47 protein-coding genes and 4 pseudogenes (1 of these 51 only partly in view) are annotated in these 57510 nt (G+C 77.3%); 24 read left to right on the top strand and 27 right to left on the bottom strand.

From position 1 onward, the window contains the following. From EJA20_RS09135 to EJA20_RS09120, 4 genes are all read right to left on the bottom strand, one after another. Window positions 1–623 carry the 5' portion of a glycosyltransferase gene (locus EJA20_RS09135; protein WP_129337842.1) on the bottom strand. 472 nt of this gene lie to the left of the window's left edge, so the window shows 623 of its 1095 coding nt (coding positions 1–623); its start codon is at window positions 621–623; its stop codon lies beyond the left edge, outside the window. Continuing rightward, window positions 620–1480 (bottom strand): glycosyltransferase family 2 protein, encoded by an 861-nt coding sequence (locus EJA20_RS09130; RefSeq protein WP_129337841.1) that lies wholly within the window; start codon window positions 1478–1480, stop codon window positions 620–622. The genes EJA20_RS09135 and EJA20_RS09130 overlap by 4 nt, the downstream gene beginning before the upstream one ends. After that, window positions 1473–2903, bottom strand: coding sequence for a sugar transferase (locus tag EJA20_RS09125; RefSeq protein WP_129337840.1), 1431 nt, complete (start codon window positions 2901–2903; stop codon window positions 1473–1475). Before EJA20_RS09125 ends, EJA20_RS09130 begins: the two co-directional genes overlap by 8 nt. 125 nt (window positions 2904–3028) lie before the next feature. Continuing rightward, the gene (locus EJA20_RS09120) at window positions 3029–3538 is read right to left on the bottom strand and encodes a CAP domain-containing protein (protein ID WP_164983903.1); all 510 of its coding nucleotides are present in this window, start codon (window positions 3536–3538) and stop codon (window positions 3029–3031) included. Between the two features lie 125 nt (window positions 3539–3663). Between EJA20_RS09120 and EJA20_RS09115 the strand changes: the two genes are divergently transcribed. Next, on the top strand, window positions 3664–5187 hold the full coding sequence (locus tag EJA20_RS09115) for a tyrosine-protein kinase domain-containing protein (RefSeq protein ID WP_129337838.1): 1524 nt from the start codon (window positions 3664–3666) through the stop codon (window positions 5185–5187). Between the two features lie 12 nt (window positions 5188–5199). After that, a pseudogene (locus EJA20_RS19470) lies at window positions 5200–6444 on the top strand (MFS transporter); the annotation flags it as partial. On the opposite strand, the gene EJA20_RS09105 reads toward EJA20_RS19470, so the two are convergent. Then, window positions 6335–8365: a glycoside hydrolase family 15 protein gene (locus tag EJA20_RS09105; protein ID WP_129337836.1), complete on the bottom strand. Its 2031-nt coding sequence runs from the start codon at window positions 8363–8365 to the stop codon at window positions 6335–6337. The pseudogene EJA20_RS19470 and the gene EJA20_RS09105 overlap by 110 nt on opposite strands. A gap of 123 nt (window positions 8366–8488) precedes the next feature. On the opposite strand from EJA20_RS09105, the gene EJA20_RS09100 reads away from it, so the two are divergent. The 5 genes from EJA20_RS09100 to EJA20_RS09080 all read left to right on the top strand — a co-directional run bounded on the left by EJA20_RS09100 (window position 8489) and on the right by EJA20_RS09080 (window position 13177). Next, entirely contained in the window at window positions 8489–11011 is a 2523-nt protein-coding gene (locus tag EJA20_RS09100) for a molybdopterin oxidoreductase family protein (RefSeq protein ID WP_129337835.1), read from the top strand. Further along, window positions 11008–11490 (top strand): hypothetical protein, encoded by a 483-nt coding sequence (locus EJA20_RS09095; protein ID WP_129337834.1) that lies wholly within the window; start codon window positions 11008–11010, stop codon window positions 11488–11490. The genes EJA20_RS09100 and EJA20_RS09095 overlap by 4 nt, the downstream gene beginning before the upstream one ends. Then, a complete protein-coding gene (locus EJA20_RS09090) occupies window positions 11487–12161 on the top strand; it encodes a GPR1/FUN34/YaaH family transporter (protein ID WP_129337833.1) in 675 nt (224 codons plus the stop codon). Before EJA20_RS09095 ends, EJA20_RS09090 begins: the two co-directional genes overlap by 4 nt. A 105-nt stretch (window positions 12162–12266) precedes the next feature. Then, window positions 12267–12668: a four-helix bundle copper-binding protein gene (locus EJA20_RS09085; protein WP_129337848.1), complete on the top strand. Its 402-nt coding sequence runs from the start codon at window positions 12267–12269 to the stop codon at window positions 12666–12668. A 62-nt stretch (window positions 12669–12730) separates the two neighbouring features. Then, on the top strand, window positions 12731–13177 hold the full coding sequence (locus tag EJA20_RS09080; RefSeq protein ID WP_129337832.1) for a hypothetical protein: 447 nt from the start codon (window positions 12731–12733) through the stop codon (window positions 13175–13177). Between the two features lie 79 nt (window positions 13178–13256). Here EJA20_RS09080 and EJA20_RS09075 read toward each other — a convergent pair whose 3' ends face one another. Further along, window positions 13257–14108: an SRPBCC family protein gene (locus EJA20_RS09075; RefSeq protein ID WP_129337831.1), complete on the bottom strand. Its 852-nt coding sequence runs from the start codon at window positions 14106–14108 to the stop codon at window positions 13257–13259. 305 nt (window positions 14109–14413) lie between these two features. Here EJA20_RS09075 and EJA20_RS09070 point away from each other — a divergent pair, with 305 nt between their 5' ends. Beyond that, a complete protein-coding gene (locus tag EJA20_RS09070; RefSeq protein ID WP_129337830.1) occupies window positions 14414–14845 on the top strand; it encodes a CBS domain-containing protein in 432 nt (143 codons plus the stop codon). Between the two features lie 87 nt (window positions 14846–14932). After that, window positions 14933–15649, top strand: coding sequence for a hypothetical protein (locus EJA20_RS09065; RefSeq protein WP_129337829.1), 717 nt, complete (start codon window positions 14933–14935; stop codon window positions 15647–15649). Between the two features lie 91 nt (window positions 15650–15740). Here EJA20_RS09065 and EJA20_RS09060 read toward each other — a convergent pair whose 3' ends face one another. Beyond that, window positions 15741–18095 carry a glycoside hydrolase family 65 protein gene (locus EJA20_RS09060; protein ID WP_129337828.1) on the bottom strand — a complete coding sequence of 785 codons (2355 nt, stop codon included), beginning with the start codon at window positions 18093–18095 and terminating at the stop codon, window positions 15741–15743. A gap of 190 nt (window positions 18096–18285) precedes the next feature. Between EJA20_RS09060 and EJA20_RS09055 the strand changes: the two genes are divergently transcribed. Together EJA20_RS09055 and EJA20_RS09050 are read left to right on the top strand one after the other, a co-directional pair. After that, window positions 18286–19227, top strand: a complete 942-nt coding sequence (locus EJA20_RS09055; protein ID WP_129337827.1) for a PfkB family carbohydrate kinase — start codon at window positions 18286–18288, stop codon at window positions 19225–19227. Window positions 19228–19267: 40 nt separating this feature from the next. Further along, window positions 19268–20785, top strand: coding sequence for an amino acid permease (locus EJA20_RS09050; protein ID WP_129337826.1), 1518 nt, complete (start codon window positions 19268–19270; stop codon window positions 20783–20785). A gap of 17 nt (window positions 20786–20802) precedes the next feature. Here EJA20_RS09050 and EJA20_RS09045 read toward each other — a convergent pair whose 3' ends face one another. From EJA20_RS09045 to EJA20_RS18665, 3 genes are all read right to left on the bottom strand, one after another. After that, entirely contained in the window at window positions 20803–21297 is a 495-nt protein-coding gene (locus EJA20_RS09045; protein WP_129337825.1) for a hypothetical protein, read from the bottom strand. A gap of 159 nt (window positions 21298–21456) precedes the next feature. Beyond that, entirely contained in the window at window positions 21457–21834 is a 378-nt protein-coding gene (locus tag EJA20_RS09040) for a fluoride efflux transporter FluC (protein ID WP_129337824.1), read from the bottom strand. Then, window positions 21831–22289, bottom strand: a complete 459-nt coding sequence (locus EJA20_RS18665) for a fluoride efflux transporter FluC (protein WP_164983902.1) — start codon at window positions 22287–22289, stop codon at window positions 21831–21833. The genes EJA20_RS09040 and EJA20_RS18665 overlap by 4 nt, the downstream gene beginning before the upstream one ends. A 185-nt stretch (window positions 22290–22474) precedes the next feature. Between EJA20_RS18665 and EJA20_RS09030 the strand changes: the two genes are divergently transcribed. Next, window positions 22475–24235 (top strand): SdrD B-like domain-containing protein, encoded by a 1761-nt coding sequence (locus tag EJA20_RS09030; protein ID WP_164983901.1) that lies wholly within the window; start codon window positions 22475–22477, stop codon window positions 24233–24235. A gap of 128 nt (window positions 24236–24363) precedes the next feature. Next, complete coding sequence (locus EJA20_RS09025) at window positions 24364–24729, top strand: hypothetical protein (protein ID WP_129337821.1); 366 nt, start codon at window positions 24364–24366, stop codon at window positions 24727–24729. A gap of 49 nt (window positions 24730–24778) precedes the next feature. On the opposite strand, the gene EJA20_RS09020 is transcribed toward EJA20_RS09025, so the two are convergent. After that, window positions 24779–25426 (bottom strand): hypothetical protein, encoded by a 648-nt coding sequence (locus EJA20_RS09020; RefSeq protein WP_240675265.1) that lies wholly within the window; start codon window positions 25424–25426, stop codon window positions 24779–24781. Between the two features lie 57 nt (window positions 25427–25483). Between EJA20_RS09020 and EJA20_RS09015 the strand changes: the two genes are divergently transcribed. Further along, complete coding sequence (locus EJA20_RS09015) at window positions 25484–26269, top strand: endonuclease/exonuclease/phosphatase family protein (protein WP_129337820.1); 786 nt, start codon at window positions 25484–25486, stop codon at window positions 26267–26269. Between the two features lie 12 nt (window positions 26270–26281). Here the strand turns inward: EJA20_RS09015 and EJA20_RS09010 are convergent, their stop codons facing one another. The 4 genes from EJA20_RS09010 to EJA20_RS19095 form a co-directional block, all read right to left on the bottom strand. Next, entirely contained in the window at window positions 26282–26731 is a 450-nt protein-coding gene (locus EJA20_RS09010) for a hypothetical protein (protein ID WP_129337819.1), read from the bottom strand. 186 nt (window positions 26732–26917) lie between these two features. Further along, window positions 26918–27253 (bottom strand): TraR/DksA family transcriptional regulator, encoded by a 336-nt coding sequence (locus EJA20_RS09005; RefSeq protein ID WP_129337818.1) that lies wholly within the window; start codon window positions 27251–27253, stop codon window positions 26918–26920. A gap of 9 nt (window positions 27254–27262) precedes the next feature. After that, on the bottom strand, window positions 27263–27910 hold the full coding sequence (locus EJA20_RS19100; protein WP_240675263.1) for an FMN reductase: 648 nt from the start codon (window positions 27908–27910) through the stop codon (window positions 27263–27265). Next, complete coding sequence (locus tag EJA20_RS19095; protein WP_205687428.1) at window positions 27907–29040, bottom strand: LLM class flavin-dependent oxidoreductase; 1134 nt, start codon at window positions 29038–29040, stop codon at window positions 27907–27909. The genes EJA20_RS19100 and EJA20_RS19095 overlap by 4 nt, the downstream gene beginning before the upstream one ends. Window positions 29041–29250: 210 nt before the next feature. Between EJA20_RS19095 and EJA20_RS08995 the strand changes: the two genes are divergently transcribed. Then, window positions 29251–29970, top strand: coding sequence for a PilZ domain-containing protein (locus EJA20_RS08995; RefSeq protein WP_240675268.1), 720 nt, complete (start codon window positions 29251–29253; stop codon window positions 29968–29970). A gap of 82 nt (window positions 29971–30052) precedes the next feature. On the opposite strand, the gene EJA20_RS08990 is transcribed toward EJA20_RS08995, so the two are convergent. After that, window positions 30053–33490, bottom strand: coding sequence for an EAL domain-containing protein (locus EJA20_RS08990; protein WP_164983899.1), 3438 nt, complete (start codon window positions 33488–33490; stop codon window positions 30053–30055). A 490-nt stretch (window positions 33491–33980) separates the two neighbouring features. On the opposite strand from EJA20_RS08990, the gene msrB reads away from it, so the two are divergent. Next, window positions 33981–34409: a peptide-methionine (R)-S-oxide reductase MsrB gene (gene msrB, locus EJA20_RS08985; RefSeq protein WP_129337815.1), complete on the top strand. Its 429-nt coding sequence runs from the start codon at window positions 33981–33983 to the stop codon at window positions 34407–34409. Between the two features lie 132 nt (window positions 34410–34541). Here msrB and EJA20_RS08980 read toward each other — a convergent pair whose 3' ends face one another. Then, window positions 34542–35993, bottom strand: a complete 1452-nt coding sequence (locus tag EJA20_RS08980) for a sugar porter family MFS transporter (RefSeq protein ID WP_129337814.1) — start codon at window positions 35991–35993, stop codon at window positions 34542–34544. A 192-nt stretch (window positions 35994–36185) separates the two neighbouring features. Here EJA20_RS08980 and EJA20_RS08975 point away from each other — a divergent pair, with 192 nt between their 5' ends. From EJA20_RS08975 to EJA20_RS08965, 3 genes are all read left to right on the top strand, one after another. Then, entirely contained in the window at window positions 36186–36785 is a 600-nt protein-coding gene (locus tag EJA20_RS08975) for a hypothetical protein (RefSeq protein WP_129337846.1), read from the top strand. 257 nt (window positions 36786–37042) lie between these two features. Beyond that, window positions 37043–37663 carry a DUF47 domain-containing protein gene (locus tag EJA20_RS08970; protein WP_129337813.1) on the top strand — a complete coding sequence of 207 codons (621 nt, stop codon included), beginning with the start codon at window positions 37043–37045 and terminating at the stop codon, window positions 37661–37663. A gap of 6 nt (window positions 37664–37669) precedes the next feature. Further along, window positions 37670–38671 carry an inorganic phosphate transporter gene (locus tag EJA20_RS08965; protein ID WP_129337812.1) on the top strand — a complete coding sequence of 334 codons (1002 nt, stop codon included), beginning with the start codon at window positions 37670–37672 and terminating at the stop codon, window positions 38669–38671. Window positions 38672–38709: 38 nt separating this feature from the next. Here EJA20_RS08965 and EJA20_RS08960 read toward each other — a convergent pair whose 3' ends face one another. The 3 genes and pseudogenes from EJA20_RS08960 to mshD form a co-directional block, all read right to left on the bottom strand. Then, complete coding sequence (locus EJA20_RS08960) at window positions 38710–39711, bottom strand: NUDIX hydrolase (protein WP_129337811.1); 1002 nt, start codon at window positions 39709–39711, stop codon at window positions 38710–38712. Next, window positions 39708–41963, bottom strand: a complete 2256-nt coding sequence (locus EJA20_RS08955; RefSeq protein WP_240675266.1) for an RNA degradosome polyphosphate kinase — start codon at window positions 41961–41963, stop codon at window positions 39708–39710. Before EJA20_RS08955 ends, EJA20_RS08960 begins: the two co-directional genes overlap by 4 nt. Window positions 41964–42104: 141 nt before the next feature. Beyond that, window positions 42105–42947, bottom strand: a pseudogene (mshD, locus tag EJA20_RS19465) (mycothiol synthase); the annotation flags it as partial. Window positions 42948–43337: 390 nt separating this feature from the next. On the opposite strand from mshD, the gene EJA20_RS08950 reads away from it, so the two are divergent. The 3 genes and pseudogenes from EJA20_RS08950 to EJA20_RS08940 all read left to right on the top strand — a co-directional run. Beyond that, window positions 43338–44360 (top strand): 3-oxoacyl-ACP synthase III, encoded by a 1023-nt coding sequence (locus tag EJA20_RS08950; protein WP_129337810.1) that lies wholly within the window; start codon window positions 43338–43340, stop codon window positions 44358–44360. A 71-nt stretch (window positions 44361–44431) separates the two neighbouring features. Beyond that, window positions 44432–47137 carry an alpha/beta fold hydrolase gene (locus tag EJA20_RS08945; protein WP_129337844.1) on the top strand — a complete coding sequence of 902 codons (2706 nt, stop codon included), beginning with the start codon at window positions 44432–44434 and terminating at the stop codon, window positions 47135–47137. Between the two features lie 5 nt (window positions 47138–47142). Further along, a pseudogene (locus EJA20_RS08940) lies at window positions 47143–48111 on the top strand (NAD-dependent epimerase/dehydratase family protein); the annotation flags it as partial. A gap of 176 nt (window positions 48112–48287) precedes the next feature. On the opposite strand, the gene EJA20_RS08935 reads toward EJA20_RS08940, so the two are convergent. From EJA20_RS08935 to acs, 3 genes are all read right to left on the bottom strand, one after another. Continuing rightward, complete coding sequence (locus tag EJA20_RS08935; protein ID WP_129337809.1) at window positions 48288–49058, bottom strand: isocitrate lyase/PEP mutase family protein; 771 nt, start codon at window positions 49056–49058, stop codon at window positions 48288–48290. Window positions 49059–49166: 108 nt separating this feature from the next. Continuing rightward, the gene (locus EJA20_RS08930; protein ID WP_129337808.1) at window positions 49167–49982 is read right to left on the bottom strand and encodes a MerR family transcriptional regulator; all 816 of its coding nucleotides are present in this window, start codon (window positions 49980–49982) and stop codon (window positions 49167–49169) included. Between the two features lie 84 nt (window positions 49983–50066). Beyond that, the gene (acs, locus tag EJA20_RS08925; protein WP_129337807.1) at window positions 50067–52037 is read right to left on the bottom strand and encodes an acetate--CoA ligase; all 1971 of its coding nucleotides are present in this window, start codon (window positions 52035–52037) and stop codon (window positions 50067–50069) included. A gap of 157 nt (window positions 52038–52194) precedes the next feature. Between acs and EJA20_RS08920 the strand changes: the two genes are divergently transcribed. Next, window positions 52195–52758, top strand: coding sequence for a dienelactone hydrolase family protein (locus tag EJA20_RS08920; RefSeq protein WP_129337806.1), 564 nt, complete (start codon window positions 52195–52197; stop codon window positions 52756–52758). Between the two features lie 46 nt (window positions 52759–52804). Here EJA20_RS08920 and EJA20_RS08915 read toward each other — a convergent pair whose 3' ends face one another. The 4 genes from EJA20_RS08915 to EJA20_RS08900 form a co-directional block, all read right to left on the bottom strand. Beyond that, window positions 52805–53563, bottom strand: a complete 759-nt coding sequence (locus EJA20_RS08915) for a hypothetical protein (protein WP_129337805.1) — start codon at window positions 53561–53563, stop codon at window positions 52805–52807. Between the two features lie 341 nt (window positions 53564–53904). Then, window positions 53905–54615, bottom strand: coding sequence for an alpha/beta fold hydrolase (locus tag EJA20_RS08910; protein WP_129337804.1), 711 nt, complete (start codon window positions 54613–54615; stop codon window positions 53905–53907). Beyond that, entirely contained in the window at window positions 54612–55499 is an 888-nt protein-coding gene (locus EJA20_RS08905; RefSeq protein ID WP_129337803.1) for a formate/nitrite transporter family protein, read from the bottom strand. Before EJA20_RS08905 ends, EJA20_RS08910 begins: the two co-directional genes overlap by 4 nt. 53 nt (window positions 55500–55552) lie before the next feature. Then, the gene (locus EJA20_RS08900) at window positions 55553–57004 is read right to left on the bottom strand and encodes an NAD-dependent malic enzyme (RefSeq protein ID WP_129337802.1); all 1452 of its coding nucleotides are present in this window, start codon (window positions 57002–57004) and stop codon (window positions 55553–55555) included. A gap of 101 nt (window positions 57005–57105) precedes the next feature. On the opposite strand from EJA20_RS08900, the pseudogene EJA20_RS08895 reads away from it, so the two are divergent. Continuing rightward, window positions 57106–57510: pseudogene (locus EJA20_RS08895) on the top strand (hypothetical protein); the annotation flags it as partial.

Raw genomic sequence — 57510 nt, 5'->3', positions numbered from 1 at the left:
CGGGCGAGCCCCTCGACGAGGGCCTCCACGCCGTGCAGCGGGATGTAGTTGCCGTAGTACAGGACCCGCAGGGCCGGCCCGGCCTCCCCGTGCGGGACGACCTGCCCGGCCCAGCCGGGCGCGCCCACGGGGAGCACCGCGACCCGCGCCGGCGCGAGACCGGTCCTGCGCACGAGCGCGCGACCCCGGACGGCGGTGTCGACGAGGACCGCGGACGCCGACGCGAGGGCCAGGCGGTCCAGCGCCCGCGCGGCCGCCAGCCGTGGCGCCGGGACCGGACCGCGCGCGCGGTCGCGGACCGTCTCCTCGAGGCCGATGAAGGCGTCGACGACGAGCGGCCGCCGGCGCAGGCGGGCGACCACGGCCGCGGCGGCGGCGTACTGCAGCTGCATCTCCGCGACGAGGACCGCGTCCGCACCCCTGCTCAGGCGCCAGAGCGACCACAGCTCCGCGAGGACCTGCACCAGCGTCGACGGCGACAGGTCGTGCGCCTCGACGACGCGCACCTCGACCCCGCGCTCCTCGAGGTAGCGCGAGATGCGCCGGCTGCGCGGGTAGTCGCGGGGCCGGCGGTAGTAGACGAGGCTCCGGGGGGCCGACGGCGGCAGCCCGACGGTGCTCACCGGCGCCGCCCGTCGCCCGCCCGGGCGTCGCGCGCCCGGCGGGACCGCGCCGCCAGCAGCGGCGCCGGGGCGGCGATCCGCGCCACGATCCGGGCCAGCGCGAGGGGGTCCCGCACGAGGGCGCGCCGGTGCTTGCGCAGGATCCGCCGCAGGCTCGCGCGCCGCAGGCGGGCGCTGCCCTCGGAGATGCTGTCGGCGCTGCGCACCACGACGGCGAGGGGGCGGTCCAGGTGCACGAAGCGTGCCCCCGTCGCGTCCAGGAGGGTGAGCCACAGGTCCCAGTCCTGGTAGCGCGCGAGGTGCGGGTCGAACGCGGCGCCGCCGCGGAGGAGGTCCGCCACGACGAGGGCGGTCTGGGTGGAGACGACGTTGGTGGAGCGCAGCGCACGGGCGGGGTCCGGGCAGTGCCGGGCCGGCACCGTCGAGGACGTCCCGTCGAGCCGGACGAGCCGGTGGGAGGAGAAGACGACCTCGGCACCGGTCGCCCGGTGCGCCCGGAGCAGGGACGAGAGGAAGTCCGGCTCCCACGCGTCGTCGCTGTCCTGGAACGCGAGGAAGGCGCCGGTGGAGTGCGCGACGCCGAGGTTCCGGGCCGCGGTCGCCCCCCGGTGGTCCTGGAGCACGGGACGCACCCGCGGGTCCGTCGCCGCGAGCGCCGCGAGCCAGGCGCGGGTCCCGTCGGTCGAGCCGTCGTCGACGACGACCAGCTCCAGACGCGGGTGGTCCTGCGCGAGGACGCTGCGCACGGCGCGTGGCAGGGTCCCCAGCCGGTCGTACGTCGGCAGGACGACGCTGACCAGCGGCCCCCCCGCCCCGGCCGGCCCCCCCGCCGGCGCGACGCCCGCGGGCTCAGCCACCGGAGGCGCCGATCACGCAGCGGAGCGTCCGGGCGAGGATCTTCAGGTCGAGCCAGAGCGACCAGTTCTCGATGTAGTGGTTGTCGAACCGGGCCCGCTCCGCGATCGAGGTGTCCCCGCGCAGCCCGTTGACCTGGGCCCAGCCCGTCAGGCCCGGCGGCACGCGGTGCCGCCACACGTACTCCTCGTGCTCCGCGCCGAACCGGGTGACGAAGTGCGGGCGCTCGGGGCGGGGTCCGACGAGGGACATGTCGCCACGCAGCACGTTCCACAGCTGGGGGAGCTCGTCCAGCGAGGTGCGGCGCAGGAAGCGGCCGACCGGCCCCAGCCGGTCGTCCTGGGCGATGTTCCAGTGCGTGGCGCTCTCGGACTCGTCGACGGGCCGCAGGCTGCGGAGCTTGAGCAGGGTGAAGGGGCGGCCGCCGAGTCCCACCCGCCTCTGGCGGAACAGGACTCCCGGCCCCCCCTCCCGCCGGACGGCGACGGCGCACGCGAGCATCACCGGGCCGAGGACCACGAGCGCGAGGGCGGCGAGCGCCGCGTCCACGCCGCGCTTGAGGCGCCACGAGGGCGTGCGGTAGGTGGGGCGCCGCAGGCGGACCAGCGGGACGCCGCGCACGTCGGCCACGAGCCGGTGGTGCGTGGCCACCTGCCACATCCGGGGGACGACGTAGATCTCGACCGGCAGCCCGTGGCACGCCCGGACGACGTCGACGAGGACGTCCTCGGGGACGTCCGAGAACCCGACGACGACCGTGTCCGCCCGGTGCCGGGCGAGGAGGGCCGGCAGCTCCGCCACGACGCCGAGCCCGGGGAGGGGCCGGTCCTCCGACGCCGGGCGGGGCGCGTCGTCGACGAAGCCGACCGCGTGCAGCCCGAAGGCGTGGTCCTCGAGGGACCGGGCGAGCTGCGCGCCGAGGGCCCCGCCGCCCACGAGGAGGGTCCGGTGCACGTCGTGGCCCGTCCGCCGCGCCCGCCGCACGAGCGCGTAGACGGCCGTGCGCGCCAGGACCAGCAGCACCGCGAGGAGCCCGAGGGCCGGCAGCTGGGTCGCGGTGACGGTCCCCCCGAGCAGGAGCTCCATCGCGGTGGCCGCACCGAAGGAGGCGACGAGCGTCCTGAGGAGGACCGGCAGGTCGTCGAGGACGGACAGGCGGATGCGGGCGCGGTGCAGACCGGCGGCGCCGAGGAGCGCGGCGGAGGTGAGGGCGAACATCGCGACCGACCCGCGGCTGCCCGGTGACAGGACGAGCACGAAGACGGCGCTCGCGAGCTCGGCCCCCAGCAGGACGACCGTGAACTCGCCCCGGTCGGTGCTGCGCGCGGCGGTCCCGGGCGCGGCGCCGACGACGTGCCCGCCGGCGGTGGCCCGCTGCGTCGGGACGCGGAGGAGGCGCTCGCGCGTCGTGCTGTCCGTCTCCACGTCCCCCGCTCCTCACCCGTGCGGGCACACCCGTCCGCGTCCTCGTCCCCCTCTCTTCGGCACGGGGCGGCCCGCCCCTGAGCGTCCGCGGACGATCCGCCGTGCCCGGGACCCCCGGGGCGGGATCAGGGACCGAGGAAGACCTGCGAGCAGAGCAGCGCGACGCCGTCGGGGACGCAGGCGACCCCGAGCTCGGTCAGCGCCGGGTCGAGCAGGTTCGCCCGGTGCCCCGGGGAGCCCAGCCACGCCGTCACGACGTCCGCGGCGGGGGCGTCGGTGCGGCTGAGGTTCTCGGCGGCGGTCGTCCGCGGGGCGCAGGCGGCGAGGGCGTCCGTGAGCGGGGCGTGGGTGAGGCCGTCGCCGCCGACGAGCGCCTGCGCGCGCGGTGCCGCCACGTCGGTGGCGCAGGCCGAGGCCGCCAGCGCGGGCAGCCCCGCGGCGGCGCGCGCGGCGTTCGTCCCGGCGACGAGCTCGGCCGCGTAGCGCCCGGGGTCCGGCAGGGAGGCCGACGGGGCCGACGGGGTCGACGGGGCCGACGGGGCCGGTGCGGCGGGCGACGGGCCGGCGCACGCCGCCGCCGGCAGCACGAGCAGGACCACGCCCACCGTCGTCGCCACCGCCCCCGCCGCACGCACCGGCCCACGGTAGACGACGGGACGCGGCGGCGGCCGCCACCCGGCGGCGGGGGAGGGCTCAAGCCGTTCCCCCGTCCGGCCGATGGCAGCGGGGACAGCAACGTGCTCGAGCCAGGGAGCCCCCGGTGGAACTGCAGGACTACGTCGCCCTCCTCCGTCGGAGGTGGGTCTCCGTGCTCGCCGTGGCGGCCGTGGCGGTCGCCGCCGCGCTGGCGGCGACGCTGCTCGTGACGCCGGTCTACGAGGCGCGCTCCCAGGTGTTCGTCTCGACCCGGGGCGGTGGCAGCACGAGCGATCTCCTGCAGGGCAGCAGCTTCACCCAGAACCGCGTCACCTCCTACGCCGACCTCGTGACGAGCCCGCGCGTCCTGGTCCCCGTCATCGAGGCGCTGGGCCTCGACACGACGCCCGACGAACTGGCGGAGAGCATCACGGCGGCGTCGCCGGTCGACACCGTGCTCATCACCATCACCGTCGAGGACCCGGACGCCGCCCGTGCGGCCGACATCGCCAACGCGACCGCGACGAGCCTGGCGACCGAGGTCACCGTCCTCGAGAAGCCCGAGGACGGGGCTTCCCCCGTGCAGGTCAGCGTCGTGCGACCCGCCTCGCCCGCCGAGGGGCCCGCCAGCCCGGACGCCCTGCTGAACCTGGCCCTCGGCCTCCTGCTCGGCCTCGCGGCCGGCGTCGGCGTCGCCGTCCTGCGCGAGCTCCTCGACAACCGGGTGCGCGACGAGGCCGACGTGGCCCGCGTGACCTCCTCGTCCGTCATCGGCACCGTCCACCACGACGACCGCGCGGGCGACCAGCCCCTCGTGGTCCACACCGACCCCCAGGACCACCGGTCCGAGGCGTTCCGGCGGCTGCGGACGAACCTGCAGTTCCTCGACCTGGACGACGCGCAGCGCACGATCGTCGTGACGTCCTCGCTGCCGGGCGAGGGCAAGTCGACGACGTCGATCAACCTGGCGCTGGCGCTGGCCGACGCCGGCTCGCGCGTGCTCCTCGTCGACGCGGACCTGCGGCGCCCGTCCGTCGCGTCCTACATGGGCCTCGAGGGCCAGGTCGGCCTCACCACCGTGCTCATCGGCCGGGCGGAGCTCGACGACGTCGTCCAGCCCTGGGGCACGGGGGCGCTGCACGTCCTGCCCTCGGGGCAGGTCCCGCCGAACCCCAGCGAGCTGCTCGGCTCCCGCGCCATGGCGACCTTCCTCGAGGAGGCGGCGCAGCGCTACGACGTGGTGCTCGTCGACACCGCGCCGCTGCTGCCCGTCACCGACGCCGCGATCCTCGCGCGCCTGACCGGCGGGGCGCTCGTGGTGGTCGGCGCCGAGAGGCTCCACCGCCAGCAGCTCGCGCAGTCGCTCGGCGCCCTCGAGGCGGTCAACGCCCGCGTGCTCGGCCTCGTCCTCAACCAGGTGGCGCGCCGCACGACCGGCGGCTACGCGTACTACCACTACGACTACTCGCCCGTGACGGGGACCGACGCGCCCCTGTCCGGCCGGCGCCGGCTCGGCTTCCTGCCGCAGCAGCGGGGCAGCCGCACGGGCCCGGCGTACCGCGGCAGCCGCATGGACGGCTCGCAGAGCAGCGTCTCGCGCGGCGCCGTGCTCCAGGAGGCGGGCCGGCGGGGGACCGGCACTCGCTAGGCTGCCGTGCCTGTGAGCCGCGTCGGGGAGGTCGTGGCACCGCGGCGGCTCGGCCGGTCGTTCCGGTGGCTGCTCGCCTCGTCGTGGGTGAGCAACCTCGGGGACGGGATCGCGCTGGCGGCGGGGCCGCTGCTCGTCGCGTCCCTGACGGCGGACCCGTTCCTCGTCGCCCTCGGCGCGACCCTGCAGTGGCTGCCGCCGCTGCTCCTCGGGCCGCTCGCCGGCGCTCTGGCCGACCGCCTCGACCGCCGGCGCCTCGTCGTCCGGGTCGACCTCGTGCGCGCCGCGGTGCTCCTCGTGCTGGCGGTCACGGTCGCCTCGGGGCACGCCACGGTGGCGTCGGTGCTGCTGACCCTGCTCGTCGTCGGGTCCTGCGAGGTGTTCGCCGACAGCACCTCCCAGACCCTGCTGCCGATGCTCGTGCACCGGGACGACCTGGCGGCGGGCAACGCCCGGCTCCAGACGGGGTTCATCACGGTGAACCAGCTCGCGGGGCCGCCGGTCGGCGCCGCCCTGTTCGCCGTCGGGCACGCGTGGCCGGCCGCCGCGCAGGCGCTGGCGGTCGCCCTCGGCGCCGTGCTCGTGTCCCGCGTCGTGCTGCCGCCGCACGGCGCGGCCGTGGCGCCGGGCCGGACGCGGCTGCGGCACGACGTCCGCGAGGGCGTGCGCTGGGTGCGGGGCCACGCGGCGGTGCGCACCCTCGTCGTGACGATCTTCGTCTTCAACATCACCTTCGGCGCGGCGTGGTCCGTCCTCGTGCTCTACGCGCAGGAGCGCCTCGGCCTGGGCCCGGTGGGCTACGGGCTGCTCACGACGACGAGCGCCGTCGGGGGCCTGGCCGGCACGGCGGCCTACGGGGCGCTCACCCGTCGCGTCAGCCTCGGGGGGCTCCTGCGCGTCGGCCTCGTCGTCGAGACGCTCACGCACCTGGCCCTGGCGCTGGCGACGCAGGCCTGGGCGGCCCTCGTCGTGCTCTTCGTCTTCGGGGCGCACGCCTTCGTCTGGGGGACGACGAGCGTCACCGTGCGGCAGCGGGCCGTGCCCCTCGGGCTCCAGGGGCGGGTCGGCGCGGTGAACGTCGTCGGGGTGTACGGCGGGCTCGTGCTCGGGTCGGGGATCGGCGGTCTGCTCGCCCGCGAGATCGGCGTCACGGCCCCCTTCTGGTTCGCGTTCGCCGGGTCCGCCGTCCTGTGCGTGCTGCTGTGGCGGGAGCTGGCGCACGTCGCCCACGCCGACGCGGCACCGGTGGCGGGAGCCGGGCCGGAGGCCGCGCCCTAGCTAGCCGCCGACGGGGCCGCGCTCGGCCGTGCCGCCGCGGGCCCGGCCGCGGTGGTGCGCCCGGTGCTCCTGCGTCAGGTGCGGGTCGAGGTCGGCCGGGTGGCTGCCACAGGTGCCGCGCGGTGTTGACGAGGCCGACGTGGCTGAAGGCCTGCGGCGTGTTGCCGAGCTGCCGTCCGGTGCGCGGGTCCCACTCCTCGCTGAGCATGCCGACGTCGTTGCACAGCCCCAGGAGCCGCTCGAACGTCGCGACGGCCTCGCCCGTGCGGCCGATGCCGTGCAGGGCGTCCGCGAGCCAGAACGTGCAGGCGAGGAAGGCCCCCTCGTCGCCCGGGAGCCCGTCCACGCCCTCCGCGGCGGTGTCGTACCGCAGCAGGAAGCCGTCGCGCAGGAGCTCGCGCTGCACGGCGTCCACGGTGCCGACGACGCGCTCGTCGTCCCACGGCAGGAACCCCACCTGCGGGACGAGCAGGGTCGCGGCGTCCAGGCCCCGGGAGCCGTACGACTGCGTGAAGGTGCGGCGGTCCGGGTCCCACCCGCGGTCGCAGACCTCCGCGTGGATCTCCTCGCGCGTGCGCCGCCACCGGTCGACGGGACCCTCGAGGCCGAAGCGCTCCACCGCCTGCACGGCCCGGTCCAGGCCCGTCCAGGCGAGCACCTTCGAGTGCACGAAGTGGCGCCGCTCGCCGCGGACCTCCCACAGGCTGTTGTCCGGGTCGCGCCAGTGCCCCTCGAGGTGGTCCAGCAGCGCCTTCTGCAGGTCCCAGGCCGTGTCGTCCGTCTCGAGCCCCGCGCTGCGGCCCAGGTGCAGCCCGTCGAGCACCTCGCCCCAGGTGTCCAGCTGGAACTGGTCGGCCGCGGCGTTGCCCACCCGCACGGGGGAGGAGCCCTCGTACCCCGCCAGCCACGGCAGCTCGTACTCCTGCAGGCGCCGCGCACCGTCGAGGCCGTACATGATCTGCAGCTTCGCCGGGTCGCCGGCGACCGCCCGCAGCAGCCACTCCCGCCAGGCGGCGGCCTCGTCGACGAAGCCCGTGCCGAGCAGGGCCTGGAGCGTGAAGGTGGCGTCCCGCAGCCAGCAGTAGCGGTAGTCCCAGTTGCGGACGCCGCCGATGCTCTCGGGCAGCGAGGTCGTGGCGGCGGCGACGATGCCGCCCGTCGGCGCGTACGTGAGCGCCTTGAGCAGCACGAGCGACCGTCGCACCGCCGCGGTCCACCGCTCCGCCCGCCCCGGCGCCGCCGCCGCGGGGCTGGCGGGGTCCACGGCGAACGTGAAGTCCTCGAGCCAGTCGTCCCAGAACCGGACCGTCCCCTCGAGCACGCGGTCGGCGTCCACGTGCCGCGGGCGGGGGTGCCACGACGGCGCGTGCGTGAGGACGAAGGGCACGCGGTCGCCCGGGCCGACCTCCACCTCGCCGACCGTCGACAGGTCCTCGCCGTGCAGGGGGACGGGCGTGTCGAGGTGGAAGGCGTCGGGCCCCGCCACCGCCCGCACGCCCGTCGGCGTCCGCCGCACCCACGGGACGACCTGCCCGTAGTCCGTGCGCAGCCGGAGGGTGCTGCGCACGCGCACCCGCCCCGAGACGCCCTCGACCACCCGCACGACGTCCGCGAGCCCGTCGCGCGGCGGCATGAGGTCGACCACCCGGACCGTGCCGTCGGGGGTGTCCCACTCCTGCTCGAGGACGAGGGTGTCGCCGCGGTAGCGCCGCCGGGTGGCGGGCCCGGCCCCGACGGGCGCCAGCCGCCACGCCCCCGCGCGCTCGTCGTCGAGCAGCGCGGCGAAGCAGGCCGGGGAGTCGAACCGCGGCAGGCACAGCCAGTCGATCGACCCGTCCCGGCCCACGAGCGCGGCCGTCTCCGTGTCCCCGACCAGGGCGTAGTCCTCGATGCGCGTCACGCCGCCAGGCTCCCGCGGGTCGGCAGGGGCGGCCACCCGGAGCGGTTGCCCCCGGTGCACCGGGGGCCTTGACTGGCCCCGGCCGAGCAGCGGGCCGCGACGACGGGCGGGCGGAGGCCCCGGATGGCGACGACGGACCGGATCGCGGAGCCCTGGGGCGCCCGCACCCCCTACGGGCCGGGCGGGACCTGGCCCACCCGGGTCGACCAGCACCTGGCGGACGGGGTGTCGGAGGACGACGTCGACCGCTGGGTCCAGAGCGCGTCGGTCCTGCACTCGAACGGCGACGGCCTGGACATCGCCGTGAAGGACGGGCGGGTGGTCGGCGTCCGCGGCCGGGCGCAGGACCGCGTGAACCACGGCCGGCTCGGGCCGAAGGACCTCTTCGGGTGGCAGGCGAACACGTCGCCGGACCGGCTGACCCGTCCGCTCGTGCGCCGGGAGGGGCGGCTCGTCGAGACCTCGTGGGACGAGGCCATGGCGCTCGTCGTGGCGCGGACGCAGACCCTGCTGCGCGAGCGCGGGGCGAGTGCCGTCGGCTTCTACACCTCGGGGCAGCTGTTCCTCGAGGAGTACTACACGCTCGGGGTCATGGCCCACGCGGGCATCGGCACGAACCACGTCGACGGCAACACCCGCCTCTGCACCGCGACGGCGGCCGCCGCCCTGAAGGAGTCGTTCGGCTGCGACGGCCAACCGGGCTCGTACACCGACCTCGACCACGCCGACGCCGTCGCGCTGTGGGGCCACAACATGGCCGAGACGCAGACCGTCCTCTGGACCCGCGTCCTGGACCGCCTCGCCGGGCCGCGGCCCCCCGCCGTGCTCTGCGTCGACCCGCGTCGGACCCCGGTGGCCCGGGCGGCGACGGTCCACCTCGCGCCGCGCCCGGGCACGAACGTCGCGCTCCTGAACGGGATCCTCCACGAGGTGCTCGCGCAGGGGTGGGTGGACCGCGCCTACGTCGACGCGCACACCGTGGGGTTCGCGGACCTCGAGCGGATGGTCCAGGACTACCCGCCGGAGCGGTCGGCGACGATCTGCGACGTGCCGGTCGGGGACCTGCGGGCCGCGGCGCGCCTCGTCGGGACGGCCGAGCGGCTCGTCTCGACGGTCCTGCAGGGCTTCTACCAGTCGCACCAGGCGACGGCCGCCGCGGTCCAGGTGAACAACCTGCACCTCGTGCGGGGGATGCTCGGCGAGCCGGGCAAGGGGCTGCTCCAGATGAACGGGCAGCCCAGCGCGGAGAACACGCGCGAGTGCGGGGCTGACGGCGACCTCGCCGGCTTCCGCAACTGGTCCAACGCCGACCACGTCGCCGACCTGGCACGGGTCTGGGACGTCGAGCCCGACGCGATCCCGCACTGGTCCCCGCCCACGCACGCGATGCAGATGCTGCGCTACGCGGAGGACGGCTCGCTGGGGATGCTCTGGGTGCAGGCGACGAACCCGCTGGTGTCCCTCCCCGAGCTCGCCCGGGTCCGGTCGGTGCTCGAGCAGGACCGTCTCTTCCTCGTCGTGCAGGACATCTTCCTGTCGGAGACCGCGCAGGTGGCCGACGTGGTGCTGCCCGCCGCCGCCTGGGGCGAGAAGACCGGCACCTTCACGAACGCCGACCGCACCGTGCACCTGTCGGAGAAGGCGGTGGAGCCCCCGGGGGAGGCGCGGCCCGACCTCGACATCTTCCTCGACTTCGCCCGCCGGATGGACTTCCGCGGGAAGGACGGCACGCCGCTGGTGCACTGGGAGGGTCCGGAGGCGGCGTTCGAGGCCTGGAAGGAGTGCTCGCGCGGCCGGCCCTGCGACTACACCGGGCTGTCGTACGACCGGCTCCGCGGCGGCAGCGGCATCCAGTGGCCCTGCGACGACGAGCACCCCGACGGCACGGAGCGCCTCTACGCCGGCGGCCGGTTCTCCGCGGCCCCCGACGTCTGCGAGAGCTACGGGCGCGACCTCCTCACGGGGGCGCCGGTGGAGGAGGCGGAGTACCGGGCGCTGAACCCGCAAGGACGGGCCATGATCAAGGCCGCCCGCTACGTGCCGCCGCACGAGGTCCCCGACGAGGGGCACCCGCTGCAGCTCGTCACGGGCCGGACGCTGTACCACTTCCACACCCGGACGAAGACGGGCCGGGCCCCGCAGCTCCAGGCCGCCGCGCCGGAGGTGTGGGTGGAGGTGTCCGAGCACGACGCGGGCACGCACGGCGTCGCGGAGGGGGACCTCGTCGAGGTGGCGACGCCGCGGGGGTCCGTGCAGGCCCGCGTGCGGGTCTCCGGCATCCGCCCCGGCGTGCTGTTCCTGCCCTTCCACTACGGGTACTGGGACACGGGCGGCGGCCACGTCCCCGACGGCCCCGGCCGGGCGGCGAACGAGCTGACGATCACCGACTGGGATGCCTGCTCGAAGCAGCCCGTGTTCAAGACGGCCGCCGCCCGGCTCACGCGCGTGACGGCGGCGGGCGGCGTGAGCGCGGCGCCCACGACCACGGGGTCCGCACCGGTCGGCCCCGCAGCCGGCCGCGTGCCGGACACGACGGGCGGGCCCGCGGGGTCCGCGGAGTCACGGCTCGGCACCGCCGCGGCGCCGCCGCGGGCCCGGCCGACGAGCAGTACGGGTGGCGGACGCGCGACGGGGGGCTGGTCGTGAGGATCGGGCTGGCGCTGCGGCAGCTGCACCGTGACGAGACGGACCTGGCGGAGGGGCTGCTCCACCTGTCCGAGCGGCACAGGGTCGACCACGAGGTGTTCCACCTGGCGCGCGACCTCGCGGGGTGGTCCGCGGACCACGTCCGGCGGATCGCGGAGGTCGCGCCCGCCTACGGGGAGGACCTCGACCCCGACGCGGTGGGCGAGAGCCGGCTCGCCGAGCGGGTGCGCGAACGCCTCGGCGACGCCCTGGGCCGGTCCTCCGCGCCGGAGCTGGCCCTGCTGCGCGACCTGCGGGAGGTCTACCTGCAGGCCCAGGGCGTGTCCGTGGACTGGGAGCTGGTCGCGCAGGCAGCGCAGGGGATCCGCCACCACGACCTGCTCGACCTGACCCGGCGCTGCCACCCGGAGAACCTCCGGCAGGCGCGGTGGGCCAACGCCAAGCTCAAGGAGTCCGCGACCCAGGTGCTCCTCTCGTGAGCGGGGAGGGACCCGTGCCGGCGGCGGCGCGCGTCGTCGTGCGGCCCCTGGGCACGCCGCTGCCCCTGGGCTTCCTCGGCCTGCTCGTGGCGACCGTGGGCTTCAGCGCGCTCCAGCTGCAGTGGCTCCCGCCGGAGCAGGGACGGGCCGTGGCGCTGGGCGTGCTCGCCTTCACGGTGCCGGCGCAGCTCGTCTCCGCCGTCCTCGGCTTCCTCGCGCGCGACCCCGTGGCCGGGACCGGCATGGGGGTCCTGGCCGGGACCTGGGCGGCGGCGGGGCTCGTCACGCTCACCGGCGCCCCGGGCGCCTCCAGCGCGGGGCTCGGCACGCTGTTCCTCGCCGCCGCGCTGGCGATGCTCGTGCCCGCCGTCGCCGCGTCCGCCAAGCTCGCCGCGGCGGGCGTCATGGTCCTCACCGCCGTGCGGTTCGCCCTCACGGGGGTCGCCGAGATCACGGGCTCCGACGGCTGGTCCGCCGCCGCGGGCACGGCCGGGCTCGTGCTCGCCGTGGCGGCGCTCTACGCGGCGGCGGCGTTCGAGCTCGAGGACGCCCGGCACCGCACCGTGCTCCCGACCTTCCGCCGCGGGCCCGGCCGCCCCGTCATGACCGGCTCGCTGGCCGACGAGCTCGCGGACGTGGCGCACGAGGCCGGTGTCGGTCGGCAGCTGTAGCGGGGGCCCGGGTGCGGCCCGGCCGGACAGGTCCTAGCGTCGGTGCTCCCGGGGTCGTGGCACCCTTCGCCGGTGCGCGACCTCCCTCCCCTCGAGAGGACGGTCATGAAGGTCGCCGAGATGATCCGCACGACCCCCGCACGCGTGGACCTCGACCACGACCTGCTCGCGCGGGTCGTCGAGGCCGCCGCCACCTGCTCCCAGGTCTGCACGGCCTGCGCGGACGCGTGCCTGTCCGAGGACGGCGTCGCGGACCTGCGGCGCTGCATCCGCATCGACCTCGACTGCGCCGACGTCTGCGCCACCACGGTCCGCGTGCTGTCCCGGCACACGGCCTACGAGGCGGCGATCACCCGGGCCGTGCTGCAGGCCTGCGTGACGGCGTGCCTCACGTGCGCCGCGGAGTGCGAGCAGCACGCCGGCATGCACGAGCACTGCCGCGTCTGCGCGGAGGCCTGCCGGGCGTGCGAGGAGCTGTGCCGGGAGCTCCTCACCACCATCGCCTGAGGCGCCGGACGGGACGGCCGCCCGCGCGCGGGGCCGCCGCCGGGCGCGGCTAGCGTGGGGCCGTGGTCGATCTCGCCCTGCCCGAGCGGCTCCTCGTCGGGACCGTCGACGGGGTCCGCGTCGAGCTCGCGCGGGCCGTCCTCACCGACCGCGGGCTCCGGCTCGAGTGGGACGGGGTCGAGGACGCGACGACGCGCGCGCTCGACGCCCGGTTCGAGAGGGAGCGGGCCACGTGGGCCGCGGCGCTGCGCGTGGGCGGGACCGCGGCGGCCGGGGCGCCGCCGCCGATGCCGGGCGACCGGCTGCGCCGGGTGACGGCGGTCGTCGTGGACGCGGACGGCACGGAGCTCACCTGGACCGCCGGCCGCGCGGCGGGGGACGGCACCGCCTGGCGCTCCCAGTGGCGGTACCCCCGCCCCACCGGGACGCGGGTCCTCGTGCGGTTCACCGTCGACGGGGAGCCCACGGCGACCTGCACGCTCGAGCTCCCGCGCCCGCCCGCGGCCTGACCCGCGGCGCCGGGGGCGGGGCGCGCACGCCGGAGGGCGGGGCCCGTGCGGACCCCGCCCTCCGGTGCGTGCGCGTGCGTCAGATCTGGTTGGCCTCGTCGCCGAGCGCCGCGCGGCCCTCGGTGGGGACGCCCTCGGAGTGCTTGCCCGTCGTGCCGGTGCCCGTGACGGGGTCGACGGCCGGCTCGACGACGGGGGTGTCGTAGGCGGTCGTGGTCGTCGCCGTGGTGCCGGCGGCGAGGCCCTCGTCGGGCAGGACGACGCCCGGCGTGGCCGTCCCGGACGGCGGCGGCGTGACGGCGAGGGAGGCCACGGTCGGCTCCTCGTCCTTCTTGCTCTTCACCGCGCCGGCGACGGCGGCACCGGCGGCGGCGACCGCGGCGGCACCGGCGACGACGGCGGCGGCCCCGAGGCCGTCCTTGCCGGAGTCGCCCTTCGACGCGGCCGCGTCGTCCACGCCGGGGGCCGTGCCCGCGCCGGGGTTGACCGTCCCGCGCCACGCGCCCGTCGCGGAGCCCTCGGACTCGATGAAGGCCTTGAACCGCTCGAGGTCCTTCTCGGCCTGGCGCTCGACGACGCCCGCGGCGTCACCGATCTTCTCCACGACGCCCTCGGGCTCGAACTCGAGGTGCAGGTGCACGTGCGTCTGGCCGGGGCCGCCCGGCTCGAAGGACACCGTGCCGGCGTTCGTCGAGCCCGACGTGGCCGCCCAGGACACCTTCTGGTCGGGGACCTGCTCCAGGACGCGGGCCTCCCAGACGCGCTTCACGCCGAGGATCTCCGCGTGCCACTCGAGCCGGTCGTCCGTGAGCTGGGTGATCTTGTCGATCCCGCCCATGAACTTCGGGAACGTCTCGAACTGCGTCCACTGCCCGTACGCGACGGACACGGGGACGTCCACCAGGATGCTCTTGTCGACGATCGTGGTCATGACCTCTCCTCAGCCGGACGGGGGTCGTCCCCCGTCGGTGCACGGCGGGCCCGCTGCAGGACCGCGCCTGGTTCGTTGTGGGTCGCCTTCGACGTTACGGCGGTGTTTCCCCTCCCGCGACCGGGCCCGCGCCGCCGGTGAGACGGTCGTCTCAGGCGCCCGCGTGCGGGCCGTCCTCGGGGCGAGCACCCTGGGTCCGTCGTGCGGCACGTGCCGGCGAGGCCCCCCTGGGCCCGCCGCGGCGGCAGCCGCAGGACCCGGCCGCAGGACCGGCCGCGGGGCCCATCGCACACGAGGGAGCAGCCATGACGCAGGACGCAGGCGGGCGGACGGTCGCGGACGTCGTCACCCCGGACCCGGTGACGGTCCCGGTGACGGCGACCGTGCGCGAGGCGGCGGCGGCGATGCGCGACGGGGACATCGGGGACGTCCTCGTCGTCGAGGGGTCTCGGCTCGTCGGGATCGTGACCGACCGGGACCTCGTGGTCCGGGTGCTCGCGGTGGGCGGCAGCCCGGAGGACCCCGTCGGGCAGGTCGCGAGCGGCGACCTCGTGACGCTGGCACCGGGGGACACCGTCGAGCGGGCGGCCGAGGTCATGGCCGAGCACGCCGTCCGTCGCCTCCCCGTGGTCGACGAGGGCGGGATCGTCGGCATCGTCTCCCTCGGCGACCTGGCCTCCGAGCGGGACGCCGGCGAGGTGCTCGCGGAGATCTCCGAGGAGCCCGCCGACGACTGAGGGCGGCGCCGACCTGCTGCTCGACGACGGCGGTGCCGTGTCGGTGGTCGGTGCTCGGCTGTCGGCACGGGAAGAGGCGCGGCTCCGGTGCGGTCCCCCCAGGGCCGCGCGGACGTGCCCGGGTCGTTCGTCGCGGCGCTGTTCGGCATCGGGGCCGCGCCCTCGGTCGTCCACCCCGCGGACCCCGCGTCGGCCGGCGCCGAGGTGGGCGCCATTTCCCTGCCCGGGCGTGGTCACCGGGCAGGGCCGGAGCCCGTGCCGACCGCCGCGCTCCTGGGCGCGGTGCACGCGTCGACGCTCGAGGCCCCGCCGCCGGACGGGTCCGTGCCGCAGGAGGTGGACGTCGCGGCGCTCGCCGCCGACCCGACCGTGCCCGTGCGGCTGGCCGAGCAGTACGCGCGGCTGGTCCACCTGTGCGAGCAGGCCGAGAACGCCATCCGGATGGCGACCGGGCTGCGGACGCACGCCCTGGCCGGGGCCGCCCGCACCGCGGTCCTGGCCGCCGCGGTCGCGGACCGCCCTGACGCGGGGGACCGGCCGTTGCCGCCGGCCGACGGGCACGACCTCGTGGCCCGCTCCGTGGTCGCCGAGCTGGGCCGGCTGAAGGGTGGTCCAGCGCCCCGACGGAGTCCTGGAGTGGACGTCCCCCCTCGGCCGCACCCACACGACGGCACCCCTGCACCAGCCGGAGCCGCCACGGCGGGCTGCGCCGGAGCCCGCGCCGTCCCTCCTCCCGACGAGCCGCGCCCGGCCGGCGCGCGCTCCGACGACCCGCCCGCCGACGACGGACCGCCAGCCTTCTGAGCGGTCCGGGGCCGAGCCGACCCGCACCCGGCGTCGTGAGGTGGTGCGCCGCCGTCCGTCCCCCCGTCCTCGTCGCTCGGTGACCCCCGGATCAGGCCAGGGGAGCGCGGCCCGGGGGTTGGCGGGGCGGGGGGCCCGCGTCGACGGCCGGTGGGAGCGGGGCCCGGACGACACCCTCCCGGTCCGACGACCCGGCGCCGGACGTCCCGCCCGTCGCCGCCGGGACGGTGAGGTCCGTGCCGTGGTGGCGGACGGTCAGGGGGCCGCCGCGGACGACGCGGTAGCGCGCCTCGTCGGGACGGACCTCGACCTCGAGCACGGCGTCCGCGCGCCGCAGGCGGAAGCGCAGCAGGGTCAGGGCGGCGGGCAGGCGGGGCGCCAGGTGCAGCTCGCCGTCGGGGTCGCGCAGGCCGCCGAAGCCGGCGACGAGCGCGTGCCAGGCGCCCGCGAGCGACGCCACGTGCAGGCCGTCGTCCGTCGAGCCGTGCAGGTCCTGCAGGTCGACGAGCGCCGCCTCCCGCGCGTAGGCGTAGGCCAGGTCCAGGTGCCCGACCTCGGCGGCGACGACGGCCTGGGTCGCGGCGGACAGCGAGGAGTCGCGCACGGTGAGCGGCTCGTACGCCGCGAAGGCGGCGCGCTTCTGCTCGTCGGTGAACTCCTCGCCCCGGCGGTGCAGCGCCAGCACGAGGTCGGCCTGCTTGACCACCTGCGAGCGGTAGAGCGTCAGGTAGGGCGCGTGCGTCGCGAGCGGGTAGCCGAGGCGCTCGGAGCGCTCGAAGTCCCAGGGCCGGGCGCGCGAGAAGCCCTCGTGCTGCTCGACGACCCCCGTGGCGGGGTCCACCGGCACCGCGACGGCGTCGGCCGCGGCCCGCCACGCTTCCCGCTCCTCGTCGTCGACCCCGAGCCCGGCGGCCAGGTCGGCGTGGCGTGCCGTGAGGTCCAGGGCGCCCCGCAGGGCCCGCCGCACCATGAGGTTCGTGTAGGTGTTGTCGTCGACGAGCCCGCTGTACTCGTCGGGGCCGGTCACGCCGTCGAGGTGCCAGGCGCCGTCGTGGTGCCGGCCGAGGCCGAGGTAGAGGCGGGCGGCCTGCACGACGAGGTCGACCACGACGTCCCGCTCGAACGCCGCGTCCCCGGTGCACGCGACGTGGTGCAGGGCGGCGTCCGCGACGTCGGCGCCGAGGTGGACGGCCGCCGTGCTCGCGGGCCAGTAGCCCGAGGACTCGACGCCGGAGATCGTGCGCCACGCCAGGACCGCACCGGGCAGGCCGAGCTCGGCCGCGCGGTCGAGGGCGGCCGGGAGGGTGCCGTGGCGCCAGCGCAGGTGGTCGGCGGCCGCGCCGGGGAGCACCGCGGTGAGCACGGGCAGGACGAAGGTCTCCGTGTCCCAGAAGGTGTGCCCGTGGTAGCCCGTGCCCGTCAGCCCCTTGGCGCGCACGCCCTGCCCGTCGGCGCGGGCGGCGGCCTGCGCGGTGTGGAACAGGGAGAACCGGATCGCCCCCTGCAGCTCGTCGTCGCCCTCCACCACGACGTCCGCGACCTCCCAGAAGGCGTCCCACCAGGCCCGCTGCTCGGCCAGCAGCGCGTCCCAGCCCGCCGCCCGGCCGGCCTCGAGCGTCTCGTCGACGCACCGCACGAGCACACCGGTCGGCCTCTGGTCGCTGCACGCGTAGGCGACCAGCGTCGTCACCGTGAGCGCCTGTCCCGGGGTCAGGCGGCCCGTCGTCGTGCGGACGGCGTGGCCGTGCTCGAGCACGGGCTCCTCCTCGAGCCCGGCGGGCCCGTCGACGTGGTGGTCCACGCCGGCCGCGACCCGCATGCCGGTCGAGGACGTGCGGTGCACGAGGCAGACGCCGTGCTCGCGCCCCACGGCCGACTCGGGCGCCAGGGGCGAGGGCTGCGGACCCTCCGACGCGGCGTGGTCGCCGGGGTCGGGCGTCGTGAGGACGCGCGCGAGCCGGACGTCGACGGGCCGGTCGACGGCCTCGACGCGGTACCGGACGGCCGCCAGCGCGGGGCGCTCGAGGCTGACGACGCGGGTCGACGTGACGTGCACGGTCGCGCCGCTGCGGGTGGTCCACACGAGGTCGCGGGTGAGCGTGCCGGCGCGCAGGTCGAGCCGGCGCTCGTGGTGCCCGAGGTCGGCCGTGCGGATGTCCAGCGCCTCCCCGTCGACCGTGAGACGGACCTCGACCCCGCTCGCCACGGGCACGATCCGCTCCTCGTGCCGGGGGTCGCCGTACGCGACCTCGGGGTACTGGAACGGGACGGTCTCGTGCACGGGCGCGAGGAAGGTGCCCGGCACGGCGTGGGGCTCGCCCTCGTCGAGGCCGCCCCGGATGCCGAGGTGGCCGTTCCCGAGCGCGAGCAGCGACTCGCCCCGGGCGAGGGCGGTGAGGTCCGGCGCGGTCTCGCACAGGGACCAGGGCTCGATCGCGTACGGCATCCGCACATCCCACCAGGGCTCCCGCCCGGTCGCCCGCCGACTCCCCGGAGGTACCCGGTGGGGTGACGGCGCAGGTGCCCGCCGGGCGGCGCACGGCCGGGGACGCGAGGATGCCGACGACCGGGCACGGACGACCTGGCACGGACGGCGGGGCAGGGACGACGAGGCACGGACGGCGAGGGGGTGGCGCGTGGTCGACGCGGTGGTGGTCGGGCAGGTGGCGCGGGACCTGGTGCTCCGCGTGCCGGCGGTGCCGGAGGCGGAGGGGTCGGTGCCCGTGGAGGAGCGGAGCGAGCTGCTGGGCGGCAAGGGCGCCAACCAGGGCGTCGGCCTGGCGCTCCTCGGGCTCTCGGCGGCGCTCGTCGGCGTCGTCGGGGACGACCCGGCGGGCCGGATGGCGCTCGACGAGGCCCGTGCCGACGGCCTCGACGCCGACGGGGTCGTCGTGCGCCCCGGCGCGCGCACGGCGCTCCTCGTCGACGTCGTCTCCGGCGGCGAGCGGCGGCTGCTGGAGCACACCCCGGAGGGGGTGCTGCTGACGCCGCGCGACGTGCAGGCGTCCGCCGCGCTGCTCGGCGAGGCCCGGGCGGTGCTCGTCCAGCTCCAGCAGCCCGGGCCGGCGGTCGTCGAGACGCTCCGGCTCGTGCGGGGCACGGCCGCTCTCGTCGTCGCGGACGGGGCGCCGGCCGACGAGGGGACGCGCGAGGAGGTGCTGGCGTCGGCGCACGTGCTGCGCGCGGACGCGGGGGAGGCCGAGGGGCTCGTCGGCCATCCCGTCGAGGGGCTCGACGGCGCCCGTGCCGCCGCCCGCGAGCTGCTCGACGGCCCGCGGCGGCTCGTCGTGCTGGCCGCGGGCGCGGAGGGCAACGTCGCCGCCTGGCCGGGCGGGGAGGTCGTGACGCCGCTGCTGGAGCCCGACCCCGTCGACACGACCGGTGCGGGCGACGCCACGGTCGCCGGGCTGACCGCGGCCCTCCTGGCCGGCGAGGACCCCGAGGTCGCGGCCTGGTGGGGCGCGGCGGCCGCCGCCCTCACCGTGGGCCGCACCGGCGGACGCCCGGGCTTCGACGCGGCCGCGGTGCGCGCGCTGGCGGACCGCTCTCGCGGCGCGGGGCCGTCCGCGCCATCCTGAGCGCGTCCGGACGCCCGACGACGAGACCCCGGAGGCCCCCATGGCCCGCCCCGGCTACCTGCGCCGCAAGTCCGTCGAGGACTCCCTCGCCGCCGCGGAGGACCCCGACCGGCGGCTGCGGCGCGACCTCACCGCGTGGGACCTCGCCGTGCTCGGGGTGGCGGTCGCGGTCGGCGCCGGCATCTTCTCCGTGGGCGCGACGGCGGCGGCGAACCACGCCGGCCCCGCCGTCATCGTCTCGTTCCTCATCGCGTCCGTCGTGTGCGCCCTGGCCATCATGTGCTACGCCGAGTTCGCCTCGACCCTGCCCGTCGCCGGCTCGGCCTACACGTTCTCCTACGCGACGATGGGCGAGCTCGTCGCGTGGATCATCGGCTGGGACCTCATCCTCGAGATGGCGCTGGCGGCCGCCGTCATCGCGAAGTTCTGGGGCGTCTACCTGTCCGACGCCTTCGGCCTCTTCGGGGTCGACGTGCCGACCACCGTGAGCGTCGGCGGCCTCGCGGTGGACTGGGGGCCCGTCGTCGTGGTCGCGGTCTTCACCACGCTGCTGGCCGTCGGCACGCGCCTGAGCACCCGGGTGAACAGCGTCTTCACGATCCTCAAGGTCGGCATCACGGTGTTCGTCATCGTCGCGGGCTTCTTCTACGTCCGCGCCGAGAACTACTCGCCCTTCGTCCCGCCGTCGGAGCCGACGGAGGGCGCCGCGGACCTCGAGCAGCCGCTGTTCGCCTTCCTCTCCGGCGCGGACCCCTCCGCGTACGGCGTGCTGGGCGTGCTCTCGGGCGCCGCGCTCGTGTTCTTCGCGTTCATCGGCTTCGACGTGGTCGCCACCACGGCGGAGGAGACGAAGAGCCCCCAGACGACCGTGCCGAAGGGCATCCTCGGCGGCCTGGCCCTCGTGACCGTGCTCTACGTCCTCGTCACCGTCGTCGTCACGGGCATGGTGTCCTACCGCGAGCTCGCGCAGGAGGAGAGCCCGTCGCTCACCTCGGCGTTCGTCCTCGTCGGCGCGGACTGGGCCGGGCAGGTCATCTCCGTGGGCATCCTGGTCGGGCTCACGTCCGTGCTCATGGTGCTGCTGCTCGGGCTCACCCGCGTGGTCTTCGCCATGAGCCGCGACGGGCTGCTCCCGCGCGCCATGTCGCGCACCTCGCCCCGGTTCGGCACGCCGGTCCGGCTCCAGGTCGGCGCGGGCGTCGTCGTCGCCCTCGTCGCCGGGCTGGCGCAGGTGGAGCTGCTCGAGGAGATGATCAACATCGGGACGCTGTCGGCGTTCGTCCTCGTGAGCTTCGGCATCCCCGTGCTGCGTCGGACGCGCCCGGACCTGCCCCGCGGGTTCCGCGTGCCCCTCTCGCCGGCCCTCCCGGTCCTCAGCGGCCTCGCGTGCCTGTGGCTCATGAGCAACCTCACGGCCCTCACCTGGCTGCGGTTCCTCGCGTGGCTCGCCCTCGGGTTCGCGGTCTACGCCGCCTACTCCTACCGGCACAGCCTCCAGTCCGGCCGCGGCGACGGCGGCCGGGCGCCCGTGGCGGGCACCGGCGCCCGTCCGCGCTGAGCCGCGGCCGGGACCGCTCAGCCCTGCGGCGCCGGCCGGGCCTCGTGGCCCGGGCGCCCGTGCGTGCGGTTCTGCTCCTTCAGCTGCGCCTCGTAGACGTGGCGCCGGCCCTCCACGAGGCTCTCGCGCACCGTGCGCTCCCAGTCGCGGAAGCGGCTCCAGTACCCGTCGTCGTAGTCCTCGACGACCTGGAACGTCCACCGGTGGGACAGCACGTTGCGGCCCGCGAGGTCCTCGCGGATCCGGGCGGCGAGCTCGCCCTGCCCGACCTTCTCGAGCTCGTCGAGCGCGGCGACGAGGTCGTTGTCGGCCCGGCCCGTCATGCGGTGGAAGCCGTAGAGCATGCCGCGGGCCTCCTCGACGACCTCGAGCGCCGCCGTGAGCATGCCGACGGCCGCGACCGTGGCGTCGTCGACGCCGTCCGGGACGCGGTGGGCGGCGTCGGGCCCGTCGGGGACCTCGGCCGGGGCGGTGCCGGTGCGGGTGGGGGTCGGGGTGCTCGCGTCGCTCATGCCCTCGATGAGACGGTGCGGCGCGGCGGGCGGCAACCGGGACGGGCCGTGCGCGCGGTCGCCGTCAGGACCGGCTCAGGACCGGCTCAGGACCGGCTCCTCACCGGCCCTTGGCCGGGCGACGACGGGCTCCCGCCGGCTCCGGCCCGACCCCGTCGCTCACGCCCCGCTGCCCAGCGCCCACCCGGCCGCCGCCAGGCCCACCGCCACGACGAGCACGCCGACCCCGTGCACGAGGGCCGCCCCGCCGCGCCCGGCGAGCACGAGCCGCGCGGTGTCCAGGCTCGCCGTGCTGAAGGTCGTGTAGCCGCCCAGCAGCCCCGTGCCCAGGACGGTGCCCAGCTCCGGCGGCGCGCCCCGCAGGACGAGCCCGCCGACGAGCCCCAGCGCGAACGCCCCGGTGAGGTTGACGACGACGATCCCGACCGGCCGGTCCTCGCCGACGCGCGCCCGGACGGCGCCGTCGACGAGGGCGCGCAGCACCGCCCCGAGCCCGCCGGCCAGCGCCGTGAGCAGCGCGAGGACGACGCCGCTCACCGGGGGACCCCGGCGCGGGGCGCGCGCCGCCACCGCCCGACGAGGAGCGCCCCGCCGCGCAGCCCGAGCAGCGAGGCCAGGAGGCCGACCACCAGCGAGGCGAGCGCGTAGCCCACGGCGGTCCCGGCGGACCCGGCCCGCAGCCTCTCCGCGACCTCGAGGGACAGCGTCGAGTAGGTGGTGAACGCCCCGAGGAACCCCGTGCCCACCAGGAGCCGCACCCGGCGTAGCGCCGGCGTCGCGCCCCCGGCGGCCGCGAGCGCGCCGGTGAGGAGCCCGAGGGCGAGGGCCCCCGACAGGTTCACGACCGTCGTCGCCCAGGGCCAGGCGTGCGCGCCGACCGCGAGCCCGACGCCGTACCGGGCCGCGGCGCCGGCGGACCCGCCGAGGGCGACGAGCCCCAGGGCCCGGGGGTCCCGGTGCCCGGGGCGCACCCCGTCCCGGCCGCCTGTCACGCGGCGATGGTAGGCGGGTCCGCCGTCGCGGGGACGCGCACGCCGTGCGGCCGGGCCCCGCGGCTCAGGACGGCGCCCGCCCGGCCGATCGGAGGGTGAGCGGCTGTGCGCCGCCCCGGTGCCGACCGGGCCTGTCACCCCGCACCGCCGCCCGGCACCCGCCGGCCCGACCGACGAGGACGCGCATGGACGCCGCCCGCCCCCCGCACGACCGGCCCGCCCCGTCGGCGACCGGCGGCACGCCCTCGCGCGGCGCCCGCCGGGCGCTCCTCGCGGCCGGCGTCGCCGCCCTCGCGCTGGCACCGCTCGTCGTGGCCGTCGACGTGGCCGAGGCCGCCGTGGACAAGGTGACGATCTGCCACCGCACGCACTCGGTCACGAACCCCTACCGGCGGATCACGGTCTCCCAGAACTCCGTGAACGGCACGGGCGGCGCGGGGGACCACACCCGGCACGCCGGGCCCGTGTTCGACCCCCACCGGGCCTACGCGCCGGACGAGAAGGTGTGGGGCGACGTCATCCCGCCCGTCGGCAGCGGCGGGAGCCGCACGACGGGGACGAACTGGCCCGTCGGCGGGACCGACCTCGCCTCCGTCGTCGCGGGGTACGGCGCCGCCTGCCGCGGCATGGGGGTGCAGGAGTTCGTCAACGTCGAGCTGCGCGCCGGCGTCCCGGCCGCCGACATCCTCGCCGACCTCACGCACATGGGGGCGGAGGGGGACACCTCGCTCCCGACGAGCACGAGCCAGATCGTCTACGACCCGCGGTACCCCGTCGCCGGGGAGCCGGCCGGGACGCCGCCGGGCGTCCCCGTCCACCCGGAGGCGACGAGCACCCCGACGCCCACGGCGAGCCCGAGCCCGAGCGCGACCACGACCCCGTCGCCGAGCCCGTCGCCCGAGCCGTCCGTCGCGCCGTCGCCGGAGCCGTCGGTCACGCCGTCGCCGGAGCCGTCGGCGAGCCCGTCGTCGGAGCCCTCGCCGGAGCCGTCGGCGAGCCCGTCGTCGGAGCCCTCGCCGGAGCCGTCCCTCACGCCGTCGCCGGAGCCGTCGCAGACGCCCTCCCCGACCGGGACGCCGGCGCCCACGGCGTCGCCGGTGCAGCGCATCGACGGGGTCGTCTGGCTCGACCTCGACGGGGACGCGCGCCGGTCGGCCGCCGAGGTCGGCGTCCCCGGGGTCCGCGTCGACCTCGTCCGGGCGGTCCCCGTCACGGCCGACACGCTGACGGGCCGGGGCGGCGCGGGCCGGTTCGCCGTCCTCGCCGACGTGGCGGGCACGGTCGTGGCCACGCGGACCACCGGGACCGGCGGCAGCTACGCCTTCACGGGCGTCGACGCGGCCACCTACCGCGTCGTCGTCGCCCGGCCCACGGTCCTGGCCGTCACCTTCGACGAGGACGGTGACCGGGACGCCGCCACCGACGTCACCGTCCCGGAGGCCGGGGCCGGCCGGGCCGACGTCGGCCTCGTCGGGGGCGCCCAGCTCCTGCTCGACGTCACGGCGCCCGACGGCACCCCCGTCACCGAGGACGCCGTCGTGCGCTGGGCGGGGGTGGACGACGTCCTGCGCACCGGCGACGACGTGCTGCTGCCCGTGCAGGTCCGCGACGGGCGCCTCGTCGTCGTCGGTGTCCCGGCCGGGCTGTGGTCGCTGGAGACGGGGACGGCGACGACCGCCGACTTCGCGGTCGGGGAGGGCGACGGCGCCGCCGTCCCGCTGGTGCTGACCCCGACGGCGCCCGCGGCGCCCGCATCGCCCGTGCCGCCCGTGGTGGGGACGACGACGCCCTCCGTGGGCGTGCTCCAGGTCGTGCCGGTGGCGGCGCGCGCCGCCCTCGCGGCGACGGGCGCCCGCACCGGCGAGGTCCTCGTGCTCGGCGGGGTCCTCGTGCTGGGCGGCCTGGCCCTCGTCGTGCTCGCGCGCCGGGCACCGCGGCGGACCTGACGCCTCGACGGTCCCTTCCCTGCACGTCTGCTCACGCCCGCCCGCACCGATGGTGGTGCGGGCGGGCCCGCGGCTAGCGTGGGGGCCACGGCGACGTGCGGTGCGCCGCCCCCCACCGAGGACGCGCCATGGTCGTCTGGAACGCCCCCCTCGCCGCTCTCGCCCGGGCCCTGTCCGGCGCCGGGGCCGCGGACGGGGCGCGCCGCGGCCCGCTGTTCCACCGGGCCGAGCGGGACCGCGGGCCGGACCCGTTCGAGACCCTCGCGCTGCAGGTCCGGCTCGAGCGGCTGGCGGCCCAGGTGCGCGCGCTCGAGGCGGACCCGCACATCTGGGCGCGGGCGCGCCGGCTCATGGCGGTGGAGGCCGCCTACGACGCCGTGCTCGTCGACGCCTGGCGCCTGGCTGGCGCCGGCGCGGCCCTGCCCGCCCCCGCACCCCCGCCGGACCGCACCACCGCGGAGCTGGACCTCGCCGCGCGCGGCTGGACGTGGTGACCGGCCGGTCGTGGTGACCGGCCGGACGTCCTGACCGGGGCCGGCCGGCTCAGCGGGCGTGGTCGGCGGGCTCGGCGGGGTCGCCCTCGTCGGGGAACCGGCCCGACCCCACGCGGACGGCCGAGGGCACCGCGGCGGTCGCCGTGAGGCCCAGCTCGTCGCAGAGGAAGAGGAAGGCGCGCGCGTAGGGCCGGTCGAGGGTCTCGCGCCGCAGCCGCTCCCAGTCGATCTGCTCGCGCAGCGCCCGCGCCATCGGCAGCGTCCACGTGAAGTCGCAGTAGTGCTCCCCGAGCACCCGCAGCTTCGAGGACAGCACCTCCGTGGCGGGGAGCACGGGCATCCGGATGGCGAGGACCTCGAGCTCCTCGGCGGTGGACAGCAGCTCGTGCGTCACGGGTTCGCCCACCATGCGGTAGATGACGTCGACGAGCTCGCCCGCGTGGAAGGCCTTGAAGAGCCAGTTCTCGGCGGGCTGCTGCACGTCGAGGCCGGCCGCGTCCAGCGCCCTCTTCGCGCGCTCCACGTCCTCCTCCGCGATGGCGAGGTCGGCGTCGTGGCTGGGCTCGGGGGCGCCGCGCGCCCACGCCGCGTAGCCCCCGACGAGGGCGAACGGCACCTCGGCGTCGGTGAGCGCCACCGCGGCCCGGCGCAGGCCGTCCTGCAGGGCGGTCCAGTCCCCCTGGTCGTCCGTCGTCATGCTGCATGGGTACACCTCGCCGCGCGGGCCCGCAGCGCGGAGGGGATGATCGGCCGCGTGCGGGTGGCGACGTTCAACATCCTCCACGGCCGTTCCCTGTCCGACGACCGGGTGGACCTCGACCGGTTCGCCGGCGCCGTCGCCCGCCTCGACGCGGACGTCCTGGCGCTGCAGGAGGTCGACCGCGGGCAGGAGCGCTCGTTCGGGGCCGACCTCACGACGATCGCCGCCGAGGCCATGGGCGCCCCGCACCACCGGTTCGTCGCGACGCTGTCCGGCGAGCCGGGCCTGTGGGTGGCCGCGTCCGGCGACGAGCAGCCCGACGGCGCCGCCTACGGGATCGCGCTGCTGAGCCGCTGGCCCGTGCGCGAGTGGCGGGTGCTCACGCTGCCGGCCCTCAGCCGGCGGACGCCCGTGGTGTTCCCCGGCCGGCGCTGGCCGGTGCTCGTGCGCGACGAGCCGCGGTCGGCGGTGGCCGCGGTCGTCGAGACGCCCGACGGGCCGCTCACGGCCGTGTGCACGCACCTGACGTTCGTGCCGGGCTGGCACGTGCGGCAGCTGCTGCGCCTCGTCGCCGACACGGCCCGGATGCCGGGACCGCACCTGGTCATGGGGGACCTCAACATGGCGGGCGCGACGCCCGCGCGGGTCAGCGGCCTGCGTCCGCTCGTGACGGCCCCGACGTACCCCCTGGTCGAGCCCGTGCGCCAGCTCGACCACGTGCTCGCCGGGGGGCCCGTGCACGCCGTGACGCCGGGGGAGTCCCTCGACCTCGGCCTGTCGGACCACCGGGCCCTCGCGGTCGAGGTCGCGCTCGCGGGCTCGGGTGCCACGGCGCTCTGAGCGACGGGCGCGTCAGCGCGTCCCGGGTGCCCTCCGGGGCAGCGGCGGGCGCGGCACCCCGGGGCCGCGCGACGGCGCCCCGGCCGTGCGCCGCGCGCGGGCGGCGCCGACCTCGTCGAGCAGGCCGGGCAGCGCCCGCTCCTCCGGGAGGTCGTGCGGGACGAGCCGCAGCAGGTAGAGCCACTGCTCCCCGGCCGGCCGGGCCTGGCGCGCCCCGGCGCGCAGGGCGTCGACGACGAAGCCGTGCACGGTGTGACCCGGCTCCCCGGGTGCGGCCACACCGAACCAGGCGAGGGCGTGGCGCTGCCGGACGAGCCAGCCGACGGTGCCGGCGCCCGCGCCGGCGTGGACGCGGGCGACGAGCCCGACGCCCTGCAGGTCCGGGCGCGGGAAGGCCGCCGGCGCCCAGGCGTGGTCGGCCCCGGTGCCGTCGGTGAGGCCGGCGGCGGCGCCGTCGCCCATGGCCGTCCCCCCTCCGTCGCTGCGTGCGCGCCACGGTAGCGGTCCCCGCCCACGGAATGGAGGGGTCCGACGGCATACCGCCACCGGATCGGTCGTCGGCAGGCCCGTGCGACGCCGATCTGCCCGCTCCGTCCGGCTCTGCCCGGACCGCCCGGCTCTGCCCGGTCCGTCCGGCCCCGGCCGGTGTCAGGCGCAGGAGACGCAGCGGGCGGCGGCCGGCCGCACCGCCAGGCGCCCCTCGCCGACAGGGCCGCCGCACCGCGTGCAGGTGCCGTACGTGCCGTCGGCCAGCCGGAGCCGGGCGGCGGCGACCTCGGCCAGCCCCGCGCGGGCGGCGTCGCGCAGGCCCGCCGTCCGGGACCAGTCGTCGGACAGCGTCGAGCCCTCGGGGTCGTGCTCGTCGTCCGCGGTGGTCGCGGTGCGGGCGCGCCGGATCTCCTCGAGGTCGCGGTGGGCGCGGTCGGCGCGCGCGAGCAGCTCCCGCTCGAGCGCGTCCAGCCGCTCCGCCGCCCCCTCGGACACCGTGGCGCCCTAGCCGTTCCCGAGCAGCGTCTCGAACGAGGGGACGTCGCCGAACGGGTCGGCCGGGAGCGCCGGCGCCCGCCCGGCCATCGTCGCCGCGAGCTCGTCGCCGGCCCGGCGGATGCGGGCGGGCAGCGGCTTCACCTCGTCGCCCGTGCCGCCCCAGTCGTCGGTGGCGGCGAAGACCGCGGTCGACTCCACGTGCGCCCGCAGGTAGGTGAACAGGGGGCGCACCCCGTGCTCCACCGCCAGGGAGTGCCGCGACGTGCCGCCCGTGGCGCCGAGCAGCACGGGCGTGCCGACGAGCGCGTCCTTGTCGATCACGTCCACGAAGGACGTGAACAGGCCCGAGGCGGACGCCGCGAAGATCGGCGTGACCGCGACGACGCCGTCCGCGTTCGTCACCGCGTCGAGCGAGGCGGACAGGGCCTGCGACGGGAAGCCCGTGAGCAGGTGGTTCACCACGTCGTGCGCGAGGTCGCGGACCTCGACGACCGTCACCTCGCAGGTGAGGCCACGGGCCGTCAGGCCCGCGACCGTCGCCTCGGCGAGCCGGTCGGCCAGCAGCCGCGTCGACGACGGCTGCGAGATCCCGGCCGAGACCACGACGAGCCGCCGTGGCGCCGCCCCCGACCGGCCCAGCGGGTGGACCGTCACGAGGCCACCGCCTCGCCGTCGCGGCCCGCGGCCGGAGCGGTGCCGGCGTCCCCGGCCCGGGCCGCGGCCACGCGCTGGGCGTGCGAGGGCGGGTCGGAGGGCACGTGCGCCGGCCGGGCCGACTCGGCCTCGCGCCGCAGCACGGGCACGACCTCCTCGGCGAGGAGGTCGATCTGCTCCAGGACGGTCTTCAGCGGCAGGCCCGCGTGGTCGACGAGGAACAGCTGCCGCTGGAAGTCGCCGACGCTCTCGCGGAAGCGGGAGTAGCGGTCGATGACCTGCTGCGGGCTGCCGACCGTCAGCGGCGTCTCGCGGGTGAAGTCCTCCATGGAGGGGCCGTGCCCGTAGACGGGCGCCCGGTCGAAGTAGGGGCGGAACTCGTCCCAGGCCCGCTGCGAGTCCTTGCGCATGAACACCTGCCCGCCCAGGCCGACGATCGCCTGGTCGGCCCGGCCGTGGCCGTGGTGCTCGTAGCGCTGGCGGTAGAAGCGGACCATCTGCTGCGTGTGGCTCATGGGCCAGAAGATGTTGTTGTGGAAGAAGCCGTCGCCGTAGTAGGCGGCCTGCTCCGCGATCTCGGGGGAGCGGATGGAGCCGTGCCACACGAAGGGCGCCACGCCGTCGAGGGGGCGGGGCGTGGAGGTGAAGCCCTGGAGCGGGGTCCGGAACTTCCCCTCCCAGTCCACGACGTCCTCGGTCCACAGCCGGCGCAGCAGCGCGTAGTTCTCCACGGCGAGGTTCAGGCCCTGGCGGATGTCCTGGCCGAACCAGGGGTAGACGGGCCCCGTGTTGCCACGGCCGAGCATGAGGTCCATCCGCCCGTCGGCGATGACCTGGAGCATCGCGTACTCCTCGGCCAGGCGGACGGGGTCGTTCGTCGTGATGAGCGTCGTCGCGGTCGACAGCACGACGTTCGTGGTCCGTCCCGCGACGTAGCCGAGCATCGTCGTCGGCGACGAGGGCACGAACGGCGGGTTGTGGTGCTCGCCGAACGCCACGACGTCGAGGCCGGCCTGGTCCGCGTGCTCGGCGATGGTGAGCATCGAGCGGACGCGCTCGGTGTCGTCGGGCGTGCTGCCCGTCGTCGGGTCCGTCGTGACGTCCCCGACCGTGAAGATCCCGAACTGCACCGCGACCGCCTCCAAATGTATGCGTCTGCATCGATCACCCGCCGACAACGACGCCGCCTGCGAGGCTATTCCGCCCCCGGGCCCGCTGTCGCCGCGGGAGGGGAGCGCGGGGACCCCCGCCGGTGCGAGGATCAGGGCAGTCCGGTCCCGTCGGGGAGCGGGGGGCGACGTCGGGCCGCGGCCCGGGGAGAGGACGGGTCCGTGCACGAGATGCTGCCCTGCACGCTGCTGGCGGGGGAGGAGAGCACCGCGGGCGTGCTCCAGACCCTGCAGGGGACGCGCGCCGTCGTGCGGCCCGAGCGGGCGGAGCAGGAGCCGGCGGGGCTCGTCGTCACGGCCGACGGGCTCGCCGCCGCCCCGGACCGCGGCCTCACCACCGGACGCAAGGTCCGGCTGCGCATCGCGAGCGCGGCCCGCGGCCTCTGGGACTACGCGGGCGTGGTCGACCGGGTCGACGACGGCGAGGTCGTCCTGCGCGAGGTCGTCCTCGTGCGCTCCACCCAGCTGCGCTCGGCCCTGCGGATCCCCGTCGGCGTGACCGTCCCGGGCCGCCGCGTGCGCCCGCCGGCGGAGGGGGCGGAGGGCGTCGCCGAGCCCGACGAGGACGCCGCGACCCCCGACGAGGACGCCGACGCCGTGCGCATGGTCGTCGTCGACCTGTCCGCCGACGGCGTCCGTGTGGTGTCCCGGCCGGCGCTGGCGGTGGGCGACGAGGTCGACACGCACATCCCCGAGGCACGCCGGGCCCCGGGCGGCGGCCTGGAGCCGCTGCCCGTCCGGCTCCTCGTCGTGCGGTCCGCCCAGCACGGCGACGTCGAGCACCACGGCTGCCGCATCGTCGGGCTGGACGCCAAGGACCGGGAGCACCTGCACGCCTACGTCGCCCGGGTCGAGCGCGACCGGCGCAGCACGGCGGCGGCGCTGGCCTGACCGGCCGACCCAGCGGACCCGGCCGACCCGGCCGCGCCGGCCCCACCGGGCCGGGCCGGGCCGCTCGTCGGGACGCCCGGCGTCAGGCCACGGCGGGCCGGGCGGCGAGGGCCGGCACCGGCAGGCCGAGCATCTCGCGCGCCCGGTCGGCGGGGACCGCCCGGGAGAACAGGTACCCCTGGGCGCTCGCGCAGCCGATGGCCCGCAGCGCACGCAGCTGGCTCGGCGTCTCGACGCCCTCCGCGACGACGTCGAGCCCCAGCGCCCGGCCCATGGCGACGATCGCCCGGACGAGCTCCGTGCTCCGCTCGTCCTCCGGCAGGTCGGCGACGAAGGACCGGTCGATCTTCAGGGCGTCGACGGGGTAGCGCTGCAGGGTCTGCAGCGAGGAGTGCCCCGTGCCGAAGTCGTCGATGTGGAGGCTGAGGCCGGCCGCCCGGAAGCCCTCCACGAGCTCCTCGGCCAGCTCCGGGCTGCGCGCGATGACGCGCTCGGTGATCTCGAGGGCGACGTGCTGCGGGCCCAGCCCGTGGCGGCCGATCGCGTCGAGGTAGGCCGGCAGCAGCCCCGCGTCCCAGAACTCCCGGTCGGACAGGTTGACGCTCACGGACACCGGCCCCCGGTGCGTGCGCCGCCACCGGGCCACGTCGGCGCAGACCTGCTCCACGACCCAGCGGCCGAGCGCCACGACGAGCCCCGTCTCCTCCATGAGCGGCAGGAAGTCCGACGGCGGCACGAGCCCGCGCTCGGGGTGCCGCCAGCGCACGAGCGCCTCGAAGCGGGTGAGCGGCCGGTCGTCGAGGTCGACGATGGGCTGGTAGTGGACCTCGAACTCGTCGCGCTCGAGCGCCCGCTGCGTCTGGTCGTGCAGCCACAGGTGGTGCACGGCCGCGTCGTGCATCGCCGGGTGGAACCAGGAGACGGACCCGCGCTCGCGGCCCTTCGCGTCGTACATGGCCGTGTCGGCGTCGCGCAGGACGTCCTCGGCGGTCTCGTAGCCGGCGGAGGACACGGCGATGCCGATGCTCGCCGACAGCCACAGGGAGTGGCCGTTGACGTCGACGGGGCGCACGAGGGACTCGCGCACCCGCTGCACGACGGCGGGCACGGCGTCGGCGGCGACCCCGTCGATGAGGACCGCGAACTCGTCGCCGCCGAAGCGCGCCGCGGTGTCGCCGGGCCGGACCGCGCCGCGCAGGCGCTCGCCGACCGCGCGCAGCAGCCGGTCGCCCGTGCCGTGGCCGAGGGAGTCGTTGATGACCTTGAAGCGGTCGAGGTCGAGGAAGAGCACCGCGAACGGGACGCCCTCGGCGGCACGGCCGACCGAGCGCGTGAGCCGCTCGAGGAAGGCGCGCCGGTTGCCCAGCCCCGTGATCGGGTCGACGAGGGCGTGCTTGCGCAGCTCCTCCTCGAGGTGCTTGCGGTGCGTGTGGTCGGCCAGCGACCCCAGCACGCGGCGCGTGCCGTGGTCGTCGCCGCCCTGCCGGTAGGGCATGGCCCGGGCGAGCAGCCAGCGGTGACGGGTGTCGCCGGGGCCGCGGTAGCGGAACTCCACCTCGGCGACCGCCGTGCCCGGCTCGCCCGCGGAGGTCGTGCGCAGGCCCGCGACGAGGCGCGGCAGGTCCTCGGGGTGGACGCCGCGGCGCCACTGGGCGCCCCGCTCGGGCGCGGGCACGTGGTCCAGGCCGAGCAGGGTGACGCACCGGGAGGAGAAGTTGACCTCGCCCGTGGCGACGTCCCCGTCCCACAGGCCCTCGTTCATCGCGCTCGCCAGGAGCCCGTAGCGCTCCTCGCTCGAGCGCAGGGAGTGCGAGAGCTCCTCCTGCTCGAAGCTCGCGCACAGCAGCGCGGCCCACTGGTTGTAGCTCTCGCGCCGCAGGCTCGCGTCGACGGACCCGACGACGGCGAGCAGGCCCCAGTCGCGGCCCCGCGCCCGCACCGGCAGGACGTAGGCGACCTCGCCGCGCTCGGGGCGCACGGAGGCGAGCAGGGCGGGCGGCGGGAAGGTCGCGGGGTCGCAGGGGGTGCCGGGCGCGAGGGCGTAGGCGTCCTCGGGGTCGTAGACGCCCTCGACGACGAGCCGCTCCCCGCGCCACAGCGCGAGCACCGCGCCCCGCGCGGACGTCCGGGCCATCCACGCGAGCGACCGGGGCGCGCCCGCGCCGTGCCCGAGCAGCGCCAGGCTGACGTCGTGCTGCTCGAGGAGCGAGGACTCCGCGCCCTGGGCCCGCCGCAGGTAGAGGCCGGCGTGCAGGTGCGAGAGCGCGGCGGGCAGGCGCCCGCGCAGCGCCGCCAGGACGGGCGCGGCCGCGTGCTCGGCGTCGGGCAGGCCCGTCCCGAGCGCGTGCAGGTACGCGCCGACGGCCGTGACCGCCCGGTCCGGGCCGTCCGCCCGGGGGCCGCCCTCCGTGACGGGCAGCAGGGCGGCGGCGACCTCGGCGCCCGTCGGGACCCGCCCGGAGGACACCGCGTCCGCGACGAGGGCCGCCACCGCCGCGGCGGTCACCGCGACCTCGGCCCGGGCCGCGCCGCCGTCGCCGAGGTCGCCGTCGGCCCCGGTCCCGACGAGCGGGGCCAGCGCGCGGCGCAGCTCCGTGTCGGCGCCCGCGGCGGCGGTCCCGTGCCCGGGCGTGCCGTGCGCGGGGACCGGGGCGGGGGCGGGGACGTGCACGGGCTCGTCGGGGCAGCCGCAGGAGCCGCGCAGCAGCAGGCCGGCGGGCGGCTGGACCTGCGCGGCCGGGTCGTCGCCGTCGAGGGCGGCGAGCAGCATCCGGGCGGCCAGGCCGCCCGTGAGGTGGAAGGGCTGGTCGACCGTCGTCAGGCCCGGGACGCAGTAGGCCGCGGCCTCGACGTTGTCGAACCCGACGACGGCCACGTCCTGCGGCACCCGCACGCCGTGCGCCGTCAGGTCCGCCACGAGGCCCAGGGCGTTGCGGTCCGACGCGCAGACGACCGCCGTCGGCGGGTCCTCCAGCGCGCGCAGGGCCGCGCCGGCGCGCTCGCCGGCGCGCGTGCCGTGGTCCGTCGTCGCGAGGAAGTGCCGGGGGTCGGGGGCGAGGCCGAGCTCGAGCATCGCCTCGTGGTAGCCCGCGTACCGCTCCCGCATGTCCGTGTGGCCGACGTTGCCGACGAAGCCGATGCGCCGGTGCCCGTGCTCGACGAGGTGCCGGACCGCGACGAGGGTCCCGCCGGTGTTGTCCGGCGCGGCGGCGGGCACGCCCGGGACCCGCACCTCCGCGGCGCCGAGCACCACGGGCATGACCCTGCGCAGCCGCTCGACGTACGTGCGGTCCACGGCGTTGGCCAGCACGACCGCCCCGGCCGCCGCGTCCCAGCCCAGGGGCAACGTGCCCGCGGGCGGGTCGCCGGAGACGACGGGGCGGATGCCGGCGTCGCCGGTCTGCTGGACGACGACGCGCCGCCCGCGGCGGGCGGCCTCGCGCTGCACCGCGCCGACGACCTCGCCGAAGTAGAAGCCCCCCGTCACGGGCGTGAGCACGAGCACCGCGTCCCCCGTCACGCCGCCCCCTCGTCCGGTCCGTGCCCGCGCCCGGCCCGTGGCCGGGTGCGGTCGCGCCGCCGCGGCCCCTCCCCGGCGTGCCCCCGCCCTATCGACGGGCGGGAGGTCGTCCTGACCCGTGCACCCGGACGCGTCCCGGCGTTCGCACGGACGGCCCACCGGCGCGGGTGGACCCTCCCCGCCACGAGGTGCCGGTCCGGACCGGTCGCGCGCGGCCGGAAGCGGCCGGGAGGGGCATCTCGTGGGGAGGGTGGGAGGCCGCCCGTTTCCCGACGAGGTGCCGGTTCGGGTCGGGTGGGCCGGGGTGCGGGCGGTCGGGAGGGGCATCTCGTCGGGAGGGAGGGAGGGAGGGAGGCGAGGAGAGCGGGGGTGGCGGGGATGAGGGCGGGGGTCGACGCTGTTGCGCCGGGGGGCCGGTCCGCCGGCCCACGAGGGCCCGTGCCCCGTCGTGAGACGCACGACGACCCGCACGGGCGGAGGGGACCCGCACATGACGACCGACACGACGGGCTCGACCGGCGGCTACGCCGTGACCCGGACCGACGAGGAGTGGCGCACGCTCCTGGACCCCGCGGAGTTCCAGGTGCTGCGCCGCGCCGGCACGGAGCGCCCCTGGACCGGCGCCCTGCTCGACGAGAAGCGGGCCGGCGTGTACCGCTGCCGCGCCTGCGGCAACGAGCTGTTCCGCTCCGACACGAAGTTCGACTCCCACTGCGGGTGGCCGAGCTTCTTCTCGCCGCTGGCCGGCGACGCCGTGGAGCTGCACACGGACCGCACGCTCGGCATGGTCCGCACGGAGGTGCTCTGCGCGCGCTGCGGCTCGCACCTGGGGCACGTCTTCGACGACGCGCCCCAGACGCCGACGGGTGACCGCTTCTGCATGAACTCCGTGAGCCTGACCTTCGAGCCCGAGGCCTGACCGGCCGGCGCACGGCGCAGCACGCACGGCGCAGCAGGCAGGGCGCAGCACGCACGACGACGCCCCCGGCCCTCACGGGTCGGGGGCGTCGTGCTGCCGGTGGTCGTCGGGCCGGTGGTCGTCGGGCGGTGGTCAGCGGCCGGGACGGCTGTACGCCTCGCCGTGCATCTCCTCGAGCTCCATGCCCTTCGTCTCCGGCACCCGGACGAGCACGAAGACGAACGAGAGCACCGCGAACGCCGTGTACATGAAGTACGGGATGGCCGCGCCGAAGGTGTCGAGCAGCGGCGGGAACGACACGGTGATGAGGAAGTTCGCGATCCACTGCGCCGCGGCGGCGACGCCGAGGGCGGCGGCCCGGATGCGGTTGGGGAACATCTCGCCGAGCAGCACCCAGACGAGCGGGCCCCACGAGGCGCCGAAGAAGACGACGAAGGCGTTGGCGCCGACGAGCGCCACGACCCCCCACGGGCCGGACAGGGAGATGTCCTCGCCGCTGCCGCTCGCCTGCGTGAACGCGACCGCCATGGCGCCGAGGGACACGGCCATGCCCAGGGACCCGGCGAGCAGGATCGGCCGCCGGCCGACGCGGTCGACGAGGCCGATGGCGATGAACGTGACCAGCACGTTCGTCACGGACGTGATCGTCGAGACCGTGAAGGACTGGCTCTCGTCGAACCCGACGGCCTGCCACAGCGTCGTGGAGTAGTAGAAGATCACGTTGATCCCGACGAACTGCTGGAACACCGACAGCAGGATGCCGACCCAGACGATGGGCAGCAGTCCGAACCGGGGGCCGCGCAGCGAGGCGCCCTCGGCGTTGGCCCGGTCCTCCTCGACGGACCGCGTGATCTCCTCCACGCGGCGCCCGGCGTCCTCCCCGGGGGGCAGCACCCGCTCCAGGACGCGGCGGGCCTCGTCGGACCGGCCGTTCGCGACGAGGAACCGCGGGGACTCGGGGATGGAGAGCGCCAGCGCGCCGTAGACGACCGCGGGCACCGCGGCGACGAGGAACATCCAGCGCCAGGCGGCCCAGCCGAACCAGAAGGGCTCCCCGGCGCCGTCGGCGCTGGTGGCGATGACCTGGTCCGAGAGCAGGGCGGCGAAGATGCCGAGCGTGATCGCCAGCTGCTGCAGGGAGCCGAGGCGGCCGCGCAGCCGGGCGGGGGAGATCTCCGCGATGTAGGCCGGCGCGATGACGGAGGCGATGCCGATGCCGATGCCGCACAGGAAGCGCCACAGCGCGAGGTCCCACGCGGCGAAGGCGGCGGCCGACAGGATCGAGGAGACGAGGAAGACGACCGCGCCGAGCAGCATGACGCGGGTGCGTCCCCAGCGGTCGGCGAGCCGGCCGCCGGCCCAGGCGCCCACGGCGGAGCCCAGCAGGGCGACCGCCACGACGAGCCCCGTGACGACGGGCGCGAGGTCGAACTCGCCCTCGACCGCGTCGACGGCGCCGTTGATGACGGAGGAGTCGAACCCGAACAGGAAGCCGCCGACGGCGGCGGCGACGGCCAGGCCGATCGCCTTGCCCTGGTGCCCCGGACGGGACGCGCGCTCGGGGCGGGCGGACGGGTGGCTCATGACGGGTTCCTCACGGCGGGTTCCTCACGACGGGTCGGCCCTCGACGGGCGGACGGCACGGCAACCCGGACACCCTGCCCCGGTCCCCGCGTCGGTGCACGTCGGCGGCCCGGGGCGGCGCGGCGGTGCATCATCGACGGCGTGAGGCCCGCCGACCCCGCCGACCGACCCGCCCGTCCCCGCCGCCCCGCGCTGCTCGACACGACCGCCGCGGCGGCGATCCCGGGCGGCCTCGACCCCGCCCGCCGGGCCGAGCTCGCCCACGCGACGGCGGCCGCCCTCGTCCACCGCGGGCGGGCCGAGGGCGACCCCGACGTGCTGGCCCGCCTCGTCGCGCTCGTCGAGCACGAGGGGCTCGAGCTCGTCGCGTCGCTGTGGTCGGACAGCCCGGCCGGGAGCCTGCCCGGCGCCCTGTGGCGGCTCTACGTGCTGCGCGAGTGGGTCCGCCGCGACCCCGTGACCGTCGCCGACCGCTACCGGCAGGGCGTCGAGCGCGCCCCCGTGCAGGGTGCGGTCGCCGGCGTGGCGCTCCCGCCGGGGCCCGACGACGTGCGCGCCGTCGCCGACGCCGTGCTCTCCGGCGTGTACGCGGGCGACCTCGCCGTGGCGCTCGAGCGGGCCGCCGCCTTCTGCCGGGTGCTGTCCACGGGCGGCGCCCTCGACGCGGACCACCTCGACCTCGTCGACCCGCAGGGCGCGGACCGCACGACCCGCGGCGCGGCGGCCCTGGGCCGGACCGCGGAGGAGCTCGTCCGCGCCGCGGCGCTGTGGCGCCAGGGCGTGCTCGACTGATCGCGGGCCCCCGGCCCCGCGGCTACAGTGGGCGCGGCGTCGGGCCGCGGTAGCCCCGGGCTCCACCCTGAGCCGCCTAGAGCGGCCGCGCGCCGAGAGGCGCTCCCGGTCCGGCGCCACCCCCTCCTCCCGGGCAGCCCTCCCCGCGGCAGCCCGCGGCACCCCGCGCGTTCACGTCGCGTTCATGCGCTGTTCGTCGGGCCCGCGCCGGTGCCCTAGCCTGGTCCGGTCCCGACCCGCCCCTGACGGAGACCCCTGTGCGCCTGCGCCTCACCCCGCGCGACACCTCGTACTTCGACCTGTTCGCCGCCCAGGCCCAGCACCTCGTGACCGGCGCCGACCTGCTCGCGCAGCTCCTCGGGGCGGACCGCGAGGGGCGCGTGCAGATCGCCGCGCGGATCAGCGACGTCGAGCACGCCGCCGACGAGGCCACGCACGGCATCATGCGGCGGCTGAACCAGACGTTCGTCACCCCGTTCGACCGGGACGACATCTACGAGCTGGCCTCGCGCCTGGACGACTGCATGGACCTCATGGACGAGGCCGCCGACCGGATCGTGCTCTACAAGGTCGAGGCGCTGCCCGCCCAGGTGTCGGAGCAGGTCGCGGTGCTGCAGCGGTGCGCCGAGCTCACCGCCGCCGCCATGCCGCGCCTGCGCGCGATGGACTCGCTGCGCGAGTACTGGGTGGAGGTCAACCGGCTGGAGAACCAGGCGGACAAGACCTACCGGTCCCTCGTCGCCGCGCTGTTCGACGAGGTCACCGACGCCATCGAGCTCATGAAGCTCAAGGAGGTCGTGGAGCGCCTCGAGGACGCCGCGGACGCGTTCGAGCGGGTGGCGAACACCGTCGAGACCATCGCGCTCAAGGAGTCCTGAGGACCGGTGGAGCTCGCGCTCGTCATCGTCGTCGTGGTCGTCGCCCTGGGCTTCGACTACACGAACGGCTTCCACGACGCCGCCAACGCGATCGCGACGTCGGTGTCCACGCGCGCCCTGACCCCGCGGGCCGCGCTGCTCATGGCGGCGTTCTTCAACCTCGTGGGCGCGCTCCTGGGCACGGAGGTGGCCACGACCATCGCCGAGGACATCATCACGCTGTCCGACGTGGCCGCCCACACCGGGCTCGTCGTGGTCCTGTCGGCCCTCGTCGGCGCCGTCATCTGGAACCTGCTGACGTGGTGGTTCGGGCTGCCGTCGTCCTCGACGCACGCCCTCATCGGCGGGCTGACGGGCGTGGGCGTCGCCTCCGGCGTCACCGTCCACTGGGACGCGATCCTCGACAAGGTCGTCGTCCCGATGGTCTTCTCGCCGCTGCTGGGGTTCCTCGTCGCCTTCGGCGTCATGGTCGGGGTGCTCTGGCTCGTGCGGAACCGCCCGCCCGGACGCACGACGCGCCGGTTCCGGCTCGCGCAGACCGTGTCGGCGGCCGCGATGGCGCTGGGGCACGGGCTCCAGGACGCGCAGAAGACGATGGGCGTCATCGTGCTCGCGCTCGTCGCCGGCGGCTTCCACACGGGAGACACCATCCCGCTGTGGGTGAAGATCGCCGCCGCCACCGCGATCTCCCTGGGGACCTACTCCGGCGGCTGGCGCATCATGCGCACCCTCGGCCGCAAGATCATCGAGCTCGACCCGGCCCGCGGCTTCGTCGCCGAGTCGGTGTCCGCCGTCGTGCTGTACGCCAACGCGTACTGGCTGCACGCGCCCGTCTCGACCACCCACACGATCACCTCGGCGATCATGGGCGTCGGCGCGACCCGCCGGCTCTCGGCGGTCCGGTGGGGCGTCGCGAAGAACATCGCGATCGCCTGGGTGCTCACCATCCCCGCGGCGGCCCTCGTCGGCGCCGTCGTCTTCCTCGGGCTCGACGCGCTCATCGGCTGAGCGGGCGCGGCGCGGGGGGCGCGCGCGCCGCGCGGGGGTCAGCCCTGCAGCGGGACCGCGACGGCCGCCCGGCGGTCCCGGCTGCGGTGGCGCTCCGCGGCCACGACCCGCGGGCCCCGCGCCGTGGCGGCCACGTGCGCGACGAGCACCTCGCCCGGGCGCAGGAACGGGTCGGAGGCGGGCAGCTCGTCGGCGACCGCGCGCCGGGCGTGGGCGGCGACGACGTCCACGACCGTCGGCAGGACGGGCCGGTGGGTGCACAGGACCGCCGGCCGCCCGCCCGCCAGGAGCCCCTGCACCACGTGCGCGACGCGGGCCGGCGAGCTCTCGTGCGCCGTCTCGGTGAGGGCGGGCTCGACCTGCACCGGCAGGTCCGCGGCCCGGGCGTAGGGCGCGACCGTGCTCCAGCAGCGGTCCCAGTCGCTCGTGACGACCTGCCGGACCCCGAACGCGGCCAGGGTGGGCACGAGCGCGCGGGCCTGCTCGCGGCCGACGTCCGTCAGGGGCCGGTCGCCCTCCGTCCCGTCCCACCCGGCCCGCTTGCGCGCCCGGCCGTGGCGGGCGACGACGACCGGCCACGTGTCCAGGCGGCCGCGCGCGTGCGCGGCCAGCAGGGCGTCCAGGGGCTCGGCGTCGGCCCGCCGGGTGAGCCGATGCCGGGCCTCCTCGGCGCCGAACCACCGGACGCGGTCGATCTCGTCGGCGTCGGCCGTGACCCGGGGCGGCCGGGCGGCGAGCGACGGGTCGTCGGGGTCGGCCACGCGCGCCGCCCAGTAGTGCACGACCTTGCGGCGCCCGTCCTCCAGCCGGTACGTCAGGCCCGGCAGGCGCGGGCCGAGGACGACCTCGTGGTCCGTCTCCTCGCCCACCTCGCGGCGCGCCGTGTCCGGCAGCGCCTCCCGGTCCTCCGCCTTGCCCTTGGGCCAGGACCAGTCCCGGTAGCGGGGGCGGTGGACGAGGAGCAGCTCGAGCTCGTCGCCCGCCTCCCGCCACACGAGCGCCCCGGCCGCCACGACGTCCGGCGCGCCGCGCGGGCTCACGAGACGGCGGTGCGCCGGCGCTGGCGGTGGCGCGCGATGAGCATCGTCTGCTGGTCGACGAGGGCGGTGCCGGCGTCGTCGAGGTGGCGGCGGGACCAGGAGCCGTCGGCGGCGAGGTGCCACGCGGCGACGTTCGGGTCGAGCGACATGTCGACGAGGTCGATGAGGGTGGCGACGTGGTCGGGGTCGAGCACCCGCACGAGCGTCTCGACCCGTCGGTCCAGGTTGCGGTGCATGAGGTCCGCCGAGCCGATGTACACCTCCGGGCCCTCGGCGCCGCCCTCCACGGGCTCCCCGTGGGCGAAGGCGAAGATCCGCGAGTGCTCGAGGAACCGCCCGAGCACGGAGCGCACCCGGATGTTCTCCGACAGCCCCGGGCGCCCCGGCTGGACGGCGCAGATGCCGCGCACCACCAGGTCGACCTGGACGCCCGCCTGCGACGCCCGGTACAGGGCGTCGATCGTCGCCTCGTCGACCATGGAGTTGACCTTGATCTTGATCCAGGCGTCCTTGCCGTCCCGGGCGGCCGCGGCCTCGCGGTCGATCCGGGCGACGAGGCCCGTGCGCACGGAGCGCGGGGCGACGAGCAGCCGGTGGAAGCGCGACTTGGGCGCGTAGCCCGAGAGCTGGTTGAACAGCCGCGTGAGGTCCTGCCCGATCTCCGGGTCGCAGGTGAGCAGGCCGATGTCCGTGTAGAGGCGGGCCGTCTTCGGGTTGTAGTTGCCCGTGCCGATGTGGCAGTAGCGACGCAGCCCGTCGCTCTCCTGGCGGACCACGAGCGAGAGCTTGCAGTGGGTCTTCAGCCCGACGATGCCGTACACGACGTGCACGCCCGCCTGCTCGAGCTTGCGGGCCCACTCGATGTTGTTCTGCTCGTCGAACCGGGCCTTGATCTCCACCAGCGCGAGGACCTGCTTGCCCGCCTGCGCCGCGTCGATGAGGGCGTCGACGATGGGGGAGTCGCCCGAGGTGCGGTAGAGCGTCTGCTTGATGGCCAGCACCCCCGGGTCCGCCGCCGCCTGCTGCAGGAAGGTCTGCACGGAGGTGGAGAAGGAGTCGTACGGGTGGTGCAGCAGCACGTCGCGCCGGCGGATGGCCTCGAAGACGTTCGTCGGCGTCGCGCTCTCCACCTCCGCCAGCTGCCGCGGGGTGGTCGGCACGAAGCGGGCGAAGTGCAGGTCCGGCCGGTCGAGGTCGGCGACGAGGTTCAGGCCCGTGAGGTCCAGCGGCGCGGGCAGCTCGTACACCTCGTCCTCCGCCATGCCCAGCTCGCGGGCGAGCAGGCGGCGGATGCGCGGGGTGATGGAGCCCGCGATCTCCAGGCGCACGGGCGGGCCGAAGCGGCGGCGCAGCAGCTCCTTCTCCATGGCCTGGAGGAGGTTCTCGGCGTCGTCCTCCTCGACCTCCACGTCCTCGTTGCGGGTGACGCGGAAGGTGTGGTGCTCCTGCACAGTCATGCCGGGGAAGAGCTGGTCGAGGTGGTGGCCGATGACCTCCTCGATGGGCACGAAGGACATCGGCCCGCCGTCGACCCCGGCCTTGGCCGGCGTGCCGGGGCGGCCCGCGGCGTCCACCGCGATGAAGCGGGGCAGCAGCGGCGGCACCTTGACGCGCGCGAAGTGCTCCTTGCCCGTGCCGGGGTTGACCACGACCACCGCGAGGTTCAGCGAGAGCCCGGAGATGTACGGGAAGGGGTGCGCCGGGTCGACCGCCAGCGGCGTGAGCACGGGGAAGATCTGGCGCCGGAAGTACTTGCGCAGGCGGTCCTGCTCGTCCTCCGCGAGCTCGTCCCAGTGCACGAGGGTGATGCCCTCGTGGGCGAGGGCCGGCTGCACCGTGTCGGCGAAGACCCGGGCGTGGCGCTCCTGGAGCTCGTGCGCGCGCTCGGAGATGGCCTCGAGCACCTGGCGCGGGGACAGGCCCGACGCCGCGGTGACGGCCAGGCCCGTGGCGATCCGGCGCTTGAGGCCGGCGACGCGGACCATGAAGAACTCGTCGAGGTTCGAGGCGAAGATCGCCAGGAAGCGCACGCGCTCCAGCAGCGGGAGCAGCGGGTCCTCGGCCAGCTCCAGGACGCGCTCGTTGAACGCGAGCCACGAGATCTCCCGGTCGAGGAACCGGTCCTCGGGCAGCGGCTCGTGGGCGACCTCCTCGACCCGCGGCACCTCGTCCCGGCGCGGCGGGCGCGAGGGGTCGATGTGCTCGGCGATGTGCGCGGCCAGGGAGTCGTCGATCGCGGGCGCCTCGGTCATGGGGGTCATGGTGGCACCGCCCGGTGACGTCCGCGTCCGCCCGCCGTTCACCTCCCCGTCACCTGCCGGCGGCGCGGGCACCGCGTCCCGGGCCTCGCTCCCCGCCGCGTCGCCGCGCGGCGTCGCGAGCACCACGTCGGTGCGCTCCGTCGTGAAGCCCGCCCGCCGGTAGGCGCGCACGGCCCGCTCGTTGGCCTCGTCGACGTACAGGACCGCGCGCCGCAGGCCCGCGTCGGCGAAGGCCCGCACGGTCCGGTCCACGAGGGCGCCGCCGAGCCCGGAGCCCTGGGCCGCCGGGTCCACGGCGAGGACGTACAGCTCGCCGACCCCGCCGTCCGGCGGGTCGACCTTCGTCCACACGGAGGCGACGAGGGCCCCCTCGCGCTCGACGAGCCACAGCCCCGCGGGGTCCCACCAGGGCTCGCCCTGGCGGGCGTGCAGGTCCTCGGGCGTGAGGAGGCCCTGCTCGTGGCCGGCGAAGGCCCGGGCGTTGAGGTCCAGCCAGGCGGCCTCGTCCTGCCCGGGGCGGAAGGCGCGCACGGCGTGGCCGGAGGGCAGCCCGCGCGCCGGTCCCGCGGGCGGGTCGGCGACGAGGTCGCGCCCCAGGCGCAGCAGGACGCGGCCCGGCTCCAGCCCCAGCCGCGCGCCCAGCGCCCGGGCCGCGGGCAGGTCGCCGTGCGCCCAGACCCCGAACCCGCCCGGCGCCAGGCCCGCCACCCGGGCCAGGAGGGAGGCGCCGATCCCGCGCCGGCGGTAGCGCGGGTCGACGACGAGCTCCGCGACGGGCCGCGGCGACCCAGGCGCGGCGGGCGTCAGGGCCGCGTAGCCGACGTGGCGGCGCCCGACGCGCGCGACGACGTGCACGGGCCCCTCGTCGTCGGACCGGCGCCGCAGGCCCAGCAGCGTGGCCTCCGACAGCGCCTCGACGCCGTCGTGCTCCCGGGCCCTGCCGGCGAGGGCCGCGACCGCCGCGCGCGACGGCACGGCCCCGGGGGCCAGCGTCTCCACGACCACCGGGGTCGCGGCACGGGGGGCGCGGGGGGCACGGGCGGCACGGGGGGCGCGGGCCCCGGCGGCGCGGGGGGCGGCCCCGTCCCCGCCCGTGGGCGTGGCGTCCGTCACGGCGGCGGGGGCGTCGGTCCTGCTCGGGGCGGTGGTGGCCACGCGCCCATTGCAGCACAGCGGACCCCCGGCGGACCCCCGGCGGACCGGCGACGGACCCCCGGCGGACCTCGACGGGCCGTCCCGGGGGGCGCCGGGTCGCTCGGGCCCGGCGCGGTCCCTATCCTCGTGAGACCCGCCCGGGCCCGCCGGCCCCCGTCCTGCCCGACGGGCCGACCGCCAGCGACCCCGTCCGGACCCCAGGGAGACCACGTGCCCGGCAACGCCACCACCCGGTTCCGGAACGTGTCCCTCCTCTCCGTCACGAGCGCCCTCCCCAGCCGCGTCACCACCTCCGCGGAGATCCAGCAGCGCCTCGCGCCGGCGCTGCGGCGCCTGCGCCTGCCCCGCACGCTGCTCGAGCGCGTCGCCGGCGTCGTCGAGCGCCGCAACTGGGCCCCGGGCGAGGGCTCCGACGAGGCGACCGTCGCCGCGGGCAAGGCCGCGCTCTACGAGGCGGGCGTGAACCCGGCCCAGATCGGCCTCCTCATCAACACCTCCGTGACGCGCAAGCACCTCGAGCCCTCCGTCGCGGTGCGGCTGCACCACGGGCTGGACCTGCCGACGTCCGCCGTGAACTTCGACGTGGCGAACGCCTGCCTCGGCTTCGTCAACGGCATGAGCCTGGCGGCGACGATGATCGACGCGGGGCAGGTCTCGCACGCGGTCGTCCTCGCCGGCGAGGACGCGGACGAGATCCAGGTGAACACCGTCGACCGCCTGCTGCGCGGCGACGGCGACCGCGAGGCGTTCATGAGCGAGTTCGCGAGCCTGACCCTGGGCTCGGGCGCGGCCGCGGCGGTGCTGGGACGCACGGACGAGCACCCCGAGGGCCACCGGCTGCTCGGGGGCGTCACGCGGGCCGCGACCCAGTTCCACGACCTGTGCGTCGGCAGCGACGACGGCATGTTCACCGACGCGGCGGCGCTGCTGCGCGGCGGGCTCGACCTCGTCATGGCCGCCTGGCACGAGGCCGCGGAGGAGTGGGACTGGGCGGCGATGGACCGCTACATCACCCACCAGGTGTCGCAGGCGCACACGTCCGCCATCGTCGAGGCGGCCGGCCTCGACCGGCGGCGCGTGCCGGTCACCTACCCCCGGTTCGGCAACGTCGGCCCCGCGTCGATCCCCATCACGCTGGCCGAGGAGCAGGAGGGGCTGCGCCCCGGGGACCGCGTCCTGCTCATGGGCGTCGGGTCGGGCATCAACACGGCCATGATGGAGCTCGCCTGGTGACCGTCGGCGCGACCGGCACCACCCCACCGCACGACCCGTCCGTGGCCGCCGGCCCCGACGGGCCGGAGCCGATGCCCGGCGTCGACCCGCGCGTGCGCCGGACGGTCCGGGTGCCCGGCGCGGGCGCCGACGCCGGCGCGGTGCGGTCCTGGCACGTGCTCGACACGGGCCCGGTGCTCGACGCCTCGGGCGTCACCCCCGTGGGCACGGTGCTCGCGGTGCACGGCAACCCCACCTCCTCCCTGCTCTGGCGGCACGTCGTGGCGCGCTCGCTGGCCGACGCGGACGCCGGGGCGCCGGCCTGGCGCGTCGTCGCCGTCGACCAGCTCGAGATGGGCTGGTCCGAGCGGACGGGGAGGCGGCGGGGCCTGGCCCAGCGGGTGGCCGACCTCGGCGCGCTCACGGACGTGCTCGGGCCCGACGGCGGGCCGCTGGCCGGCCCCGTCGTGACCCTGGGGCACGACTGGGGCGGGGTGGTCGGTCTCGGCTGGGCCGTCGCCCACGCCGAGGTCCTCGCGGGCGTCGCGCTGCTGAACACCGCCGTGCACCACCCCCTCGGCGACCCCCTCCCGGCGCCCCTGCGCCTGGCCACCGCCCGCGGCGTCCTCGCCGCGGGGACCCGCGGGACGACGGCCTTCCTCGACGTCACCCTCGGCCTCGCGCGGCCGCCGCTGCCGGACGAGGTGCGCCGCGCCTACCGGGCGCCGTACCGCACCGCGGGGCGCCGGGACGGCATCGCCGGGTTCGTCGCCGACATCCCGGCGAGCGCCGACCACCCCAGCCGGCCCGCCCTCGACGCCCTCGCCGACGCCACCGCGCGCCTGAGGGTGCCGGCGCTGCTCCTCTGGGGCCCGCACGACCCCGTGTTCGGCGAGCGGTACCTCGACGACCTCGTCGCCCGCCTGCCGCACGCGCGCGTGCACCGCTTCGTCGACGCCGGGCACCTGCTCGCCGAGGACGCCCCCGTCGCCGACGCCCTGGCGGACTGGCTCGGCGCCGCGGACGGGCCCCGGGGCGGCGGCGCCACGGCACCGGACCCCGCGGCACCGGACCCCGCGGCGGCCGACCCCGTCGCCGCGTCGGGAGGGGCCGGTCCCGCGACGCCCGGGACGCCCCCGCTGCGGCGGCTCGGCGCCGCCCTGGAGGAGCGGGCGCAGGACGACGACGTCGCGGTGCTCGACCTGTCGCGGACGCACGGCGGCGCCCCCCTCGCGGTGAGCTGGCGCCGCCTCGCGGCGACGGTCACGGACCTCGCCGCCGGCCTGCACGCCGCGGGCGTGCGGGCGGGCCAGCGGGTCCAGCTGCTCGTGCCGCCCGGCCCGACGCTCACCGCCGCCGTCTACGCGTGCCTGCGCCTCGGCGCCGTCGTGGTCGTGGCGGACGCCGGGCTCGGCGTGCGGGGCCTGTCCCGGGCGGTGCGCGGCGCCCGGCCGGACGTCCTCGTCGCCGCCGAGCCCGGGCTGGTCGCGGCGCGCGCCCTGGGGTGGCCCGGTCGCCGCGTCGCCGCGGTGGGCCTGCCCGCGGCCGTCCGGGCGGCGCTCGGCGTGGAGACCGACGTCGCGACGCTCGTCGCGCGCGGCCGGGCGGCCGGGGGGGGCGGGGCGCTGCCGCCCGAGCCCGACCCCGACGCGGTGGCGGCCGTGCTGCACACCTCGGGCTCGACGGGTCCGGCGAAGGGCGTGGTCTACACGCACCGGCAGCTCGCGGCGATGCGCGACGTCGTCGCGGAGCACCTCGGGATCGGCCCGCAGACCGGTCTGGTGACCGGGTTCGCGCCCTTCGCGCTGCTGGGCCCCGCCTTCGGCACGCGGTCCGCGACACCCGTCATGGACGTCTCCGCCCCCCGCACCCTGACGGCCCGGGCGGTCGCGGACGCGGTGCGTGTGAGCCGCGCCACTGTCGTGTTCCTGTCCCCGGCGGCCATCATGAACGTCGTGGCCACCGCCCCGGCGCTCGACGCCGCCGACCGTGCCGCCCTCGCGGGCGTCCGCACCGTCCTCTCGACCGGCGCGCCCGTGGGCGAGCGGCTGCTCGCGGCGGTGGTCGACCTCGTGCCGCGCGCGGTCGCGCACACCCCGTACGGCATGACGGAGTGCCTGCTCGTCACGGACATCACCCTCGAGGGCATCCGGGAGGCGGCGGGCCGTCCCGACGCCGGCGTGTGCGTCGGCCGGCCGATCCCCCCGGCGCAGGTGCTGGTCAGCGCCCTCGACGCGGACGGCCGGGCGACGGGCGCGCCGGGGGCCGCACCCGGCGTGCTGGGCGAGGTCCTCGTCGCGGCGCCGCACCTCAAGAGCGGCTACGACCGGCTCTGGTGGACCGACCGCGCCGCCGCGCGCGACGTCCCCCCGGGCCGCTGGCACCGCACGGGGGACGTGGGGCACCTCGACGACGAGGGACGCCTGTGGGTCGAGGGGCGCCTCGCGCACGTGCTGCTCACCGCCGACGGCCCGGTCGCCCCCGTCGGCGCGGAGCAGGCCGCCGAGCGGGTGCCGCTGGTGCGGCGGGCGGCGCTCGTCGGGGTCGGCCCGGCGGGCGCGCAGGTCGCGGTCGTCGTGGTCGAGACCGGGCGGCGCACGCGCTCGCCCCTGGCGCCCGCGGCGACCGCCGGGCTGGTGCGGGAGGCGGTGCGCGGCGCGGTCGGCGTGCCCGTCGTCGCGGTCCTCGCCCGGGCGACGCTGCCGACGGACGTGCGGCACAACTCGAAGGTCGACCGGACCCGCCTCGCCGCGTGGGCCACCGAGGTCCTCGCCGGGCACGGCGGGGCCCGGGCGTGAGGGTCGTGGACGACGTCCCGACGGTCCTGGTGACGGGGGCCAGCGGCTACCTCGGCGGCGCCACCGTCCGCGCCCTGCAGGCCGCCGGGCACGCGGTCCGCACCCTCCAGCGGCGCCCGAGCGGCGTGCCGGGGGCCACCGACGTCCTCGGCACCGTCACCGACGTGCGGGACGTGGCCGAGGCGCTGCGGGGCGTCGACGCCGTGGTCCACCTCGCGGCGAAGGTGTCCCTCGCCGGCGACCCGCGGGAGTTCCACCGCGTCAACGTCGAGGGCACGCGCCTGGTGCTCGCGGCGGCCCGGGCCGTGGGGGTCCGACGGCTCGTGCACGTCTCGTCGCCCTCCGTGGCGCACGCGGGCGCGGCGCTCGCCGGGGCCGCCGCCGAGCCGGCGGACCCCGTGCGCGCGCGGGGGGAGTACGCCCGGACGAAGGCCGCCGCCGAGCGGTACGCGCTGGCCGCCGACGGGGACGGCCTGCACGTCGTCGCCGTCCGGCCCCACCTCGTCTGGGGGGCGGGGGACCCGCAGCTCGTCGCGCGGATCGTCGACCGGGCCGCCCGGGGCCGGCTGCCGCTGCTCGACCACGGCACGGCGCTCATCGACTCCACGTACGTCGACAACGCGGCCGACGCGCTGGTGGCGGCCCTCCACCGCGCGCCCGTGGTGCACGGCCGGGCCTACGTCGTCACCAACGGCGAGCCCCGCACGGTCGCGGAGCTGCTCGGCGGCATGTGCGCGGCCTCCGGGGTACCCGTCCCGCGCCTCAGCGTGCCCGCCGGCCTCGCGCGCGCCGCCGGTGCCGCCGTGGAGGCCGTGTGGCGGGTGCGGCCGGGCCAGGACGAGCCGCCCATGACGCGGTTCCTCGCCGAGCAGCTCTCCACCGCCCACTGGTTCGACCAGCGCCGCACCCGCGCCGAGCTGCGGTGGCGGCCGCGGGTGAGCCTCGACGAGGGCCTCGCGCGGCTCGCCGCGGCGGCCGGTCGCGCCCCCGAGGTGCCCGGGCGGGCCCTCGACGGGCCCGGCCGCGAGCCGCGGGAGCGCCCGGCACCTCCGGCGCCGTCGAGGCCCGCGGGCACCGCGCCGCACGCCCGTCCGCACGGCCGGGTCGGGCCGGGGCGGGCGACGCCGCTCCGGCCCGGCCCGCACCGGGCCTAGTTGAGGGCCGGGGTGTCCGTCGGGACGACCCCGCCGCCGTACAGGTCCGTCGCCAGGTCGCGCAGCGCGCGCAGCGCCACGCGCTGGGTCAGCGGGCCGTAGGAGATCCGCGCGACGCCGAGCGCCTCGTACTCCGCCGCCGGGAGCGCCCCGGGCAGGCCGATGACGGACAGCGTCCCCCGCCCCAGGCCGGCGACGAGCGTCTGGACCGCGGACCGCTCGTGCGCGCCCGGGACGAAGACGAGCGCGGCCCCCGCGTCGAGGTAGGCGCGCCCGCGGGCGATGGCGTCGTCGAGCTTCTCCTCCAGCGGCCGGTCCCCGCCGCGCACGACGGCGTCGGTGCGGGCGTTGAGCTGGAAGGCGACGCCCTCCGCCTCCGCGGCGGCCGTGACGGCGGCCACGCGGGCGACCGACTCGTCGAACGGGCGCAGGCGGTCCTCCACGTTCGCCCCGACGACGCCGAGGCCGATGGCGCGCCGGACCGTCTCGCCCGGGTCGTCGTAGCCGTCGTCGAGGTCCGCCGTGACGGGCAGGTCGACGGCGTCGACGATCGTGCGCACCCCGGCCAGCGCGACGTCGAGCGGCATGCCGCCGTCGGGGTAGCCGAGGCTGGCGGCGACGGAGTGCCCGGCGGTGGCGATCGCGCGCGTGCCGGGCAGGTCGGCGACGACCTTCGCGCTGATGGCGTCCCACACGTTCACCACGCGCAGGATCTCCGGCGCCTCGTGCAGCGCCCTCAGCGCCAGCGCCCTGTCGTTCGTGCTCATGCGCTCCCTCTCGTCGTCCGCGTCGGCGACCGCAGCGGCGGCGGGCCGCGCGCGGTCGGGCCCCATCCTGCGGCAGGACCCGACCGCCCGCGACGAGGGGCGCGGGCGTCAGCCCCGCTCGAGCCGGTCCGCGTTCGCGTGGATCGCGTCGTGCAGCCACCGTGCCAGGCCGGGGGCGCGGTCGTCGTAGTGGCGGGTGAAGCGCTCGTCGGCGAGGTACATGTCCGCCAGGTGGCGGTGCATCGCCGGCGGGCAGTCGTAGTGCCGCTCGACCTGCCCCCGGTGCCGCTCCGCGAGCGCGAGCGCCACGTCGCCGTCGGCCGGCTGCCCGGCGGCGAGCGCCGCGGCCAGGTCGGCCTCGAGCCCCTCGGTCTCGCGCTTCACCTCGGCCCAGTCGGCCCTCGTGTACCCGGACGTGCGCTCCCGGGACTGCGCCCACGCCTCCGTGTCGCCCCAGCGCTCCTGCGCCTCGGCGGCGTACGCCTCGTCGTAGCCGTCGCCGAAGAGCTCCTCGAGGTCCTCGGTCGTGGCGGGTCGGTCGGTCATGTCCCTCTCCAGTGCTCGGTCGATGGCCGCGACGAGGCCCTGCATCTCGTCGAGCCGGTGGACGACCGCGTCGCGCTGGCGGAGCAGGTGCTCCCGCCGCTCGTCGCCCTCGGCGTCCAGCAGCCGGGCGATCCCCTCCAGGGGGAAGCCCAGCCGCCGGTACACCACGACGTGCTGCAGGCGCTCCAGGTCGGGCTCCGTGTAGAGCCGGTACCCGGCGGCGCTGCGCCCGCTCGGGACGAGGAGGCCGACGGCGTCGTAGTGGTGCAGGGTCCGCACCGTGACGCCGGTCAGCCCGGCCACCTGCCCCACCGTCCGCAGCACCGGGCCAGTCTGCCTCCGGCCGGTGCTGCGGACGTCCGTGCGTGTCGCGGTCATGGCCCCACCGTGGGGCCTCACGCGACGTGAGGGTCAAGCCCGGACGTGCACACGTGCGGACGCGCGTGCGTGCGGGCGTGCGGGTCAGTCCGACGAGGTCGTCGGCGTGGCCAGGCCCTTCTGGATGAGGTCCATGACGGAGGAGTCGGCCAGGGTCGTGGCGTCGCCGACCTGGCGGTGCTCGGCCACGTCCCGCAGCAGGCGGCGCATGATCTTGCCCGAGCGCGTCTTGGGCAGCTCGGGCACGACGAGCACCTGGCGCGGCCGGGCGATGGGCCCGATCTGCTTCGCCACGTGCTGGCGCAGCTCGGCCTGCACCTCCTCGACGTCCCGGCCGTCGGAGACGCCCGCGCGCAGAATGACGAACGCGACGACCGCCTGGCCGGTCGTGGCGTCGGTCGCGCCGACCACCGCGGCCTCGGCGACCGCGGGGTGCGAGACGAGCGAGGACTCGATCTCCGTCGTCGAGAGGCGGTGCCCGGAGACGTTCATGACGTCGTCGACGCGGCCCAGCAGCCAGATGTCGCCGTCGTCGTCGCGCTTGGCGCCGTCGCCGGCGAAGTACAGGCCGCGGAAGCGGGACCAGTAGGTGTCGGCGTAGCGCTGCGGGTCGCCCCAGATGCCGCGCAGCATCGACGGCCAGGGCTCGGTGAGCACGAGGTACCCCGTGGTGCCGTGCCCCACGGGGTGCGCCTCGTCGTCGACGACCTCCGCCGCGACCCCCGGCAGCGGCCGCTGCGCGGAGCCCGGCTTGGCGGCGGTGACGCCCGGCAGCGGGCTGATCATGATCGCGCCCGTCTCCGTCTGCCACCACGTGTCGACGACCGGTGTCCGGTCGCCGCCGATGACGCGGCGGTACCAGGTCCACGCCTCGGGGTTGATGGGCTCGCCCACCGACCCCAGCACGCGCAGGCTCGACAGGTCGAAGCCGCCGGGGATCTCCTCGCCCCACTTCATGCACGTGCGGATGGCGGTGGGGGCCGTGTAGAGGATCGTCACGCCGTACTTCTGGACGAGCTCCCACCAGCGGCCCCGGTGCGGGGTGTCGGGGGTGCCCTCGTAGACGACCTGCGTCGCGCCGTTGATCAGGGGCCCGTAGACGACGTACGAGTGCCCGGTGACCCAGCCGACGTCGGCCGTGCACCAGTAGACGTCGGTCTCCGGCTTGAGGTCGAAGACGTACCGGTGCGTGTACGCGGTCTGGGTGAGGTAGCCGCCGGTGGTGTGGAAGATGCCCTTCGGCTTCCCGGTGGTGCCCGAGGTGTAGAGGATGAAGAGGGGGTGCTCGGCCTCGACGTCGACGGGCGTGTGCTGGTCGTCGGCCGCGTCGACGACGTCGTGCCACCAGACGTCGCGCCCGTCCGTCCAGTCGACCTCGCCGCCCGTGCGCCGCACGACGAGGACGTGCTGCACCGTGGGGGTCTGCGCCACGGCCTCGTCGACGGCGGGCTTCAGGGGGCTGGCGGCCCCCCGCCGGTAGCCGCCGTCGGCCGTCACGACGAGCGTCGCGCCCGCGTCGACGATGCGGCTGCGCAGGGCCTCGGCGGAGAAGCCGCCGAAGACGACGGAGTGGGGCGCCCCGATGCGGGCGCACGCCAGCATCGTGATGACGGCCTCGGGGATCATCGGCAGGTAGATCGCGACCCGGTCGCCCGTGCCGACGCCGAGCGCGCCGAGGGCGTTGGCGGCCCGCGACACCTCGCGCTGGAGCTCGGCGTACGTGATCGTGCGCGTGTCGCCCGGCTCGCCCTCGAAGTGGATCGCGACGCGGTCGCCGTTCCCGGCCTCGACGTGCCGGTCCACCGCGTTGTAGGCGGCGTTGAGGCGGCCGTCCGCGAACCAGCGCGCGACGGGGGCGCCCGACCAGTCGAGCGTCTGCGTGAAGGGCTGCGACCAGTGCAGGAGGTCGCGCGCCTGGTCCGCCCAGAACGCCTCGCGGTCGCCCGCGGCACGCTCGTACAGCTCGGCGGTGGCGTTCGCCTGCGCGGCGAACTCCGGGGACGGGGGGAAGGTGCGGCTCTCGGGCGCGGGCGTCCCGGGGTCGGTCTGGGTCACGTCTGGGGCCTCCTGCAGCGACGTCGGTGCTGGTGGAACGGGCCGAGCCTATGCTCCCGCCCCCGCGCCGGGCGAGGCCACGCCACCGCCGGGCCGGCGGCGCCCGGAGCCCGTCGGCACCTGTCCGGGGCGGGTCCGGTGCGCCTAGCCTGGGGCGGTGGCCGACGTCGTCCTCTTCCACCACTCCGGCGGGCTCACGCCCGGGTTCCTCGAGCTCGCCGCAACGCTGCGCGACGCCGGGCACACCGTGCACGCGCCCGACCTGTTCGGGGGGCGGACCTTCGCGGGCGTCGCCGACGGGGTGGCGTTCGTCGAGACCCACGGGGAGGGGACGTTCGGCCGGCGGGCGGCCGAGGCCGTCGCGGACCTGCCCGCGGAGGTCGTGTACGTGGGGGCGTCCTTCGGCGCCGCCCGCGCGGCGGAGCAGGTCCTCACCCGCCCCGGGGCGCTCGGCGCCGTCTTCCTCTACGGAGCCGTCGCCCCCTCCTGGTGGGACGCCGCCTGGCCGGCCGGCGTGCCCGCGCAGGCGCACCAGGCGGAGGTGGACCCGTGGCGCGAGCCCGAGGTCGAGGCGGAGTTCGTGGCGACCGTGCCCGGGGCGGAGCTGTTCGTGTACCCCGTGACGGGGCACCTCTTCGCCGAGGCGGGCCACCCCGACCACGACCCGGGGGCGGCGGCGCTCGTCACCCGCCGCGTGCTGGGGCTGCTCGCGTCGGTGTGAGGGCCGGCCGGGCGCGGCCGGCCGTGGCCCCGTGCCGACCGGGGCGTCAGGCGCCGCGCGAGGGGTGGTGGCGCTCGCGGAAGGCACCGACCCGCCGGCCGTGGCGGCCCGTCGCCGCGGCCGTCCAGCCGGCGGCGAGCACGAGCAGCCCGGCGACGAGGAGCGTCCCGGACGTCCCGGCCACGACGAGCTGCAGGACGGGCAGGCGCCACGTCTCCGCGTCGAGGAGGCCCAGGGTCGCGGAGCGCGCGAGCCCCGGCGCCGCGAGGGCGACGCCCCCGGCCGCGGCGAGGACCGCCCCGGCCGTGACGGGCACGGCGGACGTCCACCGCGCGAGCGCGACGAGGACGACGAGCACGAGGGCGCCGAGCACGAGGAGCACGGCGCCCACGGGCGCGGGGACGGTGGTCCAGCCCTCGACCTGCGCGGCCAGCACCCGCGACTGCCCGAGCAGCACCGCGCCGCCGCCGACCGGCGCGAGCAGCAGCCCGACGAGGACGCCGAGCGCGTGCCGGCCCAGCGTGGGGGTGAGGGGGGCGGCGGGGTCGGGGAAGAGGCGGCCGCCCTCGTCGCGGGCGGGGTCGTGCGCGAGGTCGTGGCCGGGGTCGGGCGCGAGGCCGTGGCCGGGGTCGGGTGCGGGCTCGCCCGCGCGGTCGGGCGAGTCGGGCGTGGCAGGCGAGTCGGGCGTGGCGGGCGACGGCCGGTCGGCCGGGCCGAGGGGAGTGGCGCCCGCGGGGCGGGGACCCGGGGGAGGGGTGACCGGGTGCTCCGGCGTCCCGGGCTGGTCCTGCGGCCGGTCGGTCATGGTGCTGCCCTCCGTCGGGTGGACCGGGACCGGGGCGTCGGCGGCGCCCCGGGGGAGCGGGAGGCCGGGCGGCGGGGGCGGGACGGGCGCCGGCCGCACGACCGCGTGCCGGCCCGTCTCGGTGCCGGGGGCCCCGGGGGCGGACGGGCGCGCGCCGCTGCCGGTGCTCGGGCCGCTGCCGGTGCGGACGTCGCCGGTGGGCCGGGGGTCGGTCGCGGTCATCGGGTGCCTCTCGCGGTCGGGTCGCGGGCGCTGCCCACGCTAGCCCCGCCCGCGACCGCGGGACCGGACCGCCGCGCGTGGCGCGCCCGGGCGTCGGCCTCATGCATCAGCCCCGTGCGTCAGCCCCCTCCGCCGGGGCGCCCGGGCGGGTCGTCGAGCAGGCCCGCGAGGAGGGCGGCGAGGGCGTGGGGGCGGGCCAGGTGCACGCAGTGCCCCGCGGCCACCGCGTCCGGCGCCGTCAGGCCCAGCCGGTCCGCGGCCACCCGGCGCTGCAGCGCGGGCGGCAGGAACCGGTCGAGCGTCGTCACGACGTAGCGCGCCGGCACGTCCGGCAGCGCCGCCCGGGGCCAGGGCTCCGCGCCGAGCGGCCCGTCCGTCCGGCGCTCACGGGCCGCCGCCGCCGCGGCCAGGGCCGGCGGCACGTCGTGCCAGAAGGTGACGGCGGGGTCCGGGTGGCCCGTGCGGCCGCCGTCGGCACGGGCGGCGACGGCCACCGCCTCCCGCCACCCGACCGCGTCGAACCAGCCGGCCGCGCTCTCGCCCGGCGTCGGGACCATGCCGGCGACGTGCACCTGCAGACGGGCGCCGACCCGTCCCGCGACGAGCGGCGCGACGAGGCCGCCCGAGGAGTGGCCGACCGCGACGACGTCCGGGTCGCCGTCGACCGCCCGCACGAGGACGTCGGCCACGTCGCCCCACGTCGCGTCGTCGCGGTCCGTCGGCAGGTCGGGCGCCACGCACCGGTGGCCGAGCGCGGCGAGCGCCCGGGCGACGGGGCGCCAGGCCCAGCCGCCGTCCCCGGACCCGTGGGCCACCGCGAAGGTCGTCACCCGTGGGTCGACACCGCCGGACGCGCGGACTCGTCGGCCGCGACCACGACGGACCGCGCCGGCCCGGCCACGGCTGCGACGGGTGCGGCGGGTGCGGCGGGTGAGGCGGGCGGCGTCCCGCGCGAGCCGCAGGCGTACGCCGCCCCCACGAGGAGCGCGCCGCCGACCGTGTTGCCGAGCCCCACGAGGAGCAGGTTCGCCGCGAAGGCCCCCGGGGTGGCGTGGGGCAGCCCCCCGAGCAGGCCGAGGGAGAAGGTGGTCATGTTCGCGACGACGTGCTCGAAGCCCGACGCGACGAAGACGGCGACGCAGCCCACGATCACCGCGATCCGCGCCCCCTCCGAGCGGAGCCGGTGCGCGGTCCAGACCGCGAGGCAGACGAGCACGTTGCACAGCACCCCCCGGACGAGGAGCTGGAGGGGCGAGGCCGCCGTCTTGTGCTCGAGCATCCCCGCCACCGCGGCGCCCGCGGCGGTCCCGGGCGCCGTCACGCCGGACACGTGCACGAGGGCGGCGAGGAGGACGGAGCCGACGAGGTTGCCCGCCAGCGTCGCGACGAGGAGCACCCCCGCCCGCGACCACGTCAGCCGCCCGAGCAGGACGCCGTGGGTGGCGACCATCATCGTGGAGGTCGCCAGCTCGCCGCCGCCGAGCACGACGACCGTGAGCGCGACCCCGAACACGAGGCCCTGCACGAGCGGTGCCGCCGGGGAGCCGGCCGCGACGAACGGCCCGCCGGCGGTGACCATGACGAGCACGCCCAGGCCGATGAAGGCGCCGGCCAGTGCCGCGCGGACGGCGAAGACGCCGGGGCGGGCCAGCAGGGCGGACTTGTCGGCGGCCGCGTCGGCCTGGAGGCGGACGGTCTCGGGGATGGTCAGCACCCCACCAGGGTCGGCCCCTCGTCGCCCGGTCCTCCGGGACGAAAGGCCGCCCGTCAGCGCACGATGGCGATGGCCTCCGTCGGCGTGCCCGTCGGCGCGCCCGCGCCGGCCGCCGCGGCCGTGGCGCGCGCGGCCTTCTCCACGGCGGCGGCCACGACGTGCGCGACGTCGGGGTGGAACACGCTCGGCACGATGTAGGTGGGGTTGAGCTCGTCCTCGGTGACGACGGACGCGAGCGCGGTGGCCGCGGCCAGCAGCATGCCGTCCGTGATGGTGTGCGACTGGGCGTCCAGCAGCCCCCGGAACACCCCGGGGAAGGCGAGCACGTTGTTGATCTGGTTGGCGAAGTCCGAGCGGCCGGTGCCGACGACGGCCGCGTGCTGCGCCGCCTCGTCGGGGTCGACCTCGGGGCGGGGGTTGGCCATGGCGAAGACGACCGCGTCCGGCGCCATCGTGGCGATGTCGTCCCCGGTGAGGATGTCCGCCGCGCTGACGCCGATGAAGACGTCCGTGCCGGCGATGGCGTCGCGGATGGTGCCGGTGATGCCCCGGGGGTTCGTCCGCTCCGCCGTCCAGCGCAGGGACTCCGCCAGGCCCGGGCGGTCGCGGTAGACGACGCCGTCGATGTCGACGACCACGACGTCGCGCGCCCCCGCCGCGAGGAGCAGCCGCAGGACGGCCGTCCCGGCGGCGCCGGCGCCCGAGAGCAGGATCCGGACGGTGCCGATGTCCTTGCGGACCACGCGCAGGGCGTTCGTCAGCGCCGCGACGACGACGATCGCAGTGCCGTGCTGGTCGTCGTGGAAGACGGGGATGTCGAGGCGCTCGCGCAGCCGGCGCTCCACCTCGAAGCAGCGCGGCGCGGAGATGTCCTCGAGGTTGATGCCGGCGAACACGGGCGCGATGGCGCACACCGTCGCGACGATCTCGTCGACGTCCGTGGTGTCCAGCGCGATGGGGAACGCGTCGATGCCGGCGAACCGCTTGAACAGCGCCGCCTTGCCCTCCATCACGGGCAGCGCGGCGAGCGGCCCGATGTCGCCGAGGCCCAGGACGGCGGTGCCGTCGGTCACCACGGCGACCGTGTTGCGCTTGATGGTCAGGCGCCGGGCGTCCTCGGGGTGCGCGGCGATGGCCTGGCAGACGCGCGCGACGCCGGGGGTGTAGGCCATCGACAGGTCGTCGCGGTTGCGCAGGGGCACCTTGGACTCGATGGACAGCTTCCCGCCCAGGTGCAGCAGGAAGGTCCGGTCCGACACCCGCGAGACGGTGACGCCGACGATGCCGCGCAGCGCCGCGACGATCTCCGAGGCGTGGTCCTCGCCGCGGGTCGCGCACGTGACGTCGACGGTCATGCGCTCGTGGCCCGACGCCGTGACGTCGAGCGCCGTGACGATGCCGCCGGCCTTCTCGATCGTCGTCGTGAGCTCGCTGACCAGCGTGGGGCGCGGCAGCACCTCCAGGCGGGCCGTGATGGACGACGAGACGCTCGGCGCTGCTGCCATGGGTGCATCGTGGCACCTCGGCGGCGCCGCGACACCCCCGCCCCGCCGCCGGCCCCCGCGGTCCCGCCCCCGGGCTCCGGGCGGGTGGGAGGATGCGCGCCGTGCCGTCCGCCCCCGCGCCCGCCCCGGTGCCCGGCGTGGGCGCACCCGCCGGCGGGGCTGACCCGCTGGCGCCCCTCGTCGCCCTGCCGGGGGTGGCGGCGGCGGTCGAGGACGCCCGGGCCGCGTGCGAGGCCCTGCGCTGGCACGAGGCCTACCGGCGGCGCTGGGCGGAGGTCCGCGCCGAGACGGCGCTGCGGTCGGCGGCGGCGAGCGCGGCCGTCGACGGCGCGCGGGTGCCGCTGGAGACGCTGCGGCGCGCGGCGCTGGGCGCGACCGACCCGGGGTCGGGCCCCGCCCCGTCCGCGGACCCCGTCCTCGCGCAGGCGGTCGGCGCGGTGCGCGCGGCCGCGGCGACGGCACCGTTCCTGCCGGACCTCGGAGCCCGCTCGGCACCCGCGCTGCCG

It is taken from the genome of Cellulomonas endophytica (assembly GCF_004123805.1).
Lineage (GTDB): Bacteria > Actinomycetota > Actinomycetes > Actinomycetales > Cellulomonadaceae > Cellulomonas > Cellulomonas endophytica.
This window is presented reverse-complemented; position numbering and strand designations above follow the sequence as displayed.

Bases quoted from the DNA above. Each gene is read 5' to 3' on its own strand.
- EJA20_RS09020 (WP_240675265.1), bottom strand. From the start codon at position 25,426: ATGACGACGGACGACCAGGGGGACTGGACCGCCCTGCAGGACGGCCTG.
- EJA20_RS09025 (WP_129337821.1), top strand. From the start codon at position 24,364: ATGGTCGTCTGGAACGCCCCCCTCGCCGCTCTCGCCCGGGCCCTGTCC.
- EJA20_RS09070 (WP_129337830.1), top strand. From the start codon at position 14,414: ATGACGCAGGACGCAGGCGGGCGGACGGTCGCGGACGTCGTCACCCCG.
- EJA20_RS09030 (WP_164983901.1), top strand. From the start codon at position 22,475: ATGGACGCCGCCCGCCCCCCGCACGACCGGCCCGCCCCGTCGGCGACC.
- EJA20_RS08935 (WP_129337809.1), bottom strand. From the start codon at position 49,058: ATGAGCACGAACGACAGGGCGCTGGCGCTGAGGGCGCTGCACGAGGCG.
- EJA20_RS08900 (WP_129337802.1), bottom strand. From the start codon at position 57,004: ATGGCAGCAGCGCCGAGCGTCTCGTCGTCCATCACGGCCCGCCTGGAG.
- EJA20_RS09050 (WP_129337826.1), top strand. From the start codon at position 19,268: ATGGCCCGCCCCGGCTACCTGCGCCGCAAGTCCGTCGAGGACTCCCTC.
- EJA20_RS08945 (WP_129337844.1), top strand. From the start codon at position 44,432: ATGCCCGGCGTCGACCCGCGCGTGCGCCGGACGGTCCGGGTGCCCGGC.
- EJA20_RS08980 (WP_129337814.1), bottom strand. From the start codon at position 35,993: ATGAGCCACCCGTCCGCCCGCCCCGAGCGCGCGTCCCGTCCGGGGCAC.
- msrB (WP_129337815.1), top strand. From the start codon at position 33,981: ATGACGACCGACACGACGGGCTCGACCGGCGGCTACGCCGTGACCCGG.
- EJA20_RS09085 (WP_129337848.1), top strand. From the start codon at position 12,267: ATGAAGGTCGCCGAGATGATCCGCACGACCCCCGCACGCGTGGACCTC.
- EJA20_RS09045 (WP_129337825.1), bottom strand. From the start codon at position 21,297: ATGAGCGACGCGAGCACCCCGACCCCCACCCGCACCGGCACCGCCCCG.
- EJA20_RS08955 (WP_240675266.1), bottom strand. From the start codon at position 41,963: ATGACCGAGGCGCCCGCGATCGACGACTCCCTGGCCGCGCACATCGCC.
- EJA20_RS09010 (WP_129337819.1), bottom strand. From the start codon at position 26,731: ATGGGCGACGGCGCCGCCGCCGGCCTCACCGACGGCACCGGGGCCGAC.
- EJA20_RS09060 (WP_129337828.1), bottom strand. From the start codon at position 18,095: ATGCCGTACGCGATCGAGCCCTGGTCCCTGTGCGAGACCGCGCCGGAC.
- EJA20_RS09075 (WP_129337831.1), bottom strand. From the start codon at position 14,108: ATGACCACGATCGTCGACAAGAGCATCCTGGTGGACGTCCCCGTGTCC.
- EJA20_RS09100 (WP_129337835.1), top strand. From the start codon at position 8,489: ATGGCGACGACGGACCGGATCGCGGAGCCCTGGGGCGCCCGCACCCCC.
- EJA20_RS08930 (WP_129337808.1), bottom strand. From the start codon at position 49,982: ATGACCGCGACACGCACGGACGTCCGCAGCACCGGCCGGAGGCAGACT.
- EJA20_RS08995 (WP_240675268.1), top strand. From the start codon at position 29,251: ATGCTGCCCTGCACGCTGCTGGCGGGGGAGGAGAGCACCGCGGGCGTG.
- EJA20_RS08915 (WP_129337805.1), bottom strand. From the start codon at position 53,563: ATGACCGACCGGCCGCAGGACCAGCCCGGGACGCCGGAGCACCCGGTC.